This is a genomic window from Scopulibacillus darangshiensis (assembly GCF_004341035.1).
GTDB classification, from domain to species: domain Bacteria; phylum Bacillota; class Bacilli; order Bacillales; family Sporolactobacillaceae; genus Scopulibacillus; species Scopulibacillus darangshiensis.
In genome coordinates this window covers 1-57,671 of record NZ_SLXK01000021.1, presented here as the reverse complement: position 1 = coordinate 57,671, position 57,671 = coordinate 1, and the positions used below count along the sequence as shown (strand labels likewise).

The following is a 57,671-nucleotide window of genomic DNA, read 5'->3' as shown; positions in this document are numbered from 1 at the left end:
TAGCCTGTTCCCAGAACGTATCCATTAATTTCAGGTCATCAAAGTCACGATGAATATACTCCAATAACAAGTCTAACTCTTTTAACGGAATATCCCCTTCTGCAACGCGGTTCTGTAATATCTTAAGGTGATCCTCTTTTATCAAGAAAGACAGGATCTTCATGTCATCTGCCATAGCTTTCGTTACTTTTCCTAAGTCGTGCATAATCTTTAATGACCGTTTAACTTTCAACCACTCTGGAGAAGTTGTTCCTTTGAACTTCTCCCCGTTTGTAATCTCTTCAATAATCGACTTTCCCGTGATCGTCGTCCACCAAAAAATGCGCAAACCCTGAAGGGTACGTTTTTGGTCATCATCTAAATCTGGATAGATTTTATCTAATCGATGTTGTACTTCCCATGTATAAGCAGGTGTAATCTTTTCGATATCAAGTGCTTCAATATAGTCCGTTGCTTTCCTTGCTTTCTGGATTAATGCTTCTAATGTTTCAATCCCTTTTAATTTCGCTTTCATGTCAAAAGCAGCAAAGCTCTTTCGGCAACTTAATGGATAGTTTTCCTGTCCAAACTGATCGTACCACTCTCCATACGTATACACTGCCTCCGATATATCCCGTAATGACTCTCTCGTTAATCGGTCGATCACACTATTTAAGGAGATAATCTTGTTTGAATCAGTTATCGGTTTTGATGTACCATAAAGCTCGTATAATTTATACCCATTTGGCTGCTTTTCATAAAGCGCTTTAGCAATCATATTTAGAAACTGTTCTTGATTATCTAACCGAGAAGTAAAAGTTATCAGCTTTTCAACTGATTCCGCAAACTTTACCTCGTTATGCTCTAAAACGGTAGAAATCTTTTTATAAAGCGCTTTTCGATCCACTTTCTCATCATGCACAAGGGCAACATGGTCACTTAGCCCTAAACTATTCATCCGTTGATATACGACATCTAAGGCCGCACGTTTCTGACAGACAACAAGAATCTTTTTGTTTCGATAAAGTGCGTCCGTTACGAGATTTACAATAACTTGCGATTTCCCTGTTCCCGGTGGTCCATGCACGACTAATCCCTTTTGATGACGAACCTCCCTTAAAATTTCTTCTTGGGAACCGTCCGTTCGTAATAGATTCAAAATATCTTCTTTTTTAATGGTCTGCTCGTCTTCTTCCACACCACTGGGTAAGACACCTGCCTCTAATGATAGACCATCTTCTGAATTAATCATCTCTCCAACTAACGATAGAGAACTGGTTTCTGAAAGGGTGATCAACTCATCATAATCACGAACAATGGAAGAGCCACCTTGTGGAAAGTCACCAATGACCGCATTTTCAAGCAATGTCATATTGGAGACCTCTGGAATGTCACTCGCCTTATATTCCTTTAATCGGCTTAGATCTGTTTCGGTAAACTGCACCTTCACCTGTTGCTTGCCCAAAAAGGATATAATTTCTTTAAAATTCATGGAACGTGCGACTGAAACAGCCTCTTCGAAAATCTCCTCAGAAAAGTTGATCTTATTTAATTTCTTCATTGCTAAAAGGAGTGTCCGATTTAACTGTGGTCCGCCTTCCTCCACATTTAACACCCATTTTTTCATCGTAATATTATCTTTTTCCAACCGAATAGGGTACAAGAAAAGGGGAGCTTGAATAAAGGTTCCATCGTAGAGAACACCTGATAGAAAAGGGTAACCCAAGTAAAAGTCATGTACACCCGTTTCATCTTCCATTGCTTTAATTTGACGATAGAGATCTGTTAGCTTTTTTGATAAATTCATTGATTTCTCATCATCAAGGGAAGGCTGTAATAAAGTAATCTTTCCTTTCCCTTTTTGCTCTACTATTTTCTTTATAATCGACTGTGCGCTTTCCTTACCTTCTATGGAATCCAAATTTGCAAGGTCAAAACTCCATTTCTGATAAATCTTCAATAAGCGAATGGAACGATTTCTTTTGTTTATGTTGTTTAGCTTATCGCGCATGTGTATTAGATGATCTTTCATTTATATCCTTCTTTCAAAGCTGCCTTAATAACTAATTTTGTTAAGGTAAATTATACTTTAAATTCGAGCAAAAGGTAACAAAATTTGGATTGTAATATTTTCTAATGATACGCATTAAGTACAATGAACCCTTTTGTCATAAACCTACCATCTTATTTTGCCACATTCTCTATGTATACAATCAGTAATCACCTCAAAAATTGTATTAAAGCATATTTTCAGGGTGGTCGCGCCCCATAAGAATGCTGCCCACTGCCAATCAAGGGTTTGTTCGCGAAAAAGGCTAGCCGTTCTTTAGAATTACAGTTCTATATCGAAGACGTCGTCCTCGTTCACGAGTCCTCGATGCTACCTGTATCCGAATCAATCCCCCAGTCCCCACCCTTCCTACAAATCTCTTATCTTTCCTATCTCATTTGCCTTATTTCACCAGAATCAACTCTACTTGCGCATGTGTCTTAATTGATATTCCCATCATCACAAAAGAAGGTGTAATCACCGGATCCGTTGTTATAGACACTTTTTTCTCATGACATGCAAAAGGTACACTTCATTTATGAGCCATCGCCTTAAAAGAAAATTTATTTTTAATCAAAGGAATGAATTTCATAAATACTAACCCTTAAGCCACAAGGCTTTCAGGACATAAAAAAGGAGGTACCTCCCCAAATCTCGAAATAGTTAAGTACCACACAAAACTAATGAGATCGGAGGAACACTCCCTATGTCTATTATACGACAAGGAAGCCTGTTTGACCTGCAAGAATTATATGATTTGGGACCTACCCAACGTTATGACGCTATTTTATCCGCCATTAATACGGACTCCATTCTTTATAAAGTGAGTAAGAAGTCATGGCTTGGTGCCCCGACTGAACTCAATTATAGAGCTATGATAAATTCACTTTTCATTCGGATCATCGAACGCATCCCTACAGTAAAGCATTTAATCAAGCGCTTAGACGAGGATTTCATTTTTAAATTGAATTGTGGATTTCTTGTATCAGATACCACACCTTCAGAAGCAGCCTACTCACGTATGGTCACTAAGCTTAATGATTCCCCCATCCTTGAAGAAGCGAAGGAAACCGTGGTGCTCCAAGCTATTTCTGAGGGATTCATCACTGACGATGCCGTTGCCGTTGATGCCACTCACTTCGAAGCCCGTGATCAAGCTCCCCCGAAGGAGGAAAGGCCTGAAAAGGCACCTAAAAAATGTGGACGAAAAACAAAAGCGGAACGTGAACAATGGTTGATTGAAAAGGCGGAGCGCGAGGCCAATCTCCCACTATTTGAAAAGAAAATTGAGGCTCAACTTGATGTGCCTCTTGCCGAACTTCTGACAAGCGTCCCACTGGACCCACAATGGGGTGTTAAGAAAAACAGTGAAGGTAAAAATGTCTTCTGGTATGGGGATAAGGCCCATTTAGCTGTCGGGACAAAATCCCAAATACATTTTACAATCCCTCTTTTCATCGGGAAATTTAAATGATGGGAAAGCCGCTATACCTTTATTAAAAGGCATTTCTGAGCGTCTATCTCTCCCTTCGTTAAAGTATGTTATAACGGATGCAGGGTATGATTTTGGACCCATCTATGAACAGATCCATCGGATGGGTCACCAAGCTGTGATTGCTTATAATAAGCGAAATGAGCCTGAACCGATAGGGTTTGATAAACATTTCGCTCCGACTTGTGTTCGGGAGCATTCCTATCGTTATGACAGTTTTGATGCCAAATACGAATCACTGAAATACACACATCCAAAGGAATGTAAGGATTGTCCTTTGGCACATGATGACCTTTGTCAAAAGGTCTACAAAGTCAAAATCACGACAAATCTTTGAAGGTACACGGCGCCTGCCCGTGGTTCAAAAGCTTGGAAAACCTTATTTAAGCAGCGCACCGCTGTTGAACGGGTTAATGCGTATCTAAAGGAATACTTCCAATTGGATAATGTTCGTTATCGTACGGGTAAACGTGCTAAAGTTCACTTTGACCTTGTGACGCTTGTTTATAATGCTTCAAAATTGGCTTGTGATCGTATCAATCTTATGTTAAGTCAACAGGTAGCTTGATTTTTTTAATATCTAAGGAATGCCTAAATGGTCGTAAACAACGGAAATATGCGAGACTCCTGCGGGAACAGCGAGCCAAGCGAGACCCCGCAAACGAGGAACGAGCTTGAGGAGGCTCGCGGATCGCCCGCGGAAAGCGAGCGTATTTCCGCAAGCAAAGCTAAGCACACAATTTTTTTAAAGAAAAACTGGAATTCTGCTTCTATGACCTTTTAATCAAAAGCAATTATGAAATTGAATCAAATAGTAATCATTTATTAAGCAAAAATCAAGACTTATTTGTGTTTAGAAAATGTAACTAGTTTGGAGAAAACGAGGTGTAAAAAATGATCACCGTCCAGCGTTTATTAGAAAATCTAAAACCGTACGATGTACAGCTTATATCCGACCAAGGGGGCGCGGACAAGCCGTTAGAATATATTAACATACAAGAATTTGCACTTAGGAGTGAGCGGATAAAAAGAATGGCGTTATATTGACTACGTTTACCTCATTCCTTGAATCGGGAAATATCATCGAACATTTGCTATGGCTGTCATCAAAAGAAATTCGTGCAATTGGCATCCACACTGTTTTCATTAAGAGCCGTCAACTTTATGACCAATATACTATGGCCACACAGTTGACGGCTCAATCTTTTTTCAATATGACAAATATACAGGCTGAACTGACACTTAAAAATAAATAGATGGTCGTGTTGATTAATAATATTCAGATTGAAAAATTACTCGGATTTCCAAAGATATATAAGTATCGAATTTTCTATAGCAATAATTGAGCATCAAAATGAAACCCGAGTAAATGACCATCCATATTAGCAGTCTGGCTAGTACACTTATCGTTAATGCTTATTTATTCCAAAACCGAATCAGTTTCAAAAGAAGTTCTTCCCATCGTTTTTTTATATAAAGAGACAACATCTTCTATATTTGTTTTTCTGGGATTTACTGCAATGTTCCCGCTTTTCATCGCATCTTCTGCCATTGGTAAAATATCTGATTCACGAATTTGGTATTCAGAAAAATCCTTTGGAATATGAATGTCCCTTGATAATTGTTTAACGGCTTCTATAGCTTTATAAGCATTTGCCATAAGCGTTTGAGTTGGATCAATATACTCTCCTATAGACTTTGCAATATTTAGAAATTTACCTGGAGCAGCCGGCAAATTAAATTCCATCACATGAGGAAGTAATACTGAATTCGCTACACCATGTGGCACGTGATACTTGGCGCTTAAAGGATGGCTCATCGCGTGAACATTTCCAAGTCGTGTATTGTTAAAGGCAATACCTGCTACAAGACTTCCATATAGCATCTTTCTTCTGGCTGAAAGATTTTCTCCATTAAAGACGGCTTGTCTTAAATTAGAGGAAATCGTACGAATCGCATCTAACGCCAGTGTTTCTGTTAAAGCATAAGACATAGTAGATGTATAAGACTCAATAGCATGGACGAGTGCATCTAGTCCGGTGGCGGCTGTAAGCTTTGGAGGCAATGTTATCGTTAAAGCCGGGGCTATGACTGCCCATTTAGGAGCAAGCATGCTGCCACCCACTGTTAACTTGTATTCTTTAATAGGATCGGTCACTACGGTAAAAATAGTGACTTCACTGCCTGTTCCAGCCGTTGTAGGGATGGCTAGAAGAGGGAGTGGTTGATTTGAAAATCGGTCAATACCTTCGTAATCCGTAATGCGACCTCCATTAGTAGCCAGTATGCCCAGTGCTTTTGCTACATCAATAGGGCTTCCGCCTCCGAGCCCAATTAAGAGATCAGGTCGAAACTTTTTAAGTAAATGCATTCCCGTTTTAACAGTGTCGGTCGTTGGGTTAGCCTCCACATTGGAGAACACAGTAATCTGGGCATTTGATTTTCGAATTTTCTCCAGTACCTTCTCAAGAATTTGAGCTTTTTCGATGCCTTCATCGCAAATAATCATAACTTTTTTGAAACCTTCACGGTTAATAATTTCAGGAACATGCGAAATAGCACCTACTCCAAATAATAGGTCAGGTCCTAAACTAAATTGGTTTAATCTTTCTAGATACATATACGTTCCTCCCACTACAACATTTTCATATAATGTCTTTTTGTAAATTAACAGTAAATCTGTATAAAGGGGGGATATTTATTCTTTCGGCACCTAGCCACTGGAGTACTCCATGTACTTTCTGTTCAGATTATGGGCTGTGATAAATTCTTCATAATAATCCTCATAAGGTTCTCCATGGTCGATGAGACGTTTCAGATGTTTGGCTATGCTTAATATTTCATTCTTCATAAATATTAGATTTCGTTCGTATTGTTTCTTATAATAAAAAATGTCTTGTTGGACTAATTGTTGAGGAGAATCCCCTTTATGGATGGCTTGCTTGATTTTCTTTTCCCTTCTTTCAATAATCAGTAGATACTTTTCTAATTGGTGTTTATATTCCTTTTTTAAATACATGCCTTTTTGGTGTGACGTTACATAATATTTCACATCGAATTCGAGTGTCTTTTTTGCTGATTCAATGAATTGATCAATATTACTATCTGCATCTCCGTAAAATGGACCGAACGTGGTTAAATCGATATCCCCAACTAAGAGGATTCCGTAATCAGGTATATAAGGGCAGCAAAATCCTTCGGAATGTCCAGGAGCATGGATCATGCTAACTTTTACACCCGACATTTCAATTTCTTCATCATAACGATACGAGCCAGTAACGTCCAACGTTCTCTTTCCAAGTACCTTACCCTGCCACTTTTTATTTTGCTGGGATTCTATCCATTTCTCGATCTCTTCTTTTCTAAATACAGCATAAATGCCCATTGCTTTGCCAATTTCATTAATATCGGATATTTTATTTACATCATTATGATTAATCAACTTTTCCGCTTCAGGGAATAGATGTGCTCCCCAAATGTGATCAAAATGGTGGTGAGTCAAATAAATTTGCATGACTCTATGTTCCTTTTTCATGTATTCAAAAGCTGTCTGGCCTGCCCCGCAATCAATAAGTGTTGAATGTTCTTGACCTGCTATAAGGAGTGACGTTGAGAAAGGAACACGACTTTTGTTATCCCCCATAATAATTTCAATAGGGCCTATTTTCTCATTCATTCTTACCTCCCTCTCTTTCTTAAAGCTTACCAATATTGTTTTAATATGATAGATAGCTTCCTATCAATTTAAAGGTAACGTTGTAAGCTTCAAAAGCGATTCACACAAGGTGAACCGCTCTCTATACCTCCTCCTCAAATCACGCATTGAACAGAGAATTAAATTCCTTGAGTAATTCCAGATTTCCTTCTATTTTCAAACTTCCTTCATTAATCGCTTCCTCGGGATTAATGGCTCCCAAAGAAATTTCCTTCCACAAATCACCCTGCAGATGTACAATCAAGTCGGATTTTTCTGAACAACCTACACGAACTTCAGCGATTCCACGACGGACAATGACTGTATACGTTTCATTGGTATCTGTGATTTTAAAACCTACTGCAATCCATTTATCAAAACTGGCATGAGGATCAAGGCGTATAGACATATTTTCAAAGAATGTTTCCAACGGCATTGCTAATGCATTTGCAAGCTTCACTTTGAGTGGAATTGGTCTAATAGGAAGTTCACCAGCTAATTCTAATGCCTGGGTAAAGTAATACGATCTGCCCGTTGAGCTATGAGACGACTCCCCTAACTTGTATAACGCTTCCACTTTTAATTCCAAAGCGCTTGTATTTTCCGGCGAAACCGCCAATAACATATCTGAAGTTTCAGCTGCCCACTGGTACTCTCCCGTTTCTATCGCCTTCTTCCCCTCTTCAAGTAACCGATTACTTCCACCCGCTATATCAATAATTTTCTGCCCACGAACTTTTGGAGAAAGTGAGCTCAAATTGGTAGCATTTCCATCAAACCAACCTAGGTATCCTTCATAAATCGCTCTAATCGACCATGACACTTGTCCGTATAATTGTAAGATCTCAGGGTAGTCATCAAAATGCGGCGGAAGTTTAATTTCTTCTACTAGTTCATCAGGAGTCTTACCCTGGTTTGCACCTCTCACAACTGCATCGTGAACATACTGGATCGCATCTCTATACATCGTTAATAATTCGTCAATTCTTTCTGATCCACGGATTGGTTCCGAATGGCAGGGTACCATATATTCGGCACCGAGGCCGCGCATCTTATCCAGCGATCGAATCCATTGATGCACAGGTCGCGGCGCCGTACCTCGGATAGCATATAGATTCGGAAATGACGGATAATAGTTATCGGCACTTATTAATACCTTTTTATCAGGCAGCCAAATAAAAATTTGATCTTCTGTCTCACCAGGTGCATGAACAAGAATAAATCTGACTCCGCCAATTTTTAATGCCATTGAATCTTCGAATGTTTTCGTAGGGGGTACTAAGATAGGTTTACCCCTGTCGATACTAAGGGTGGGGCCTAGACCGGCACAAGGGACGTATCCTTCAGGAAGACGTGTCCCAAACTGTCTTCTTCCTCGAAGACCAAGTATGTCTTGCAACTGACTAAATTGCATATCAAAGAACTCTTTTGTCTTTTGGTTCGCGTAAACCTCTGTTTCTCCATTTAAAAAAGCAGAAGTGCCCATGACATGATCGGTATGTCCATGTGTGTAAATCACGGCAACCGTCGGCTTAGGTGAAATCTTATCAAACTCCTCCCTTATTTCCTTGGTAGCTTGTAGGCTCTCAGTCGTATCAACAATAACATTCCCCTCTTCTGTAGCAATCAAGATACAATTCCCCATCGCATAACCGATGGCGGAATACACGCCATCAGTTACTTTTTCAATTCTTTTATTAAATCGTTTCGCATGATTTAATAAGTACTCCGATGGAGAGGGCTTTTCACTAAATATTTTTTTTGCGTCGACCGTTTGTTGAAGATCTGATTTCGTCATAACTTCACCCTTCTCTTCTAATTATGGTAAAAAATTTATACTTCCTCTTTTGCATTTTCATTTAACATATGGGCCTCAAGCTGCACACGAATGGGCTCGGGGATTGGGTCTGATTCTTGTGTATGAAGATTGAAATTAACGTAAGTCGCAGTTCCTTTTGCACATAAGTTATTATTTTGATACAACTCCTCATAAACTACAAAACTTCTATTTCCTATTTTCTTAATCCAAGTCAATATTTCTACTTCTTTCCCAAAATAAATTTGGCTGACAAAATCAATATTTAAATTTACAACGACCAGCTTCCAATTATCAAATGATAGATTTGGCATGAACATTTTGAAAATGTCATGCCGACCTGATTCAAACCAAACCGGAACCGTTGTATTGTTAATATGACCTAAAGCGTCGGTTTCAGATACACGTGGGTGAATTGTTGTTTTAAACATTTTTATCCTCTTTCATCGTTTCAATAATCTCATGCTTTCAAATTCTTATTTTATCAGACAAGGTTCGACGATTACTCCTTCAAATGCGGCTTGATAAATCCGGTAAATATCATCTCGTTCCAATGGTAAAGGGCTTCGAACTAATAATCTCTTTTGTCCCTCTCCTTCTTCAGTTAAGCTATCAATTGCTGATTCGGGAATATTAAATCCTTTTAATGTATTTGGAATTCCTACATCAACTATTAGCTTTTTAAATTCATCAATACACTTATAAGAAGCCTCCTCTTCTGACAAAGAATGATAGCTCTCATCCAAAGCATCCAAAACATCTTTCATTCTCTTCGTACAGCTTTTTCGAATATATCCCATGACATAAGGTAATAATATTGCATTCGATTCTCCATGAGGGATATGAAACTTCCCACCTAAAGGATAGGCCAATGCGTGAACACCAGCTACTCCCGCATTAAAAAATGCTAATCCAGCTAAATAACTACCATGACTCATATCAATACGAGCCTGTTTGTCATTTCCGTTTTCTACTGCCTTCCGCAGTGAACGCCCAATTAAACGAATGGCTTGAATCGCTAATGCATCAGACGTTGGGCTTGCATTCACAGAAACATAGGCCTCTACCGCATGTGTTAGTGCATCAATTCCTGTAGCTGCTGTTACTTTTGAAGGTACAGAGACCGTCAATTCTGGATCAACAATTGTAATATCTGCTAAAAGATAATCATGAGTTACCACATCTTTTGTATTCTCTAAGGAAAGGACAGATATATTCGTAACTTCCGATCCTGTTCCTGAAGTTGTAGGGATAAGGATCATTGGTAACCCTTTCTTTTTAACCTTTTTTGTTCCTGTTAAGTTTAAGTAATGAGCCACTGGCCCTTCATGTACTGTTAAAACGGCGGCTAACTTAGCTAAGTCCATAGCACTCCCACCGCCAACACCAATAACCATTTCAAATTGACCTTCACGTGTAAAAGACACCAGCTTTTCACCAATTTCTAGTGGTGGTTCTGGTTCAATTTCAGTGTATACGGTAATATCATACCCCTCCTCTTTAAGGGGCTTAGCTACTTTCTCTACTAATCCTATCTTCTCAAGAATAGGATCTGTTACGACAAGAATTTTCTTTGGTGAGTATTTTTCAACTTCAGTCAGTAATTGTTTCAAAGCTCCCCATCCTGTATAACTTAACGGAGCAAAAACTAGTTTTGCAAAACACATAGCTTCCTTACCTCCTTTACTTCTTCTTTTATAATTCTGTTTTAATCGTAACAAACTGTAATTCTGTCATTTCCTCGATTTTATGGCACACCATTATTCACCTTTGAAAAGGGGCTTTCTTTTTTCTACAAATGCTTGTATCCCTTCCTTTGCATCTTTCGTTTCAAAACAAGCTTTAATTGATGAAAGTTCTTGCTTTAACAATGTTGTCAGATCAACTTCCTCACTTGCTTTAAAAAGCCGTTTTGAAAGAGTTAATGCAATTGGTGGGCCTTCTGCAAGTTCTTTAGCAACTGTCATGACACGTTCATCGAACTCTTCATCAGAGAATACTTTGTTTACAAGTCCGATTTGTTCAGCTTCATTCGGCAATATATCACAGCCCGTAAAGATCATTTCTGCCGCTTTCGTTTGGCCAACCAATCGAGGCAAAAAGTAACACATGCCTGCATCAGGACTTAATCCACGACGGATATACCCTGTTGTAACTTTCGCACTTTCAGACATAAAGCGTAAATCACATGCAAGTGCTAACGCTAATCCCGCTCCTGCAGCCACACCATTTATCGCAGCAATGACTGGTTTGTCACATTCGATTAAACTTATTGCTTGACGGCCAACCCATCCTAATTCATCTAATTGCTTGTGACGAGTTTTCCGTTCCGGAAGTCTAGCAGAACGATCCTTTAGATCAAGGCCTGCACAAAAACCGCGCCCTTTACCAGTTATTACAATCACACGAACGTCATCATCGGATGACGCATCTTTCAAAGCTAGCTGCAATTGTGAACTTAACGTATCATTGATGGCATTTAAACATTCGGGGCGATTTAGTGTCAAAGTTCGAACCCCGTAGTGTGTACTCGCTAAAAGTTCCTCTATGGTGATTCTCTCCCTTCTCGTATCTAGACTTTAACAACTATTTTCGATTAAGCCATTGTCCCCCATCAATTGTTATACATTCCCCATTAATATAATCTGATTGTGGAGATAGGAGGAAATAAGCTAAATTAGCCACCTCTTCCGGTTGGCCAAATCGTCTCGCAGGTATGCTGTTTATTTTTTGCTGATATGCTTCAGAAGAAGACGGAATCAAACGATCGAATCCACCAGTATTTTCTATTGGACCAGGAGCTATAGCATTCGCGCTGATTCCGTATTTCGATCCCCATTCGACAGCAAGCGTGCGCGTCATCGCCAATACACCTGCTTTAGCACAAGCCGAATGAATGACTCCAGCTCCAGAAGTCCAAGCATATGTTGCAACGATATTTAGAATGCTACCTTTTTGATTACTAGCAATCCACTCTTTCCCTACCGCTTGCGAACAATACCACGTACCATTAAGAACAATATCTATTACAGCATGCCAGCCATTGTTAGAAAGCTCTTCAGCAGGACATAAGAAGTTGCCGGCGGCATTATTTATAAGAAAGTCAATTTTCCCAAACGTATCTTTCGTTGTACGAACCATATTGTGAACGTTATCCGGATCACGCACATCCATTTGATAACAAAGTATTTGTCCATTAACCTGCTCTATTTCTTTCTTGGCTTCTTCCAAGCGTTCCAAGGTCCGACCCGTAATAACGACAAACGCTCCTTCTTTTGCAAACTTTATTGCCATTGCTTTTCCCATTCCACTGCTCCCGCCCGTAACGATAACAACCTTTTCTTTCAAAAAAATACCCTCCCTCTCCTTACCTTTTTAATTACCCTCTAAACGATTTAGATTATTGAAACACTCCCGCTGAAGTTCCCATTGTTTTCTTCGGTTTATCAGGTCTAGCAAAGATACTGAATAAAATTGCAACAATCACTAATAAACCTATATTGCATAAAAACGTATAGTTGAACCCAAGAGTTGTATTATCGCCAGCTAATTTTAGAAGATAACCGCTTACAATCGGTGAAATCATACCTGAAAAATTCATAAATGACGTACCAAGACTTGACATTAATCCACTTCGTTCAGGAAGCAAATGAATGAGAATCTGTGGTGTAATTGCAAGCACAGCAACGATAAACCCTTTTGACAAACATAATAAAGCGACTGTCAAGACAGCTGATTTTGATAACATGGAGGAAGACAAAAACAATGCACCTATAATCATGGTTATAGCTCCGATGAATACACGGGATTTTCTATTGTTCCGACTTTTTTTATACAAACGATCTGAAACATACGAAACCAAGATTGATATAACTGCCCCAGCTATTCCAATTGCTACAGCAGCATATCCCATCTCCATTGGAGTCAGCCCAACGACTTTAACAAGATAAGTAGGCAACCAAACGGCAGACCAAGTTGAAAACCAGAAGCTTGCAAAACATGTAAATAAAACAAGAATGCAAGTAGGCGTCAGTATAATTGAAGAGATTTCCGACCACTTTAATTTGCCGGAGGGTGATGAAGGTTCACTCCATCCCATACTGCCTTTTGGCTTTTCTTTAGCTATCAACACCCAAAGGATTACCCAAACAAAACTTAATAAACCTAGAGAAGCAAAGGCTGTACGCCAACCTAAGTTCTCAATCATGGCAACGATGATTGGTGCTGATATTAAAGCACCTAACGTTGCTCCCGAATTAAATATAGAAAATGCTATACCACGTGATTGCGGAGGAAACCATTTTTTTAAATGTGCATAACCTGTAGGAGTAAATGGCCCCTCACCTATCCCCAACAGAACTCGATAAAGAATCAGGATCGGAAAACCGACAATAGCATAAGCACCAAATTGTAAAACAGCCCAAGACATTAGGAGAATACTCAACATTTTTTTTGATCCGATTCGATCAGACAATCCAGCCCCAAAGACACCCGCAATTGAGAAAAGCCAGAAAAAACTGCTGCCAACTAGTCCCCATTGTACATATGAAAGGTTAAACTCTTTCATGATCGGACCAGCGGCGTACCCAATGAGAGACTTATCAACAAAGTTTATAAAAATGGCTACAAACAAAAAGGCAAGTATACCCCAACGCATATAGGAAAATCCCCCTTATATAGGTGTTAACGGAAACTGAATCTAAGAAATAGAATGTAAGGCTTGTCCTTCACACTTTCGGCGATTATGAATAAGTATAGAACCCCTTTCCTGTTTTGCGACCCAACTCCCCTTTTTCAACCTTCTTGATCAGTACCGTGGAAGGTTTCATCGACTCTTCTCCCGTCCCATCATAATTTTGCACCCTTGCATTGAAGACTACATCAATTCCGACTAAATCCATAAGAGCAAAAGGGCCGATTGGATGATTCAATGCTTTTGTGCAAGCCAGATCAATCTCTTCAACATTAGCAATCTCGTTTTCTAACAAGTAAATGGCTTCGTCCATCAATTTTCCAAGCATCCGGTTCGCAACAAACCCATTAATCTCTTTCTTCAAAAGAATAGGGATCTTATTGATTCGCTTTATCAATTCACTTGTTATCTCAGTAGTTTCTTCTGAAGTATGGGGCCCTTGCACTACTTCGACTAATTCCATAACTAAAACCGGGTTAAAGAAATGCATGTTACAAATTTTTTCTGGGCGATTCGTTGCATCCGCAATTTCCGAACTGACAATACGGGAACTGTTTGTGGCCAAAATCGTATGATCAGGTGCCAAGCGATCTGCTTCCGTAAACAACGCACGCTTGGCATCTAATTTTTCGACAATCGCTTCTATGACAAAATCCGACTCTTTTACCGCGTCTTCCAGGGAAGAAGTAAAGCGCATACATTCAAACGCTTGACTTACTTGATCATCGGATAATTTCCCTTTCTTGATTCGACGCTGCATATGACCTTCAAGAGACTGTTTTGCTTTCGCCAAACTGTCTTCATTAATATCCTGCAATGTAACTTGATACCCTCCTAGAGCACACACCATTGCAATTTGTGATCCCATTGTTCCTGAACCAATTACCGCTATGTTTTTAATCTTATTATTCTTCATTTCTATGAGACCTCCATTTAAAAGCATCATTCTCCAACTGCTATCAACATAACAAGTGTTTCTATATTTCCCATTCCCGTTAGCCATTCATATCTCGCTTCGAGATACTACAAATTATGGATGATTTACTTTTCTACCATGATCGTTTTCAAAATTGCAGTTTCTCTCGTTCTTCGTCTACCAATTTTCGCCGGAGAATTTTTCCGACTGTCGATTTCGGTAAGTAATCTCTAAATTCAATGATGCGGGGAATTTTATATTTCGCTAATCGTTCTGTACACCAATTAATAATTTCTTCTTCTGTAACATTTGTTCCCTTTCTTGGTACAATTACTGCTTTTACAGTCTCCCCCCGATAAGAATCTGGAGCACCGTACACGCATGCCTCTGCTACTGCTGGAAGCTGATAAAGGACCTCCTCTATTTCCACCGGATATATGTTGTAGCCTCCGGCAATGATGAGGTCTTTCTTCCGACCTACAATATAGAAATATCCATTTTCATCCATCCTTGCAATATCTCCGGTATAAAACCATCCGTCCTGCAGCACGGACGACGTCTCATCTGGATTTTTCCAATAACCCTTCATCACTTGCGGACCTTTAATAACTAACTCCCCTTCTTCACCTACAGGCAATTCCTTTGTACCTGTTTCCATATCAACAATCTTTGAATCAGTGTTAGGCATTGGTATTCCGATACTCCCGGGCTTTCTCAAGCCTGTTACCGGATTACGATGAGTACCAGGGGAAGTTTCTGATAAGCCATAAGCTTCAAGAATTGGAACTCCCGTTTTTCGTTCAAATTCATGCATCAATTCTACTGGCATAGGCGCTGACCCGCTATTGCAGAATTTAAAGCATTCAATATCGGACGCTGTCAAATCCGGATGCTGTAATAAAGCAATATACATCGTTGGAACACCCGGAAACATTGTGGGCCGATATTTCCGAATCACCTCTAAAACTTGATTCACCTCAAACTTTGCCACAGCAATATATGAAGCTGCCGCAAAAACAGCCAAATTCATATTTGTCATCCCATATACATGGAATAACGGAGGGGCACCAAGCATTCGTTCACCTGATCTTTGAATAATTCCTCCCAAAGATGTAAACGCTTGATAAATATTGCATACTAAATTGGAATGAGTAAGCATCACCCCTTTAGATTTTCCCGTCGTCCCGCCAGTATATTGAAGTACTGCAATGTCTTCCTTAGGACAAATATTAAGCGGTGGAAGTTCGTTATTTTCTTCGGCAATCCAACTATACAGACTATCCTTTTGGCCTTTTCTTCTATCAGCTGCAATAACCTTAAGATTATGGGCAAAACCAATCTGTTCTAACTTTTTCTTTTGCTCTTCAAGGCCGACAAACCATGCAGCTTCGGAATCTCTAAGAATATACTCTAATTCGTATACCTGATACATCGGGTTTACTTGGACAACTATACCTCCCAAACGATGGACAGCATAATAGGTAATAACATATTCCATACTATTAGGCAGCATTAAAGCAAGTCGATCTCCCTTCCGAAACCCCCGGTAATGGAGAGCTGCAGCCAAACGTTCGGTCACACGTTTCAATTCGGCATAGGTCAGCTCTTTGTCTCGATCGATCACAGCTTTATTGGTTGGATAATCTTCAGCTGTACGTTCCAAAAGATCAAATACGGACAAAGGCGGAATTTCAATTTCATAGGGAACATTTTCCGGATAAAATCCAAGCCACGGTCTATTCAAATTATTCCCTCCTTTATTAACCGTTTTTCTCTAGTAAACGTGAAATGACTAATCTCTGGATTTCCGCCGTTCCTTCCCAAATTTGATAGATTTTCGCATCGCGGAACCATTTCTCGACTGGATATTCCTTTATATAACCGTACCCGCCTAAAATTTGAATCGCTTCCGTTGTTGTTTTCATACCTATATCACCTGCGTATAGTTTAGACATACTTCCTTCTCCTCGGCGATAGGGCAATCCGTTCTTCGCCATCCATGCGGCACGCCATATAAGTAAACGAGCTGCATCAATTTCAGTAGCCATGTCTGCTAACTTAAAGGCTATCGCTTGCTGTTTAATAATTGGTTTGCCAAACTGTTTTCTCTCCTTGGCATATTCCAGTGCATATTCATACGCGGCCCGTGCAATACCTAAAGCAGCTGCTCCTACGCCCGGTCTAGTTGATTCCAACATTTTCAACGCACCTAACCCTGTAATATACGAGGGAGAACCTTCTTCTCCACCTAGACGATTCTCCAGAGGAATCCGGCAATCTTCCAAGATGACTTGAGCCGTATGGGATGCTCTAACGCCAAGTTTTTGTTCCTTTTTCCCCATCTGTAACCCAAGAGTTCCCTTCTCCACAATAAATGCACCAATTCCATCCCAGCCTTTAGACTTATCCGTTTGTGCAAAAATTACATGGATATCGGCAATGCCTCCATTGGTAATAAATTGTTTTGTACCGTTCAACACATACTCATTTCCATCACGTACAGCTGTTGTTGACATTGATGCTACATCAGATCCAGAACCTGGCTCGGTTAGCCCCATAGCACCGAGTTTTGGATTATCTGGATCAGTAAACATCGGAATATATTTTTTCTTCTGTTCTTCTGTTCCTGCGACTAAAATTGATGTTCCTGCTAAGTTTGTGCCACCTAATATCGCTACAGCAGTTCCAGCACATCCCCAATATAGTTCTTCAGAAATCACCATGGAGGTGACCGGATCATTGATTCCTAAGCCTCCATATTCTTCAGGAAACTTAAAAGAAGTCAGCCCCAGTTTTGCGGCTTTTCGAAAGATTTCCCATGGAAATTCTTCCGACTCATCATAAATATGAGCGACCGGCCGAATTTCTTTCTTCGCAAACTCATGCGCAAGTTTTTGAAACTCCTTTTGTTCTTCTGTTAAACTAAAATCGATCATGATGTGCTCCTCCTTGTATTTATCTTCTTTATTCGAGAAAACAACCTTTCCTGTTCCCCCTCACCTTTTACACTTGCAAGAATGATGCCAACATTACAAAATAAACGCAACTCGTTCATCTATCGTTCTATAACATACGGTTTCATTGGCCATTTATTTTTAAAACTATTAAAAGTAAGCTCTTAATCAATAGATGGAACTTCATGCAAGTCAAAATCAACTTAAAATACCGCATTATATTTATTACTTTGAAACATTTCTGAATTATTGAGTTTTTTTCGACTCATAAATGCCCTATAATATTACAAAAATAACCTGAAATCTTAATGATCTCAGGTTATTTTTCACTATTGAGCTGCCATTATTAACATTCCAATGATCGTTCTACGATTTCAGCAATATCCAATGTTTTAACTTGATCTTCCACTTCTTTCGCTTTTGTTCCATCGCTCATCATGGTTAAACAATATGGGCAATTACTCCCAATCGTTGTAGGATTTAAACCAAGAGCTTGCTCCGTTCGCTCTATATTTACTCTCTTTCCTTGTGTTTCTTCCATCCACATCATTCCTCCGCCAGCCCCGCAACACATCGCATTTTCCTTGTTCCGGTCTAACTCAAGAACAGTAATACCTGGGATAGTACTTAAGATTTGCCTCGGAATATCATAAATATCATTATATCGGCCAATATAACACGAATCATGATAAGCAGTTGCTTCCTTTACTTCCTTCGTCGGTTTAATTCGCCCCTCTTGGACGAGCTTCCAAATCAGCTCTGTATGATGATAAACTTCCGCTTCCAACCCGAATTCAGGATATTCGTGTTTAAACGTGTTATACGTATGCGGACAGATGGTAACGATCTTTTTGACGTTGTACGCTTGGAAATTGGCGATATTTTCTTGACATAGCTGTTGAAACAGGAATTCATTTCCTATTCGACGAGCAGAATCACCTGAGTTGCGCTCTTCATTCCCTAAGATCGCAAATTTCACATCGGCTGCGTTTAAGATTTTGGCGAATGATTGAGCGATTTTTTGACTTCGGTTGTCAAATGACCCCATAGAGCCAACAAAGAATAAATAGTCGAAATCCTCAACTTCATTCACTGTGGGAACATCAATATCATCTCGTCCCTCACGCCATTTAATCCGTTCTTTTCGGTTTATTCCCCAAGGATTACTCTGACGCTCAATATTTTGAAAATAACGAGTCGCCTCATGCGACGTTTTCCCTTCGGTTAAAACTAAAAAGCGGCGCATATCAATAATCTTCTCTACATGCTCATTTGCTACAGGACATTGATCTTCACAGTTTCGGCACGTCGTACAGGCCCAAAGCTCTTCTTCTGTAATAACATCCCCGATCAAATTTGTATCGTATGTTTCTGATGTAGCTGCAACTTCGGCGTTGGATTGCTGGAATGCAAAAGCAGGCATCCATGAGGTACGAGAAGTGATAACGGCACCTTTTTCCGTCAGGTGATCACGCATTTTTACGATTAGGTCCATCGGTGACAATGTTTTTCCAGTTCCCGATGCTGGGCACATGTTTGTACAGCGCCCACACTCCACACAAGCATACAAATCAATCAATTGATTCTGTCTAAAATCCTCAATTTTCCCTACACCATAATGTTCTTGTGTTTCATCTTCAAAGTCGATCGAGGTTAATTGGCCAGCCGGCTTTGTATCCCTCAAAAAGACATTGGCAGGCGCGAACAACAGGTGGGCATGTTTTGATTGTGGAACATAAACTAAAAAAGCAAGTAAAGTGAGTAAATGTATCCACCAGAAAATATAGAAAAGAACACCTGCAACAGTTTGACTCACTCCAGTAAATAAATAGGCAATTGAAGAAGAGAATGGCGTGTATAAGCTACCCCCATGGCCTAACCAAAGCTGTTCAAAGGTTAATGACATAAAAATGGAAATCACCAACAACGATAAAAAGATAATGACTAGTCCAGATTTAAAACCTCTTTTTAATCTCTTTAGTTTTTCTATATAACGCCTATAGTAGGCAAAACCAACCGCCAATAATATAAGAAAGACCGTGATCTCTTGAAACAAGCTAAAGTACTTATGTGCAGACCCTATTGGAAGTTCGTACCCTTTTATTAATCCCTTTATAATTAACTCAATTGCACCTAATTGAAGAATGATAAATCCATAAAACATAATGACGTGCATAATACCGCTATTAGTATCTTTAAGCAACTTTTTTTGCCCAAATACGTTGACGAGCACTTCATTAATACGGCGAGCTGTATCTTTCCGCAAATTTGATTTTTTTCCGAGCTTAATCAACATGATACGGTTATAGACGACACTTATGAATATATACAGAGCATACGCTGTTATTGATAGAAAGAGAAAAAAATTAAGCAACTCTAACATGACTTTCCACCCTCTCAAACCTTACAAACAAGTTATTCCTCACCTACTTTAGTGCACAAAATACAAAGGGGGAGAGGGATGATTTGGATCCCTCACATCGACTTTATCTCCCTTTAAACACGGCTTTTCTTTTTTCCAAAAATGCCTGTGTACCTTCTAGTTTATCTTCTGACTCTAAAAGAATTGCCTGAGCCATTTTTTCTATCATTAGGGCAGTGTCCATATCCAAGTCAAATCCTTTATTTACCGCAAGTTTTGCCATTCTTACTGCGAGAGGTCCTTTTGCCAAAATTTTATCCGCTTTATTTTTTGCAGCTTGCAACAACTGTTCTAATGGAACCACTTGTGAAACTAATCCATAAGTTGCCGCCTGATCAGCTGTCACCATTTCTCCGGTCAAAATCAAGTCAAGGGCTCTTCCTTTTCCGATAATGCGCGCTAATCGCTGAGTGCCCCCCGCACCCGGAATAATGGACAAATTAAGTTCAGGAAGACCAATCTTTGCATGTTCAGCAGCGATACGGATATCACACGCCATTGCGAGTTCGCAACCGCCACCAAGAGCGAAACCATTAATCGCCGCAATCGTCGCCTTATTGCAGTTTTCGATCACTCTATATGCATCGGACATCCCAGGTAGGAAAGCATCAAGCTTCTTTTTTTCCTGAAGTCTGCGAATATCAGCTCCAGCGGCGAATGATTTGTCTCCGGCGCCGGTAAATACGATAACACCAACTTTTTCATCTTGTTCATAGATTTTCACCGCGTTTATGATTTCTTCCACGGTGTACGGGTCCAGGGCGTTTCTCACTTCTGGACGGTTGATTTTGACAACCCCTATTTCCCCTTCTTTTTCCAACAAAATGTTTTGAAACTCCATTAAAGTCCCTCCCCAAACATTTACCGTTCTAACATAAGGGCAATTCCCTGCCCACCGCCGATGCATGCTGTCACAAGTCCCCGCTTCACATTACGGCGTTTCATTTCATACGCCAGTTTCATTACGAGCATTCCGCCAGTAGCCGCAATCGGATGTCCGTGGGCAATGGCTCCACCGTTGACATTTACCTTCTCCCAATCAAAATGCAGTTCACGATCGCAGGCGAGAACTTGAGCGGCAAACGCCTCATTGATTTCAATCAAATCAAAATCGTCCAGATTTAATCCTGTTTTCCGCAACAGCTTTTGGGTAGAAGGAACAGGACCGATTCCCATAATGTTCGGATCTACACCGGCTACCGCCCAGCTTGTGACTCGAGCAAGCGGTTCCAATCCTCTGCGTTCAGCCTCTTTGTCCGACATCATCACAAGAGCCGATGCCCCATCATTCACACCGGATGAATTCCCCGCTGTTACTTTTCCGCCTTCCTTAAAAACCGGGCGGAGCTTACCCAATCCGTCAATTGTCGTATCCGGTCTGGGATGTTCATCTTTCTCAAATAGTACAGTTTCACCTTTTTTGTTCTTTACTGGTACGGGAACAATTTGTTCTTCATAACGTCCATTTTCAACGGCGTGTTTCATGTTCTCCTGACTCCGTAGAGCAAACTGATCCTGTTCTTCTCTGCTAATCTTATATTGTGTTACTAGATTTTCCGCTGTAATCCCCATCGGCGGATCCCCAATTTGTTCAGGAGAAAGCCTGCGTTTCCCGATAAGACGAGGAGGGACACGGTCAAAAGGCTTGCTTGGCGGTTCCATTAAATAAGGTGTTCTCGTCATGCTTTCGGTTCCGCCTGCAATCAAGATCTTTCCGTTCCCAGCTATGATGGTGTCAGCAGCCAGTGCAACACTATTAATTCCCGAACCGCATTGGCGGTCAATCGTAAGTCCCGCTACCGACATTGGCAACCCCGCCTCAAGCGCGGTCAATCGTGCTACGTTTCCGCCACCGGCCAGACAGTTCCCGAGAATTACATCATCCACTTCTTCTCCATGTATTTGGACGCGATCTAGTGCTTCTTTCATAACGAGACCGCCGTAAATAGATGGATGAAGGTCCTTTAATGCCCCGCCAAGTCTCGCAATCGGGGTTCTTACTCCGGATACAATTATCGCTTCTCTCATAGAGTTTCCTCCCTAAAAATTTGATATAATGCATGAATATAAAGTCTTCAAATTTTATTTATGCATTTACCGTAAGTGTTTTTTTAAAATCTTTTGTGAGCAACGGCACAACTTCGAATAGGTCACCGACAATACCATAATCGGCAATTTCAAAAATTGGAGCTTCTGGGTCTTTGTTGATCGCAACGATGACTTTAGAATTTGACATACCAGCAAGATGCTGGATGGCCCCCGAGATACCGCAGGCAATATACAAATCGGGGGTAACCACTTTCCCTGTTTGGCCGATTTGCAAAGAGTAATCGCAAAATTCAGCATCACACGCCCCTCTTGAAGCCGCGACTGCTCCCCCAAGTACATCTGCTAATTCTTGGAGCGGCTTAAATCCTTCAGTACTCTTCACACCACGACCGCCTGAGACAATGATTTTTGCTTCACTGAGATCCCCGCCACCAGCTGTTTTTTTGACAATTTCTTTTACAATCGTTCGCAAATCTTTGATCGTCGGTTCAAATAAAACCACTTCTGTTTTAGTAGGCTTTTCTAACGCTTCAAAGTTGTTGGGACGAAGGGTAGCAAATACAAGACCTTTACGGAATCTTCTTTTTTGAAATGCTTTACCTGCATAGATTGGACGGGAAAAGACGATGTTATCACCGTCAGGAACAACTTCCGTGCAATCGGATATCAATCCAAACTTCAATCGTGCAGCCAACCGTGGTGCCAAATCTTTTCCTATCGCCGTGTGACCCATAAGTATAACGTCGGGTTCTATTTCGTTAACTAATTGGCTTACTGTTTGTACGTATGCATCCGTAGTATATATATCAACCCGATTATCGTTCACAATATATAGTTTGTTTGCACCGTACTTACTGATTTCATCTGTGAAATCTACTGAACTCGGGCCAAACAAGACACAATTAACTTCTCCACCTTGGGCTACCTGTCGAGCCACTGTTAATGCCTCATATGATACATGCCTTAACTTTCCGTCTTTGGTTTCTGCCAAAACAAATACTCTTTTTCCCATGTCCTTCCCCTCCTTTGTTTTTTATACTACCTTGGCTGCATTTTGCAAAATTTGAACGAGCTCACTGACCTGATCCTGAAGCTCTCCCTCTAAAATCTGTCCTGCCTGTTTTTTGGCCGGCAAATATTGATCAATGATCACTGTAGCCGTTGTCACATCTTCATTTTCAAGACTCAATTCTTCTACAGAAAATGTCTTCAACGGTTTTTTCTTTGCTTTCATGATTCCAGGAAGTGAAGGATAACGTGGTTCATTTAACCCTTGTTGAGTAGTAGCAAGAAAAGGCAATTGAATCTCGACTATTTCCACATCCCCTTCCACATCTCTTTCTACGGTTGCTGTCCCATCGTTCAATGTTAGTTTCGTAATTGTCGATACGTGAGGGATACCTAGTTTTTCGGCAACACGTATCGCCACTTGCCCAGAACCAGAATCAATGGCCATATTACCGCCCAGAATCAAATCGAAATCACGATTTTTGACAACCGCAGCGATCAAATTGGAAGCAGTCCATTCATCAGCTTCCTGTTCGTCCCATTCGATCAATACAGCTTGATCCGCTCCCATCGCAAGTGCTGTCCGCAACGCACTTGCCGTCCGTGACGGACCTAAGGTAATTGCCGTTATTTCTGCTCCGATTTCTTCCTTGATTTTTACAGCTTCTTCAACGGCATACTCATCGTAAGGATTCATAATAAACTCAACATTTTCTTCACTAATCTGCCCGTTTTCAATCACTATATTTTCTTCAGTATCAAAGGTTTGCTTCAATAAAACTAGTATATTCATCTAACTTCCTCCCATCTAAATTCCTTTAAAATAAACTTTTCTCCCAAAACACTTGCACATGTTTTTCAAATTTTTATACATTTCCCCCTCCTCCTTACACTCTTTCTAATTGCAAATTCCATGCCAACAATGAAGAATCAGCTCAACAACTAACAAAAAACAAGAATACACAGAATTCTTAATGTAGATGGACCTTCCTCCTAATGGTCTATACTGGTGTGCCAAACAAAACAATTCAAAAAAGCACCCTGCGGGTGCTTTTTTGGCATTTCAGTAAGTTTTTTTTGAATCGCAAACCAAAAATGACTCATTTATGCTAACTACCTTTTATAGGAGACTGGTAGGGATGGGTGATTTTAACGACAAGTGGATGTCACTGATTGGCATGCAGTTTATATTGTTTCAACTTCCGGACAATCGTCGTTTGACTAGTTCTTAGCTTATGGGCTATCTCATACGTACTGCCATACCTCTGAACGGCAGCGATCAAAACCTTCCGTTCAGCGATTTCTTTCGCTTCTTTTAAAGTCATCTCCTTCTCATATTCACCCTTTAGATCATATTCTTTTTGATCATGTATCGGTTGGCCATATTCTTGTTCACTATATTCCTGTTGACCATATTCAGCCGGAAGATGCTTCACAGTTACGACGTCTTCAGTAGCCATTAAAATCAGTCTTTCCACTAGGTTTGACAATTCACGCACATTTCCCGGCCAATTGTAATTGTAGAAAAACTCTTTTAATCCCCGGTCAAATTCCTTCTTCATTAAGTATTTCGTGTTCAACGTATGAAGGAAGTGATAAACGAGTGGTAAAATATCTTCCTTCCGTTCTCTCAAAGGAGGGATATGAATCGGTATGACATTTAACCGATAGAATAAATCTTCACGAAACTCTCCTTCTTTCACCATTTGTTTGAGATTGCGGTTCGTGGCGGCGATCAATCTAACATCTACATCAATCATCTTTGTTCCACCAACCCGTTGAATGCTCTTTTCCTGCAAGACCCGGAGCAGCTTAACCTGTAATGTTAATGGCAAATCGCCTACTTCATCTAAGAACAAAGTACCGTTATTTGCCAGTTCAAACATACCTTGCTTCCCCGTTCGTTTGGCACCGGTAAAGGCCCCGGCTTCGTACCCAAACAGTTCCGATTCTAATAGGTCATGCGGGATTGCGCCACAATTGATCTTTACAAATTTCCCATTCTCATATCGACGACCTGAACGGTGGATGTGTTTTGCCAAAACATCCTTTCCTACTCCCGTTTCTCCGAGGACTAGAACGGTAGCGTCTACTTCTGAAATCCGTTCCCCCAAATCGAATATTTCTAACATGTCAGCGCTTTTGATAATCGCATCTGGATCCCGACGATTCTTCGATTTTAACTTCTCCAATTCTTTCTTGTAGTAATTATTTAACTCCAACGCCTTTCTCAGTTCTTGATAGACCTCATCCAGTTCTGAAAAATTACGGGCGTTTGTGACAACTCTTACAATTTCCCCCTCTTCGTTGAAAATTGGCTTTCCTGTTGACAACCTTTCTTTACCAGCGTTATTGACCGTCAAGATAGTGACTGTCTGCTTCTGTTCTAGAACCTTTAAAGTTACCGAATCTTTCAGATATCCGTCTTTAACAAGAGTTCTTACGTTTTTTTCGATAAAATTTTCCTTAGAAAAACCGGTGCATGTTTCGATTGCCGAATTTACTTTTAAAGTGTTTCCTTCTCCATCTGTAATATATATTACATCAAATGAATCTTCGATGATTGCGTCTAGTTCTTGGTTGACTTGACTTAATTCGTGGATTTTTTGTTGAACTTTTTGGATATAAGCACCATCGTTAACGACATAAAAGAGGCTTGCTTGTCCATCATCTTCACATTCATTGCAATTCAGAGCGTAAGGTTTACCCTCAAGTTGGGCTGAAATAATGTTGTGTTCATAAGATGTCCATTGGTCAAACAACTCTTGTATGTTAATCCCGTCGGCCTTTTTTGCGAAAAGTTGAGCAAACCTAAAATTATATCGCCTGATAACCCCGTCATGATTTGTTACTACTACTGGTAACGGGATGTTTTCTAACCACTGTTCTGTATGCCTCATCCATTAGCCCCCCTTGTTCATTTCAAGTTTAATAGCAATAGTATTAATTGATAGAATAATCATATAACCTCATCTGTTCTGGAGAAAAAGATTTTGTCGGAGCTTATTCAATATAAGGTTATCTTACAGTAAAAGCATGAATATTTAAACATATCCGAACATTACTTACCCAACTTCCTCACAGTGAAATCGGCAAATAAGCCTTAATATAACTAGGAAGGCCATTCATAAAAATGGCTAAATCCATTAACCCATCATCATATTTCACAACTGATTTGAATTACAATAGAAGGACAATTATGACAAGCAATTTTTAGAGGACAGCACGAATTAGAAAATGTAACTAATTTGGAGAAAACGAGGTGCAAAACATGATCACAGTCAACCGCTTATTAGAAAACCTTAACCCGTACGATGTAAGGCTAATATCCGGCCAAGGCGGCGTGGACAAGCCGTTAGAATATATTAACATTCAAGAATTTGCACTTAGGAGCGAACGGATAAAAAAGAATGGCGTTATATTGACTACGTTTACCTCATTCCTTGAATCGGGAAACATCATCGAACATTTGCAGTGGTTGTCATCAAAAGAAATTCGTGCGATTGGCATCCACACTGTTTTCATTAAGGACATCCCGGAGGAGGTCATTCATTTCTCGAACGCTAATGATTTTCCTATATTTTTGTTGCCTGAAGACATGTCGTACCAGCAAATTATGCAAATCTACAGTGAACTGCTGATGGAAGATGCCAATACAGTCCGTTTGGAGCTGGAACAAAGGAATATTAGTATGTTACGAGCGGTGGCTTTGGATAAGGATTCACAATATATCATTTCAATAATGGGAAAGCATTTGAATTTACCCATTATCCATCTGGATAAGTCACTGAATATGAAATCATATTGGTCTGCCAGTTATTTTAGCAAAACAGACATCCAGGACGTTGTAGACAAGCTGCTTTTAGAACAAAAGGATGCTATGTGCGAAGAAATAACAATAGATTATAAGCCATTAACAGGAAATGGCGGTCACTATTCCTTTAAGTCACTGCCGATCATGGATAGCAAAAGTTCTTATGGGGCATTAGTTATTGGGATGGAAAATGACTTTTCGTTGTCGGATTGGTCAGTTATTAATTATGGCAAGACAGCACTTCTTTTAGATTCGGTAAAGCGCAACTCGGTGGAAAAGTATCTAAAGAATAAGGACATGAAAATCATTGAATCGATTTTAGAGCCGCCAAAAAAAGAAGCAATCAATTTTCATGATCTCTCAGCGCATTTTAAGCAACCTTGCCACATTTATTTAATTGCCACTGACAATTCGGTTGCCTTAAATAGGGCATTCGAAGCCCTATATAACCATGTTGAAAAGTGGGAACCGGACGCCTTAATATGGATTTACGACAATCAAATTATATGCTTCTTGAAGAGCAAAAGTCTTTCTGACATACTAACTGATTCAAGTGAGACATTTAAGGATGTCTATTGCGGTGTCAGCGAAAAATCAGAAAGTGCAAATGCTGATAGTATCCAAGAGAAATATGAACAGGCCAAGCTTGGCTTAGAAATTGGGAAAGCAAGAAAGACAATGATCAACGAGTGGGACAGTTTGGGCTATGATAAATGTCTTTTCACTTTAAGCCAAAAGAACATTTTACAGCGTTCTGCTAAAAGTTTGCTGGCGCCATTGATCGAGCACGATAAAACATTTGATTCTGAATTGATCGCTACCTTAGCTGTTTATCTAAATACCTACTTTAGTCTAAAGAAAAGTGCAGAGCAGCTATTTGTCCATAAAAATACAGTGAAATATAGAATATCCAAAATTAAGGAATTATACAAAGGGGTCAATTTTGAAGATCCGGAAACCTACTTGCTTTTCTCTTCAACATTAAGATTGTATGAGATAGAAAAGAACATCTAGCAGCGGAACAATTTACGAGAGGACAAAAACCAGGCTATTTTTTGTTCTCTTGAACTAATGCATTCATACCCTCACTATATTAGAGTCAATAGTAACACATGATAAATACTGACTTTTCATAAAATGAGACAAGTTATGAAACCTTTAATGATAGCGCTGTCATCTAGGATATCCAGTATTTATCATAATACTATTTTCACGAGGTGAAAAACTATGGATACAACGAAAAGAGTAGAGAAGCTAAGAGAAATCATGGCGGATAAAGGCATAGATTTATCGGTTATAACAAATTTTGAAAACCAATTTTACTTTAGCGGTTTAAAAGCGATTACCTATTCAAGGCCGATTGTTCTTGCCGTAAATGATAATAGTCTTAGCTTAATCGTCCCTTCATTAGAAGAGACACACGCCAAAACGGTGACAAAAGCCGACAAGCTATATGTATACCATGAGACCTTCATGGAAGATGGCAACGGGGGATCCCATATCGAATACTTAAAATCGCTAATCTCCTCATATCCACAAGGAACAAAGGTTGGTGTTGAATTTTCATCGCTGCCTCTTCAATTAGGGAATATCATGAGGGATGCGGGACTTGAGCTCGTAAACCTCGATGCTGAGATTGCAAAAATGAGATACATTAAGGATCAAGATGAAATTGATTTAATCACAGAGTCAGGACGTCTGGTCAGTTTGGCGCTTAAAACTTCCCTCGAGAATGCAAGAGCAGGAATCACTGAAATAGAACTTGATCAATTTGGCAACCATGCTTTGTTTACTGAAGTGGCACAGCAACATCCCGATTCGACACTCGATTTCTTTGTGATGTCCCCTTCCGGCTTAAAGAGAAGCATCTTGCCGCATGTTTTTTCGAACACAAGGAAACTAGAACAAAATGACATTGTCATTCATAGCCGTCAAGTCGGCCTTAACGGTTATCGCGCCGAGTGTGAAAGGACATTTTTTGTTGGCGAACCGACGGAAAAACAAAAGGATTACTTTAAAATCGCATCCGAAGCGCAATTAGCAGCCTTGGATGTCATCAAAGCCGGCGTTACTGCGAAGGAAGTGAATGAAGTGGCGCGGCAAATTTTCAAAAAGGCTGACGTCGAACAATACAGTATCCATAGAACGGGTCATGGCATTGGCATCGGCCTTCATGAAGAACCTTCCTTAAGGTACGATAATGACCTTATCCTGCAGGAAGGGATGGTTTATTGCGTTGAGCCTGGATTATATGTGCCCGGAATTGGCGGGTTCCGCCACTCTGACACTGTGGTGCTTACAAAGAAAGGTTCTCAATTAATTACACATCACCCTAAGGAATTAGAAGCTTTAACTCTATAACACAAAATGGATAAGGCGGGGGTAATAATGAATGCATACTTAGTTGGGGTTGGGGCCTACCTATTGATCATGGCGCTTATCGGTGTATATTTCAGCAGAAAATCTGTAAAAGGCAATGAAGACTTTATAGCTGCGGGCCGGTCTTTGCCGCTCTGGATCGTAAGCGGGACGCTTTTGGCAACGTTTGTAGGTTCTGGAACTGTCGTCGGAGGGGCAAGCTTTATTTACCAGTATGGCCCCTTTGCTGCCATTTTTAACTTGTCAGGCGGCATTGTAGGCACAATTGTACTATACTTCTTGGCTGGAAAGATCAGAACAGGCAAAGCTTTTACAGTGCCTGAATTGATCGAAAGAAGGTTCGGAACCGCTGCTAGATTAGTATCCTCTATCATTATCTTGTTGGCGTTTATCGGTATTACAGCATATCAATTTACCGGGGGAGCTTATGTTTTGCAGATAACAACCGGGCTGCCAATAGAAACCGGGTCGATCATTATAGGCGTATTGGTCATTTTTTTAACAGTAAGCGGCGGATTGTTCTCAGTCGCATATACAGATGCTATCAGCGCATTATTGATCGTAGCCGGTTTCTTGCTCGGTCTCCCCTTTATTTTACATTCAGTTGATGGTTTCTCAGGATTGGCTGCATCCTTGCCAGAAACGACAAAATCATGGAATGGCGGACTTAGCGTCCCTCAACTTCTAGGTTTCTTTTTGCCTTTATTCCTTCTAGTTTTGGGTGACCAAAATATGTATCAGCGTTTTGGCGCGGCTAAAGATCCTAACGTTGCAAGAAAATCAACAATCGGCTTTTTTCTCGGCAGCTGTTTGGTTATAAGCTTAACCATCATTATTGCCACGTCAGCCATTGTCTTATTTCCTAGCATTGCCCCTGATACAGCAGTATTAAATATGGCGATAAAAGGTTTGCCTTTACCGATAGGGATGATCGTTTTATGTGCTACTGTGGCCTTTATTATAACAACAGCTACGTCTTACCTGCTGTCTGCTTCCGGCAATATTATCTATGATTTATTTAAAAGATACAGCAAGAAAGATATAAGTGATAAAAAGTTGTTAAAGTACAATCGCTTTACGGTGATCGGTGTGGGTGTGCTCGCTTATGTCCTGGGCATGTATTTCCCGACTGTATTGGAGCTGCAAATGTACTCTTACACCATGTATGGCGCCGCGCTGACACCGGCCATTTTGGCGACAGTGATGTGGAAAAGGGCTACTAAAGCTGGCATTTTGAGCTCAATGATAACAGGGGCTGTGGGTACTATTCTTTGGGAAGTTGTTTTAGACAAGCCGTTTGATTGGAACAGTGTCCTGTTCGCATTGCCTCTTTCGGTGCTGGCATTAATCATTGTTAGCCTGCTTACAAGCAACAAAAGCAGGATCGAAAACAATGAAAAACCTTTTATCGTTAATGACTGACATGCTTATTAAGAATAGAATTAGGGAAAAAGGTAAGTAAAAGGGGACGTGCTTTTCTTGTTCTCCTTTTACTTCTTAATATTTTCCCGCGGAATATACAAATTATTCTCGCTTCTTTGGCCAAGAGCCTTGTTGTTTGCGAATTAATACAATTTGCCCTATATGGTATACGTTGTGCAAAATCTGACGAGCCAGACCCCCAACAAGTTCCTCTTCCAGCTGACTGTCATTAACTTGTGCTAGTGATTTACGCAAATTCTCACAAATTAGGCGTGTTTCTGCCAAGACTGCCTCCCATTTTTCAGAATCTGCTGGTTCCCCGACATCTCCAAATGTAGCTTTGTTATTAGATGCCTTTTTTCTAGGCGTTGTGCAACTGATTTGTCTAACAAGTAGGGAGTTGTAATAATTTAGATGGTTCACAGTTTGCCAGATTGTATTCCCTCCTCCAGGGGGTTGCCAGCTTGCATCTGTGGAATTTAAACCCTTAAGAGCAGATTCTAAAGGTAAAAACCAGGTCTCAGTATCCCAACTAAAGTCATATTCCATGCGAAAAATATCCATCAGTTCTAGGTTCATTTGCTTTCTCCCTTCACCTCAAGTTAATCTTTCCCGTTAACTGTATTCCGTTGACAAACCGGATCATAGCTTCCATCAAAATTAAACTGGTAGTCGTTGTCGATTCGGATGTAACCGAGAATGCAGTGTTGCCTATTCCTGCGAAAAACGCTGGAGTAATTCTTATTATCCCTGTTTCCCTCTATAGATGAATAGTGGCTTCTTGTTTTTTTACTGAGCTTTCCATAGTCAGCAGCATGTCATTAACAAGTACACGAACGCTTTCAATCCCCGCTGTCTCCTTCTCAAAGATCATTCTTTTGCCCCCTCTTCTGACATTGATTAAGATTTTAGGATTTTTATCGGACTGTCATTGCCAGTTTACTAATCTATGTATAAGATTACCATATCATTACCCATTTTTGGTAGTTTAAAACTCTGTGCTGCTATCCTGCTCTTAATCCAATAACCCAAAAAGCAAGGCCCACGGGCCCTGCTTTTTTTGGCTTGTTATTTGACGACGATTTTCCCGACCATTCCTTCTTTATAATGGTACCGGCATATCAGCTTGTATGTACCGGGCTTTTTCGGTTGCACAGTAATGGTTTTCTCTTTTCCAGGCTCAACCTCGGCGTCAATGCCGAGCTTTTTCACAGTGAAGGTGTGCTCTTCTTTTCCTTTGTTACTCAAAACGATCGTTGTCGGTGTTCCCTGGGGAATGGTGATGACTTTCGGATTAAAGTAATCATCGTTCAGCTCGACTTCGATCGCTTTCGTCTTCTCCATAGTCTCTTTATAAGCGCCGGATTTGGCAAATGCACTGAGTGGGCCTGAAGTTGCCAGAAGTGCAATCGTCAGAAGCAACATAGCCGATACCGTTATCCACTTTTTCATAGACATTCGAACATCCCTCCTTTCCTAGCGCTATTTTTATCCAATCCATAAAAAATTATCATGAAAAATTCAGTTCCAATGTGCCCGGTCTAAATAACACTTCCTCAGGAAAAACTTGCAATGCCCTCCACTGAATTAAAGGCTTCTTGCGAAAAAGCGCTCATATGCATTATGAGCGCAGTATTATTTAAAACAAACGGCCCCACCATTACTGAAATAATAGGGCTTTTTGATAAGTTATTTTTTCGTTGCTGAACATTTTAGCTTTTCAATAACCACCCCAATTTTCCATCGTTTGCGTGATTAATTGCTTAATGTCACGGACCCTATTGATTCCGCCGTGACGATTATTAAGCAAACTGCACAAGGCAATGAGGTCAACCAGCTTTGCGACCTTTTTCCACTCATCGTGCAGTACGATACCGCCCGACTGCAAGCCTTCAATAAAGGCATGTTCAAATTCGGCAAAATGAGGGATATTCTCATACCGCAGCATGTTGCCAATATCAACATAGACCGGGCCGGCGAATGCAAATTCCCAGTCAAGAATCCCGGTTACTTGAGAGTTATCTTCCGAGACTAGTATATTTAACCCATTGTAATCACTATGTACAAGAGCAGGCGCAGGATCGATATCTTCCAAAAGGTGCTTATTCGTCCGGATAAAATCCCATAATTTGCTCGTCAGCTCGCTTCCCAGCCAGTGACTTGTATGACCATCAATTAAAAATTGCTCCATGAGCGTATGAAAAGTATCAGGCTTTATTTTCAGTGGTTCGTTTATGTCTAATGCTCCATTGAAAAATCCGGATCTTGGGAACATGTGTTTCCTTATTTCAGACAGCCAATAGCCGGCAGAAAAAGCCGATTGTCTTATCGGCTTAACATCGCCGCTATACATCACACCTTTAAGCTGAATCCCTTCCTTCCATTCCATAACGGCAAACGATTTTTCCCCATTACATTCACTATAATAGATTTCCGGAACAGGCATGTGCTTGTGCAATCTGCCGTGCAAGGCATCTTCAACCTGGCAAATGTTTTGGTTGCATACCCTAAGAACCAACGGATGATCTAATGAGTCTATTTGCAATTTATAATTTGAATTGCTGAAGCCTCCACCTAAAACTTCAGTAGACTTAAGGCTTTTTCCTGGCATAAAAGCTTGCAGCATCTCTTCAATCTCTTGCACAGATAGTAGACGAGCCGGTTTCATCCTTTCCCAGTTTTCTTTCATAATTATCCTCCATCAGTTATTTATAAATGATGAGAACGCTTCATCATATTTCGTCGGTGTGAACTTAATGATGTCATACTCAGCAATGTCGTTTTTATAAAAGGGATCTTCTGCAATCATTTCTTTCACAGCATCCGCGTCATTCAAATTAACGAGCATAATGCCGCCCGTTCTAGGTTCGCGCCGACCGGAGAATACAATCTCCTTTCTCTTATAATGCTTATCAAGGAATTCTGTGTGCTCCTGAATAAATTCGTCGACTGCGCTTAGTGGTTTGATATATTTTAAAAGAACGATAAACACGGTGCCAACTCCCACTCTGATTTTCGATTTTACCAACAGGATAAATGACCTCAGATTATTTCATTTTTAGGGCGGTGGTTAAGGAGTTCTGAACATACTTCATGGCTTCGATATACTCTTTTTGCTTAGAGCGTTTTTCCGCCTCTTCTTGATCCAGGTCCTCCACCCTTGTTTGAATCCACCAGATGTTTCCCAACGGGTCGCGGACACGGCCGACTCGGTCACCCCAGAAAAGGTTTGTCATCTCTGTTATAGGGGCAGCACCAGCCTTCAGTGCTTGCTCGTACACAGCATCACCATCTTCAACGTACAATCGGAGAAAGCCCGGTGTCTCTGGCCATTCTTTGCCCGCGTCAAACATCATCACAACCGAGCCGCCAATTCGAATTTCTGCATGTCCGATCGTGCCGTCTTCGTTATGAACCAAAAAGTCGCCGTGCCCGTTAAAAGCTTCTTTTATAAAATCAATGAGCTCTTCTGTGTCCCTAGTGATAATCCAGGGGGTGACTGTGTTATAGCCGTCTGGAATCGGTTTTACTTTGTTTAATTTCTCCGCCATCTTCATTTCCCCTTCACCGTTCAGTAAAATAAAATGTCAGAAGCACAAAGGCCATCAAATTGGTTTTCTATTTCCTCTGCAATTCCCTGAGCATTTGAAAAATCTGGCCCCTATGATGGGATTCATGCTCAATCAAATGGTAAACGACCCACTCGGGCGTGACGTCATACTTTTCAAGCACCCTCGACGTACGCCAATCGGTTAAGTCCATTGACAGAAAGTGGGAAAGAAATACCTCCCGAACCATATCAAGACGGTAAACATGCTCTTCTATGCTCTCCCCTTCAAAGTGTGTTAAAGAGCCATCTTCAGAGCGGACATTTAACGGAAACAGTAAGCGAATGAGCGGGTCCCATTCCGAACAAAGGACTTCTTCATATAACCAATCCGCCTCGATTAACGCAATGTGATACAATAGTGAACCAATTGTTTGCCTTTCATCAATTTTGGTGTCGAGTATCCGCCAGTCCGCGTCCTTTAATCCTGTTATAAGCGTACTGCGGATATCTTCCAAAGCCCATAGCCAGCGGCCAATTTCTTCTTCATATTCAGGTAACGGAGTCATTTGCAATGATCTTCTCTCCAATGCGTCACTCTCCTCGTAAATTGCATTCTATTAAAAAGAGATGCTACCTTTTTTACTCGCTTTGTTGCTTCTGACACTTTTTTAGACTCTATTTTTTGAAAGGACATCAATTGAAAACTCAACCTCTCTTGTTTCCTTAAGGTCAGCAAAAGCATTGCCCAACACCTCATTGTGATGATCAATGATTTGTTTGGCGCTTAGGGTATTGGAATCCCAAGTCCGGTGGGCATCTTTGACTAGTGTGACATGAAAGCCGAGACTAAATGCCCGGCGAGTCGTCGTATCGACGCAATAATCGGTCGCATTTCCGGCAATAACAAGATTTTGGATTTGTTCTGCTTGAAGTTTTTCATGAAGATCGGTTTCATGAAAAGAATCCGGAGTTTCTTTTTGGATGACAACTTCCTCCTCATTTGGCGCAATAGACGGATGAATTTCCCAAGCAGGTGTTCCAGTGACGAATTCTTCATCATTATGTTGCACAAAAAAGACGGGGACGCCGGCGGTACGCGCCTTATGAATTAATTCCTGAAGATTTTTGAGAAGCTGTTCGCCATCGTATATCGGGCCTGACTCGTCAAACATGGCATTTTGAACATCAATAACAAGTAAAGCAGTCTTTTCCATTTTTACATCTCCCCATAATTAAAGTTCTAAAAAGGTATTCGCCATAATGACATAAATACCTCTACCAATTCATTAACGATATAACTCCAAACAAAAAGTAATGATTGACACCTAGATTACTGTCGGATATATTATGATCAACACTTGAATCGTTCTCGTTATGGGGAGATAAATTGGGATGAACAAAGGCTCTTCAAAGAGGTGCAGTCTGATGATCATTTTAAAATCTGCTAATCTATTGTTGCGATTTCTCTTAGAGTTGTGTTTGCTTGCTTCACTTGGTTATTGGGGATTTCAGATTGATGCGGGAATGACCGCAAAAGTTGTACTGGGCATTAGCGCGCGTCTGTAACGGTCACCTGGCAAGTTCGTCTGATTTTAGAATTTATCCTCTTAATTTCAGCCGCCGCCTGCCTTTCCGCTTCCGGACATTCCAATTTGGCTATTGCTTTTGCGGCCGTTTGGCTCATCAACCGGTTTTTGATTTATGTCTGGAGACAATGAGAAGAGTGGCAAGATTTGCGCTATAGACCTTTATACCAAAGGAGTGCCTTTCTTTCTAATTCCTTTACAAATCGGTCCTTGCCATTCATATAAGACACAATGTCCCTCGGAAACTGATTGGCAAGGGTCTCTTTTAGATCTCCATACAGCTTAGCCTCTTCAGCATGCGTTAGAAGATAGTCTTTTACAGCTAAATGGCGATTAATATCCTCATTATTATCCACCTGAAATACATGGACTTGATGTGTTCTGTTATCCCCGCCCTTTCTAAAATACCGTCTTCCTTTAATGCCAAACTCACCCAGGGATTCGTAGCCAATCCCGTTCATTTGCTCATTAAACGAATCGATTTTTTCAATCTGCTTTACTACCGGCATCATATCAATGATTGGTTTAGCTTTTAGACCGCTAACGGAAGTGATGCCTATATGGTGAATAGCCTTACATTCATCACCAAAGATATCTTTAATCCTTTGCGATTCTTCATTGAACATTTGCTGCCATTTTTCATTATGTTCTTTTACCACGACCTTCATAAAACGCTTCATCCCCATTCTCGTAAGTAGATCGTTATTTTCCGTAAGTACCCTGATTGGTTCTGTAACAGCTTTGTTTCACTTAAATGGATGTTCCACCTTTGATTTTGTAGCCTTGCAACCAGGCCCCGCCATGAATGAGGATAATACCTGGGTGTTTTTCCGCTTCAGCCGGATAGCAGACATCAGCTTTTAACTTCTCATCACCTATTTCCTTGAAAATCATATTTTTTTCTTCTCTAATTGTTACCATTTTCAATGACAGCCTCCTATGTTTACAAACGTTGCATGTTTCATCAATCTCTTTGGGAAAATCATAAGGATAATCGGTTAGGTTAATTGTAGCCTCTTTTGTTGACAAGTTCTATTCACTAGCCACATCGTCCAATATTTGCACAAATCCGTTGGTCCCATCTACCCGTATGTTAGCACCGTCCTTAATGATTTCCGTCGCTTTTTCGATGCCTACAACGGCTGGAATGCCATACTCACGGGCAACAACCGATCCATGTGTCATCATTCCTCCGACATCGGTAATGAGCCCGACCGCCGAGGTAAAGAGAGGCGTCCAACCTGGATCAGTAAAAGGAGCAACGAGTATTTCACCAGGACTGAGCTTTGCATCTTCCGGCCTGAGAACAACCCTTGCGACCCCTTCTACCATTCCGGCAGATACAGGGGTGCCTAAAATAGCTCCTTTTGGTGCTTTTGCATCACGCCGTTTACCCGTAAGCATTTCGCCGTCACTTGTCATCACGCGTGGCGATTTTAGCTTCTGATTCAACTCATGCTGCTTTTCTCTGTCTTCTTCTGTTTCTTGAACATTCCCTGAAAAACGGTTTTCAATTAAGTCGCTAAGTTCCTCCAGCGAAAAATAAAACACATCCTCTTCGCGCCGCAATACGCCTTTTCCTACGAGGCTTTTCGCTTCATCTAGAATCGCGCGTTTGTACACATACAGAATTCGAATCACTGCGAATTTGTGGTGCTCCCTCATCCCCATTAGATGGCGATACAAATTGACTAACCGGGATACCCTTCTTTTTTCAAAGGAACGAAACTGCGAGACAATCTCCTGCCCCGCGGATTCTGCCTCCTGTTCGCCTTGTTTGAATTTTTTTCGATGTTCCCCAGGAGATGCTGTCCGGATATTGCCGATAATGGAAGGGATGAGCTGTGTGGGATCCTCATGCCATCTCGGTTTTGTGATATCAATTTCACCTGCGCATCGCATCCCGTATTTTTGCAAAAACTGTTCTAATTGCAGCTTAAATTCGGTTCCGCCGGGAATCTTCATCAGTCCTTCATAAAAAGTGCTGCTGTTTGCTTGTTGTAAATAATCGATGACTTCCGGATACTTTCTTGCTTCGTCTGCAAGGTCGCCTATCGCCAAACCCATTTCGGTTGTGATATTGCCAGGCAATGATTTGTATAATTGGCTTAATAAAAGAGCGGCCTGTTCATCTCCCACTTTATTTTCCAGCATTTTTTCAAGCATTCCTGAAGCGATAACGCCTGTAATTAAATAAACGGCGATTTTGGAGAGCACGTCTGGCACCATGGCTCCCATGCCTTGTTTTATCATGCGAATCCGATCCGAACCGGTCACACTGAATACTTTTTTCTCGGTTTCCTTAACAGTATTTTCAATAAAAGCTAACACATGTTGATTCGCTTTTTCCGGATCTTTAAAAAACAAGTTGTTCACAACCTTTGAAGCTGCGGGAATGATGATCGGCGCGATTTTTCTGCCAACTCGAAAGACTTTCTTCTTTGGTACGGAAATTTGCCTAAATTGTTCTCGGCTCGTTGCTTCCGCCAAAGCCGACGCCAATAATTCATCCATGCCGCTGAGTATTTTCACCATTCGGTTTCGAAGCGGTTTTAATGAAAGAGCACCTGTAAAATCGGCAAATGCCCTTCCTCCAGCACCATGCAGCAATTGACCTTCTAAAGAGTCTGGATTTTCCTTTAAAAAATTTGTAATGTTACTCAAGATGGATATGGCCAAAGGTTTGATTGGGTCGGTCATGACCTGTATATAGTTAAAATTAATAAATACATGATATTTATGATCTGCAACAGGTGGTATGGGATATAGGGATGTGATTGGCCGGCTTTGAAGAATGTAAAACTGTCCGTCCACCAAAGCCCACTCTATGTCTTGTTCCAAGCCATAATAAGCTTCGATTTTCTGGCCCAATCTTGCCAGTTCAAGAATTTTATCTTCTGGTAATGCCGGCAGCTCTTGTTCCTCATAAGGAAGATTCTTAGTTACAGTTCCCCCTTCGGGAACAGAATAGATTGCTTTCTCTTTCTTTGAAATCTGTTTTTTTACTATTTCACCGGACCGCACCTGGTATAAGTCCGCAGTAACCAAACCGGATACGAGGGCTTCCCCCAGTCCAAAGCTGGCGTCGATGGATATGGTTGAACGATGTCCCGTGATCGGATCTGCCGTAAACATGATACCGGAAACCTCGGGAAACACCATTTCCTGAACAACAACCGATAGAAAAACAGAACGGTGATCAAAATTATTTTTTGCACGATAGGAGATGGCCCGATCAGTGAACAGGGAGGCCCAACAATTTTGGATAGCTTTGAGAAGTTGGTCCGGCCCACAGACGTTCAAATAGGTATCCTGCTGTCCCGCAAAGGAGGCTGTCGGCAAATCCTCAGCCGTCGCACTTGAGCGAACGGCATAGGCTTTATCCTTACCTGTTGTTTCCCAAGCCTTCAATACGGCTGACCTGATATCATCAGGCATGGAAATAGATGTGAGGTGTTCCCGAATCCGTTGCCCCAATACACGAATTTGCTCTAAATCATCATATCGAACTTGGTTCAGCTGGCGAAACAGATCACTCATCTCTTTGCTCGTTTGAATAAACGTACGGTAAGCAAATGTTGATAAGCAAAAACCTTGGGGCACTGGAAAACCTGCTTTTGTCATTTCACCAAGGTTTGCCCCTTTTCCACCTGCATAAGGTAAATATGACTTGTCTATTTCATTGAATTTCAGCACATATTTTTCCATTATATTCACTCACCCTCTTTCATAGCTTTATTAAAAAATAATCAATAATAGTTTATTTGGTTTCCTTAAAAGAAGTATCTATAATGCCTTTATCTTAATATGTACAATATAAAAGACCAAGCATGACATATTATTTTTTTGCAATGCCGTCACCGAAAATATCCAAACACAAGTCGAGGGCTTCCTCTATTGCATACTGATCTCTATTTTCTGTTGAAACTATTGCCTTTAAAACTCAAACCCTACATGACTTTTCTATGGTAGTCCATAAAAAATAGGCACCGATACGCTAATATCGATGCCATAAAATGTATACCCTCATCCCAATTGTTATTCCGGTTTCTTTTCTCCATGTTTCTTATCTGAATAGATAAAGCCATGACAATTCTCCTCTTCGTCTTTACTGCTTCATAACAAAACATTCGTTTCGTTAAAATAAACAGCTTTGCCCGTTTTGGCAGATTCATAGATTGCTTCTAAAATTTGCGTGACAACAAGAGCTTCTTCAGGCTTTACAGTAGGTTCCGTGTCATTTAGTATACTTTCAATCCAAAGTCTGGCTTCCAGATCTGAATCACTTTCTTGTTTTCCATCATAGAAAGCCACGCCGCCAGAATCTAGTTTAACGTTGGTTGTAAATAATTGGCCATGATTTTCCCCATTGATGCGCAGCCCATCCTTCATATCAGCCCCTCCAACAGTGCCGCTTAAGGAGCATTTTGCCTCATCGACGTCTAATGAATTCAATGCCCAGCTTGATTCCAAAACGATGGTCGCACCGTTTTCCATCGTGATAAATCCAAATGCCGAATCTTCCACCGTAAATTTTTCTGGATCCCAAGGGCCCCAAGCATTGGCGGCATCTTTTTTACTCCCTAATTTGTGATAGGCTGTTCCTAACACAACCTTGGGTTTGTAATTATTCATCATCCATAGCGTTAAATCTAACGCATGGGTGCCAATATCAATTAACGGGCCGCCGCCCTGTTTCTCTTCATCAAGGAATACACCCCAGGTTGGCACTGCGCGGCGGCGGATCGCATGAGCCTTGGCATAATAAATCTCTCCTAGGTCTCCCTTGTCAGCCACCTTATGTAAATATTGGCTGTCCGGTCTGAAGCGATTATTATAGCCAATGGTCAGCTTCTTGCCAGAATGCTTGGCGGCTTCAACCATTCGCAGGGCCTCTTCCGATGTTTTCGCCATAGGTTTTTCACACATGACATGTTTCCCAGCATCCAAGGCGGCTACTGAAATATCAGCGTGTGAACTATTTGGTGTACAGACATGAACCACATCAATGGATGGATCTTGTAACAGTTCGTTATAGTCCTCATATACCTTGGCATTCTCTATCCCGTAGTCTTGTGCCGCAAGTTTTGCCTTTTCCAAAACAATGTCGCAAAAAGCGCTCATTTCAACCTGGTCTATCTTGGAAAGGCTTGGCATATGCTTTCCATTCGCAATCCCGCCGCAGCCAATAATCGCTATTCTTAATTTTTCACTCATCTGTTATTCCCTCCGTATAAGTCATTTTTTAATCTGCCTTTTTAATGAAATCTGCTAAGTCTTCATTTTCACTTCATATCGCTTAATCTCACCGTAGTGTTTTTTTGAACTGATAGCGCCGCAGCCTCGTTAATTAATGTTAAATTGAGCATATCCTCTTTTGTAATTGAGGATGCAACATTATTGCTAATCGCTTCGACCCATTGGTTGATCGCCATAGGCAATGGAGAAGGCAAGCTTTCCGGGACAACCCAGCCCTTATCATTAAAATGACTGCTCTTAATCCGGATCGTCTCGTCTTCGATTAATAGCGCCCCTTCCGTGCCATATAATTCAAGTTGGAAGGGGCTGCCGCTTGAAACAAAACTTGCCTCAATGGCCCCCATCGCGCCAGACTCATAGTCAACTAGCACAATCGCATTATCATCGACCTCGTGGGTTAATGTTGATTGCATCCGGGCAGTGACCGCAGTTGCCGGACCAGCCAAGCGGTTTGTCAAATAAATCGGATGTGCACCAAGATCAATCAATGCTCCCCCGCCGCATTGTTCCTTATTGAAGAAGTGCTCAGGCAACCAGCCATTGGAATGTCCCTTAGGCGGCACAGCCCCATTATGCGCGAGGCGGCATCGAATCATCGTTAATTTTCCAAGCCAGCCTTTGTCGATGGCTTCCTGGGCGTATAAATAATAATCTTCCGTTAACCGAGGCAGAGACAACATGAGTTTAACGCCATTTGATTCAATGGTTGAGAATATCTCCTTACAATCTTCTACCGTAAATGCTAATACCTTTTCTGTGAAAATATGTTTCTTATTTTCGGCTGCTGCAAGGATCACATCTTTGTGCCGGTTTGTCGGTGTATTGACAATAACCGCGTCAATGTCCGGATTTGATAGCACAGCATTTAAATCCTCCTCAAAAGGGACGCCTAACGCATTCGCCCATTGCTTCCCCCGCACCGGATCCTCATCCCACACCATTTGAATTGATAGGTTCGGGTTTTCTTCAGCCTGCCTTGCATAATCCTCCGCGTGTACATGCCATTTACTTAATAAAGCAACATTAATCAAAAGTACCCCTCCATATATTATTTCATTGGAATGACTAAACCTATTAACCAATTTGTAATCGATTACATTTCCTCTTCTAAAAATATATTTGTTATTTTAAGAGGAATCGATCACGTTCGATTTTGCACCGCAAGATTCACGAACAATCATTTGCTCTTCAAGAACAAACTGCTTCATATTTAACTTCTCTTTTTTCATAAGGCTAAGAAGTAATGCCATAGCTGTGCTGCCAATTTCAAATGTAGGTTGAGCGACCGTTGTGAGCTCCGGCTCAAATATTGAAGCCATTTGAATATCATCAAACCCAACAACTGCAATATCCTCGGGTACAGAAAGCTGACAATGCTTAATTGCTTTGATCGCACCTATAGCCATTTCATCATTTGCAGCAAACACTGCCGTTGGCGGGTTTTGCAGAGCCAATAATTTTTTCATCAGCCGATAGCCCGATTCGTAGGTGAAGTCACCTTCTTGTATTAAAATTTGATCAATCTCCAAGTTGTTTTGGGCCAATGCTTGTTCAAAACCCTTTAACCGATCCCGGCCAAGAATAACATTCTTTGGCCCCGCTATATGAGCAATCCTATGATGTCCCAATTTAATCAAATGGCTTGTTATTTTTCGAGCGCTGCTAATGTTATCAATTGAAACAGTTGGAATGTTCGAACCCTCCAAATATTCGCAAGCCAGAACGATTGGATAACTGTCAGATAACTCCTCAACCAAATGGGGCGTTGTTCGTGCGGTAAGTAAAATCACACCATCAACTTGTTTATAACGTAAATGATTTAGATATTCTGACTCATTTTCACTTTTATTTTGTGAATCTCCCATCAAAACTTGATAACCATTTTTATTGGCGACTGATTCAATGCCTCGCAGAACTTTTGAGAAAAAAGTGTTTGCGATATCAGGAACGACCACAAGAATTGTTTTGGTTTCCATTTTGCGAAGTTGTCTTCCCAAAAAATTAGGCTGATAGTTCAGATCCTCCATCGCGGCTAATACTTTCCGTCTTGTCTTCTCAGTAACGTTCCCTGCATTGGAAAGGACACGGGATACTGTTGCTGTTGAGACTTTCGCCAACTTTGCCACATCTCTTAATTTAGTCATAAGCAATTTACCTTTCAAAAATGTAATCGATTTCTTTTTTAAAATAGCACAATCTTTAGATATTTACAATACTAATTTGTCACTATTCCTAAAATTTAGCCTAATTTTATAAAACCAGCATAAATAAGTCCAAAGTGGCAAGAATTCGGTAAACACTGAATAATGAGGTCAGGTCTGTCTTTATGTATTTCATGATCACTATGGTCTGCAATAATTAATCCATGCTCAAAATGTCCCAATAAAACAAGAAAGGGCGCTTCCTTATACCACAAAAGCGTCCTTTTCTTAAATAATGCAACTTATGCTGCACTGTTATTAACTAGTGAACTAACGATGCTCTCAAATTATTAATCCCATGTTCCATATAACCCTTTAAACAGGTTAACGTATATACCCAACCTTCTTTTTGTCCTAACATTTTAGCTATAAGATCAGGGTCATCTTCTTTCAAACCAGATTCATTTACTTCAACAAGTGTACTATCGTCCTCTTCTTTCAGCAGCATTGCAACAATCGTTTCTTGGCCATTTTCCCCCCATGAAAACACTATTTTCTTGTTGTCCTCGACTTCCAATACATTTATAACTCCTTCCGCATTGTATTCTTCATATCTCAACGTAACCCTCTTGCCTTGTTCCCATCTTTCAGAACTTGATGTGAACCAAAAGTTCCCGATTTTCACAGGGTCTACGATAGCTTCAAAAATTTCATTCGCCGGTTTGTTAATCTTTAATTTCGTTGTGACTTGAGTATTCATTCTGAATCATCCCTTTATAAATTTATATGTTCCTGAAAAACCATTTTTAAAATGCGTCAGGTCAAATCGGTTTTGTTGTTTGCTTCCGCTTTACGCTTAATCCACCCTAATCGTTTGTCCCAATCCGCTGCCAGATTCGCCATCCACTCTGCTGCTTCAGATAATTGATCTGGACATACCTTATATCGCACTTCCCGTCCGACACGGTTGGATGCAACAAGTCCTGCCCCATTGAGAACGGTTAGGTGTTTGACAACAGCTTGACGAGATACTGTCACCGTCGTCGCTAATGTCGTCGCTGTAGCTTGTCCCCTTGCGGCAATGAGGTTAAGCAACTGACGGCGAGTGGGGTCTGCTAAGGCAATCAAAACCTTTTCGAGATTGTTTTCATCTGTAGACAACATGTCACTTCTCAGCACGCTTCCGCAATGCTTCCAGTTGTTGGCCCCATCCCTTGACATTTCCTTGAAAGAACTTTCCTTGTTCATCCTCTGATACGGAGAGGCTGGCAAAGCCACTTTCAACGACACGAAGCCAAGTTCCCCCATCCTTTGCCGTCAACGTAAACTCAACTAGTGTAGAGTTCCCTTTTCTTGGTTCTTCTCCAGGAAATGAACTTGCCCATCTGCATGCAAGATAGTTCGGCGGGTCCATTTTTTCAATTAAAACCGGGAACGTACCATACTTTGTGTCTGCCACTATGCGTGATCCATCGACTTGTACTTTGTCGGGACCCGGCTTATCGCCAACCCACCATGCCGGCTCGCTAATCAACTCCCATACCGTTTGAAGAGAAGCTTCAATGAATATTTCCCTTTCGATTCGATCATTAGCCATTTCTGTTCCTCCTTGATTTTATATGTGCAACCAAAGTGTAGCACATGGCTTGTAACATGTGCAACTTAGGTGTTGCACATGTTTTTTCCAAATGACACGATATCAAAAATAGCATTAAAGAAGGGAAATTCAACCTAAAAAAAGCCGAATTCCTGTATGCTAAGGAACCGACTTTTTAGATTGGATTGTTCAACTAAAGCTACCCGCTTCTAATCATTTAATCCCTTTCCACCCAGAATTTTCTCCATATATTTTTCAACCCTTGACTCTCGAGTTTTGGATTGTTTGGCTTTAGAAAAATAAAGAATGTATGCTCTTTGTCGCCCCGGCGTCAATGCTTCAAAAGCAGTTTTCAAGGCAGGGATTTCATCGAATTTATTTTGAAGTTCTTCAGGAATTGTGAATTCTGTATTCTTTTTAAAATTCACTTCCAAACCGGCTTTTTCAACTTCGATGGCTTCATAAATATAGGCTTTCAAGATGGTTTCCATTTCAACTATTTCTTGAACATTTGTGAACCGAATCTGACGCGCCGCCTGTACATTCTCCGTTTGTTGGATTAGAATCCCATGGGCATCCTTTAACAAGGCACCTTTGTGAAACAGAAGCGCACAATATTCTTTAAATCCATGTATTAACACTATATTTTTATTCTCAAACGTATAACAAGGATGCATCCACTTAAATTCTTCAGTCAGCTCACAGTCGAGAACGATACTTCTCAACTTCTCATATTCTTCCTTCCACTTTTTGGATTTACTTAAAAATTCATCAACCTTAGGATTCAATCTACTGTTTGTCATCAAGGAACACCTCTTTTCAATTTTTCGATCAGCTGACAGTCAAGAAAGATCATTCTCAGTTTCTCCAATTCATCAACCTTGAATCATTTACGTCTTGTTGGGTCAGATTGGACTCATGCAAAAACGATAAATAAAGAGAGGATCACTCCCCTCTTTATTTGGCTTTTATACATATCATTGCAATATATGACATCATGCCATCTTTTTGGCATATAGCTGATTGCGTATTTTGCAGCATCAACTTTTGAAATGACGTCATGTTCTTTAAGTGTAATGAAACTGGAAGTAAAGTATAATGGTCCTAAAAGATTTAAGCAGTATTTAAAAAGAGGAGATTACCCCCCTCTTTTTAAATACTGCCAATCAGACAATCGAAAGGAATTAGGCATTATAATGTTATGCTATTACCCAACCCTTATACCACAGATTTCCGTCTTAAATATTCTCTTTCCATACCTAATTCCCTATTAATTAATAATCCCATTTTCTCCGAGTCTGCCTTCGTAACAACTTGATCATCCTCTGACCATTCGACACTATAAACAAAATAATAATCATTTATTAATCTTAAGGTAACAACCGAATGTGGGAAAGTATCAAATCTCGCTTTTATCCCACGCCGCCATGTATACCCCCAGTCTAATAATTGCAATGACTCCCACCAACCGTTAATTTTTAGGACAAAGTAAAATGGCCCTTTTCTATTTTAGAATAAAAGTTGATTTTAATTATCCTTTTTGATAATTTGGATCATATTACCACTCCATTGTTCGCGCTGGCTACCCCTGCAAGGAATATCTGCGCTTTGCTTTGATCATTTGATTTATGGCATTTTTCCCGGCAAGAGTTGTTTCAATAGAAAAACTCTTTTCTTTATTAATACATTCATAAATCATTTTTACTGATTCTTTACCAGCTGCAAAATGTTTTTTTTCCGGTTCCCTAGGTTCTAACCTACGAGCAATAGCATCTGGATCAACATTTATCTCAATCCCCAATTTATCCACTAAAAGGTTACGTAATGTACTTTTTCCACTCCCATTGTTACCAGCAAAAACATACATCATTGGTGGGAGATCATCGTAATTCATTCTTTTCCTCAGTAATCTTATTATCGATTTTTACAATTTTCCCATCAGGATATTCTTTAACGAGTCCTTTTTTTGTTTCATAAACAATATATGTGTTATTAGCCTTGGCATCAATTTTTGCCCGTTCACCAGTCATCTTCACCCATTTATCAGCCCAAGCAAATTTTCTCTTTTGAGATTCTTTATGATTTTCTAACACATAAAACACCGCCTTTCCCCTACATCTTAAATTATATCAACTTAAAACTGTGTTTACTCGTTTTACATGGAATCAATAATAAACGGCGGGTCACCTTCCTTCCGGTTAGAGTTGCTTAACTCTCCAAAGTACACCAGATGTTGATACTGCCATATTCGTTCATTGGCGAAAACAAATTCGTCAGAGTTTGTGGCATATGCGACTGACTTAACCGCGTAGGATGGAGGCATGAATCTTTATAAAACTTTAAGGATCTCATTTCGAGCTCGTTTTCGATGAGATTGCATAGATACCTGAGCGGCTTCACCGTCATTTGCACGCATGCAGGCTATTATTGCCTGATGTTCAACGATAGAACGAAAAGGCAGCGGCCGCTTATTTATTGTAAATAGACGAGCTCGAAATAATTGATCAGCGTGTACTTCGATAACATTCGATAATCTTTTATTATCGGCGTAATTTATAATTTTGAAATGAAACAAGTCATCGAGTCTAGCCCATTCAGTTAGATTATTTTCCTTTATCGCCTGTTCTTGGCAATCAATTAAGCTGTCCAGTTCATTTAATTCTTGTTCACCAATTTTATCAGTTGCCAATTTTGCAGCTAAGCCCTCTAACTCCTCTACCACTTCGTATGTTTCACGCAGATCCTCTTTCTCAATGGGTTCGACAATAAAGCCTTTTCGAGGTATAAGCCTTACAACCCCTTCTGTTTGCAGGCGAACTAATGCTTCCCTTACTGGCGTACGACTCATTTCCAGAACATCTGCTATTTCCCGTTCAAGAATCGTTTTTCCCGGCATTAGCTTTAAATCTCTAATCGCTAATCGCAATATATGGTAAGCACGCTGCGGAAGTTTGGTATCCTTTACGTTATTCATGATGTGCTCTAATTCTTCTTGAACTTTTTGAATATCAATTGATGTTTCTGTGCTCTTAGCGTTTTGTTCTTTCACTTTTAACCACTCCGACGTTTATATCTTGATATTAATTATAAATTTATTACAAGTAATTAGGAAGGAGCAGTTATAAAAAAAGGGGGATCCCCCTTTTTAAACACCCGCGTACATTTTTGATATATGAGATATGATTGAATCGGTAACTTCTTTCGTGGAATTTTCACCCCCGATGTCAGCGGTTAATATTCCATCTTTTGTAGTAGCTCGAACAGCTTCATTTATCATCCTTGCTTCCTTAGGCAATCCCAAATGGTTTGTTTGTCGGTCCTTTAATGTTCCTTTGTGTTGCTTTGTTGGTTCACCCAGAGGGAATGACAAGAGAGGCTATATTAATGGTATGATTGTTTTGGGATTTATGGTTGCTACTGGATTTTTATCCATGTGGATTTCAAACACTGCTACGACAATGATGATGGTTCCGATTTGCTTAGCTGTTACTAAACATGTGGCTGAATCATTTGAAAACAGTGCAACGATCGATACCTCTCCGGGAAAATTTCCTTTTGGAACTGCCTTAATGCTCGGAACCGCTTATTCAGCAACTATAGGTGGATTCGGTACTCTAATCGGTGCCCCAGCCAATACAATTTTAGCTGCAACAGTTAATAATTTGTACGGCATAGAGATATCATTTGCAAGATGGATGCTTTTTGGCGTGCCCATGGTTGTCTTACTTATCCCGATGGTCTGGTTTTACCTTGTTAAGATCGCCTATCCGATGGAGGTAAAAAATATACCTGGAGGTAGCGGAGTTATTAAAAAAGAACTTCAGGAACTCGGGAAGATGAGTTATGAAGAAAAAATTGTGCTAACCGTATTTACTCTGACAGCAATTGCGTGGATCACGCGAAGCTTGGTGCTTGAAAAATTCATTCCGGGAATTGATGATACCATTATTGCTTTACTTGGCGCTTTTGCTTTATTTTTGATACCGGCTAAAAATAAAAAAGGCAAAATTTTAGACTGGGATACTGTGTTAAAACTCCCATGGGGAATTTTATGGCTTTTTGGCGGAGGACTAGCTCTTGCCGCGGGAATCACGGGTTCGGGCTTGGATAAATGGATAGGGAGTCAGCTTGTTAACTTCAGCGATGTCCCATTTTTTATCACAATAGCACTAATCGTTGCTGTTATCACCTTACTAACGGAGTTTACATCAAATACTGCGACATCAACGATGGTTTATCCAATTGTTGCCGCGGGTGCCGCTGCCTTGGGGACTGATCCAATTATGCTCATGGTAGCTGCGTGTATGGGTGCAACATTCGCATTTATGTTCCCCGTTGCTGCCCCGCCAAACGCTATTGTATTTGCTACAGGGTATGTAAAAATGGGCAAAATGGCACAGACTGGGGTATGGTTAAACTTATGCGGAATTATCTTTTCCGTCATTATTGTTTACTTTTTTGTTCCCCTTATCTTTGGCGGATTGATGTAGCAGACAATTCAATTAACATTTATTGAAGAGAATCCATTTTGATAGGAGAGTGATTAAAATGGATTCTCTTCTTGTATCTGCAAATTGCTTTATCACGGCTTAAGGCCTATTCCTCCGTCTCCCAAGCAGGATTCCAGGCGACTTCCCACAAATGGCCGTCTGGGTCTTGGAAATGGCCGGAGTAACCGCTCCAAAAGGTATCATGCGCTGGATCGGGGATCGTTGCACCCGCCTTTTTTGCTTGATTCATCACTTGATCCACTTCTTCTTTACTGCCGACATTATGGCCAATAGTAAATTCAGCGGGATTTGGGGCAGTTTGCCCAACCTTTGTTTCATGTACAAGATCTTTGCGATTCCATATGGCAAGCTTGACACCTTCCAAGTCGAAAAAGGCAACAGCGCCATGCTCGAATTCTTTGCCAATGATGCCCTCTGTCGGCAATCCCAGTCCATCGCGGTAGAAAGCTAGCGACCTTTCCAAATCATCCACACCAAGTGTCAAAACTGTCATTCGCGGTTTCATAACATGATCATCCCTTTCAATAAATATCTCAGGCAAACAGACTGATCAGATTGCCATCGGGATCTATGACAATAGCATAGCGCTGACCCCAGAAAGCGTCCCAAGGTTCACGATGACTAGTATACCCGTGGCCAATAATCTTTTCATAGAGCTTATTTAGGGCCTCATCGCTTTCACATAAAAAGGCTAACTCAATTCGATGTCCTGACGGTTCTTCCCAGCCTCCATAGATTTCTTTTGCCATCTCTTGTTTATCAAAGGCAAGCCGGACGCCATCTTGATTCACTTCAACATGCGGCTCTTCATTCATCTTTTCGGGAATGTCGAACCCAAGAACACGATAAAATTCTAATGACGCTTTCATATCCATAACAACTATACCGACCATATCTAACTTAACCTTCATGTGTTTCACCCCTTTTTTTCGCTTTAGCACCTATTATCGCCTATTTACCCTAGTTTTGATTGTAAAAAACGGACAAATTCTATCATTTTGTCAGGAATAAAGGGATCATCCTATAATTAGCAGGGGGTGCACACCCAACAGAGTTGGACTCAAATGACCTTTTGAATAACCGAATAACAGAATCACAGTCCCATACACTCATAAAATATAGCATTTTGTCACAGATAGCGGAACGACAGTCCGATAAAAGTCTTAATCATATAACTTGATAGAAAAAACCTGATCCCCAAAGATCGGGCCCGGCTTTTCCGTTCCTCAATACAATTTTTCTGCTATATTCTCGCTGATCTTCATTTTCGTTTCCTCGGCTTTATGGTAATTCTTAATAGTCAAACCGGTGCAAATCAGATCAATCAAAAATAACTGGGCGATTTTAGATACAAGCGAGCCGCTGTCGAGAGGGCTCTCTTTTGCTGACGACAAAAGGATGTGGTCAGCATATTTGGTCAAAGGTGACTTGATGTAATTCGTCAAGGCGATAACCGTCGCTCCGTTATCTTTCGCTATTTTTGTGGAATCGACGATATCCTTCGTGCTCCCAGTGATACTAATCGCGACAACGACAGAATCCTTGGTCATGGATGTCGCTCGCATCGCCTGGAAATGGGGATCAGTGGTAACTTCCGTCTGTTTGCCGATTCGCATCAGCCTGTTTTGCATGTCGAGGGCAGCAATCCCGGAAGAACCGACGCCGAAGAGGACAACATCACGGGACGCGTCCAACACCTGAACGATTTGCTCTAAAGTTTCTTCGTTCACCGACTCATAGGAATGATCAATAGCCCGCGTCATGTTATTCCGGATTTTCTCCATATAAGTGCCATGACTTTCCTGAACGGACGCCATCGTCTGTTCTTGGGCAAACAAGAATTTAAAATCTTGGAACCCCTTAAAGCCAAGCTTTCTAAAGAAGCGGAGGACGGTTGCCTCTGCCGCACCGCTTGCTTCGGATAACTCTGTCAGCGAGTGATACAGCACATCCTCGGGATTTTCCATAATATAATGGTAGATTTTGTTTTCGGACTTCGTGAAATTCTGTTTATACTGCTCCATTAAAATGGAAGGCTTTGTTCCTTTAAGTTGGGCTTCTCCCATTTTTTTCACCCTTTTTGCAAGTTTTATGATCTATCTCCATTATACAATGATATTCTCTTTTTAAATAGTGCCAGACAGCGCCGAGCAGATTTGCCCCGTTCGCCTTCTCGGCGAGTTTGACTTCAAGTGATCGGCGATGATTCGGCATCACTTTCTCCTCCAACCGGGTTTGGATCGAAGCCCGCAGCCATTCCCCTTGTGCGGAAATGCCGCCGCCAATTACAATCAATGACGGATTAAAAATATGCACGAGCGTTTGCATGCCTGTTGTTAAATCATCGAGCCAATGATCAAAAACCTCGATGGCTTTAAGATCACCCTCACGTACCAGAGTAAAAAAGTCTGGCAGAGCGATCGGTCTCGCAAACGCCGCTTCCGCCAAATCGGCTAATGCCTTACTTGATGCATATTGCTCGTAGCAGCCCTTGCTTCCACATGTGCATGGCACACCTTGCGGATATAAGATTATATGGCCAAGTTCACCTGCTGAAAAATTGGCGCCGGTATAAAGTTCGCCATCCAAAAACAGCGCACCGCCGATTCCTGTGCCAATCGTGACACACAAAAAATCATCATAGCGGCTGGCTGCACCCATCCATGCTTCACCAAGCGCCGTACAATTCACATCGTTTTCCACACTGACAGGCAAGCCTGTCGCTTCACGGACCATGTCAGCGATAGCCATCCCGGTGAACCCTGGTATATTATCAGTAGCATGAACGACCTCGCCATGAACATTATCAATTTGTCCGGCAGAGCTGATCGCAATCCCTTCAAGCTGCCAGGATGCCCTTATTTCTGCGCAGCAGGCAATCACCCGCTTGATCACATGTTCTCCGCCAAGGGCGGCCTCCGTTGGCATAGATGCATGAGCGATAATCTTACCCTCACTATTAACAACACCATATTTGATCGCCGTTCCGCCAATATCCACTGCGCCTATTAGCATGTCACTGTCCTCCTTGATCAAAGGTCAACACCGCCTCGCCTTTTCCAGCCATGGAAATAAAGAGGCGTTTATTGTAGGAAGGATTGAGATCAGGGTAATCTTCCCTGTAATGTGCGCCGCGGCTTTCTTTCCTTTCCAGCATGGCGGAAAGCAGGATTTGCGCCAGAGTGATAAAGTTCTTCGCTTTAAACGCCGTTTTCCTTGATGATGCCGTCTTAGCCGCTTGAGGGAATGAAAACCCTGATGCCAATGTCTCTACCTCTTTGATTGCCCGAAGCAAGCCCTCTTCAGTCCTAATGATATTGGCATCATACCACATGATCTCCCTAATCCTCTCAATCACTCCGCCTGCTGACATGCCGGCGTGATTGTCCGATCCCGTTTTATACCTTGCGAAAATGCTTTGCAATTGGGCTTCGGCTTCCGAACCGCCGATTTGCTGCAAGCTTTTATCTTGCATATAGCTCGCACAATCCTCTGCCGCCCGTTTGCCGAACACCATGCATGCCCCGGTTGAATTTCCGCCGAGCCGGTTTGCCCCTTCAACGTTGCATGACAGCTCGCCAATCGCATACAGGCCATCAACGTCAGTTTTGCCGTTTTCATCAATCACCACACCGCCATTCGCCGCATGGGCAAATGGGGCAATCCGAATGTCATCCTTAACCATATTGATGCCTTTTTCTTTTAACCAATCCAAGTAAACGGTATAAAATTCTTCCTTGTTTTCATAGAGTTTTTTGTTATAAAGCAGTTTAAAACCCTTTTCATACTTCGTCTCCAAAATAGCCTTCATCATGGCAATATCAAAATATCTGGAGTCAAATGAATCAGTAAACGGTCCATGCGTGCTCCGGATCTCAAGGCACTCTTTTTTGGACAGACCCAGCGGCAATAAGGGATCCAGCAAGCTTTCCCCATTATCAGCGACCATATCATCACAGTACATTAAGGTGTGCTCCCCAAATAGCGTCTTGTACTTCGGCGCGACAACACCTGGTATAAATTGGATAAATTCTATATTCACAAGCTTTGCCCCTGCCTCAAGGGCAAGCAAATGCCCGGAACCATCCACGTCGGCAGGATAGAGATTATGCTTATAGATATTGGAAAACCCGCCTGATGCCAAGATAACGGCATGGCAGCTGACCAAGACATAGTCGTTGTTGTCGTCTAATAAAATAGCCCCGGCAATTTTGCCTTGCCTTTTGATTAATGAAACCGCGATCGTCTTTTCCATTAACGTGATATTGTCATAGTCGCTGAAAATCTGATTGGCGTTCTGGCGCATAGCATCCCAATCACTTAATAAATATATATTCCTGGCATGGCCGGCAAAACAGGCTTTCCGTTCCCCGTCAAGCTTTTTGGCATTGACCCCAATCTTTTCATATTCTTTAACTTGTTCTGGAATCTCATCCACGTAAGTTTTGGCAAGCTTCGGTTCCGCCATGCCGCAGCTCATCTCTTCAATATCATCCAAAAACAACGCTTTGTCTTCTTCACTTTTGGTCACCTGTGTACCCAAAGAAGCCTTCAGGGGATAGAAACTTGCCCCTGAAGCCAGCTCTGTTTTGGTAATCATTAAGATTTGTTTCTCTTTATCAGCTAATTCCTTGGCCGCTTTCATTCCGGCAAGACCGGCTCCGACGACCAATACATCTGTCTTTATCATTCGTTTAATAGTCATCTTCATCACACCAATTTCATTGTGCTTGTTTGTGATCATAATATGTTAGATGATTGTCTTCAGCTTTGCTCTTCTCTTGAAAAATGAGGCTGAACAGATAGCCGAATACTAACGAAGAAACAAGGTTAATCAGAGAATAGGCCCAAAGTGTCGTATCAGTAAAGTAGGAAACATAGATGGCGATGATCGTTGTTACGATAAATCCGGTCAAGGCGCCTTTGGCATTCGCTTTCTTGGTCATAACGCCAAGTGTGAAGGTCCCGCCAATAATACCAAGCACGAGCCCCATCAAACCGTTAAACCATTGATAAGCTGAACCAACATCGGAATAAGCGAGCACAATCGCAAACAGGATTGAGAATATGCCAACAACAAGCGTCACAATCTTGGCAATTCGCGTCCCTGCTTCATCAGACATGTCAGGTTTCATAACTTTCTGAATGTCCAGTGTCCAGCTTGTCGCCACACTGTTTAAACCGGTCGATAATGTCGATTGCCCTGCGGCAAACAACCCGGCAATCAATAGACCTGAAATACCTGCCGGCAGCTGACCGACAATGTAGTTCGCAAAAATCAAATCGGGTTTCCCTGTTGGCATCTCGCCGCCCATTTGTTTGTAAAAGACATATAATGCCGTTCCGATGAAAAAGAACATCGTTGCCGTACCTAGGGATAATACGCCATTCAAGATCGTCATTTTGTTCATTTGCTTCAAATCAGTAGTCGTTAAATAACGCTGCACCATATCCTGGCTGGAAATATACGAGAAAGCTGTTGATAAACCAGCACCAAGGAAGATGATGAACAAGCTGCTATGCAATAAGTTCGGATCAAAAACAACGGTGTCACTAAAAAATTTATGATCCTGTACGCCTGTTTGGATAATTTCAGGAATACCGCCTTTGACAGACACAATAAGAACGATAAGAGCGAAGACACCGCCGCCGATCAAGACGACGCCTTGGATAAAGTCTGTCCAAAGCACGGATTTGATCCCGCCAAAGGATGAATAAATAGTGGCGATAATACCCATGAATAGGATAATCAAAACTACATTGATTCCAGTCACGGCAGAAAGAGCGATAGCCGGGAGATACATGATGATCGACATCCGGCCAATCTGATAGACAATGAACAGGATGCTCGCAATAATCCTTAGGCTTTTGCCAAACCGCCTTTCCAAATACTCGTAAGCGGTATCAAGATTGAGATTGCGATAAACCGGCAAGAAGAAATAAATAGCAATGGGTACAGAGATAAAGAGACCGAGCTGTGCCACCCACAGTTCCCACGTTCCAGCATATGAACCTCCTGCCAGAGACAGGAAGGAGATAGGGCTCAAGAGTGTCGCAAACAGACTGACAGAAGTGACCCACCATGGTATGGATCCGTCCCCTTTAAAGAATTCCTTTCCTTTCATTTCCTTCTTGGCTACGGCTATGCCAATATATAGGATGAACAGAAGATAGGCAAACAAGATAATATAATCTATAACTTGAAAATGTCCCGTCATTTTAATTCCCTCCCTTGATTAATTACAGATACTTTTTCGCGATGTCATGCGCACGCGCCTTTTTAGCTTCTGTTAACGGTTTCATCGGCTTTCTGCAAACGCCGGCATCGACGCCTTCGTGCTTTAGGATTTCCTTAATCGTTGGATACAGCCCGTTATCAAGGATAGCTGCGATCAAATCATTTGTTTCTTTTTGGACAGCCCTTGCTTCCTCGACAGCTCCGGCTTGTGCCAATTCGAAAATTTTCCTGGCTCGTACACCATTAACATTGAATGTGCTGCCAATTGCGCCATCAACATTTAAGACACTTGCCGACAATAGCATTTCATCAAATCCTGAATAAAGCAGTTTGTCAGGATAAGCATGCCGCAGACGCTCCAAGAGGAAAAAGTCCGGTGCGGTAAATTTCACGCCGATAATTTTTTCATTTTCAAAAAGCTCTCCAAATTGTTCGAGGTTCATGCTGACTCCAGTCAAGGCTGGAATCGAATAAACGATCATTTGATTATCAACGTTGGCCATGATGGTATTGTAATAATCTTTAATTTCATCAAAATCAAACTTGTAATAGAATGGCGTCACAGCGGACAGAGCATCATATTTTAAATCAGTTGTAAATTTAGCCAGATCGACGGCTTCATCAATGTTCAATGAACCGACTTGGGCGATTAAAGTGACATCGTCCCCCGCCTCATCTTTTACAATCTCAAAAATCCGCTTCTTATCTTCTGTGGAAATCAGGAAGTTCTCCCCGGTGCTTCCGTTTACGTATAATCCATCGACTTTCTGGACGTCGATATTGTTGCGGACCATCTCACGAAGACCTTTTTCATTAATTTTTCCCTCTTCATCAAATGAACACATTAATGCTGTAAAAATACCCTTCACTTTCATCACCCTTTTTTAATTAATTTGGTTTATCTTTTGAATTTCATTTACAAATTTTTCTGTGATGCTTTTTGGCCTTGTGATGGCGCTGCCGACGACCACGGCATGGGCACCGAGTTCCAATGCCTTTTTTGCTTTTTCCGGAGTATCAAAGTTTCCCTCGGCGATAATAGGGATGGTGATATGCTCGGCCATTTTTTCCAGCAACGCGAGCGGAACCGCCCCTTCCGAGTATGGCGTATAGCCTGCCAAAGTCGGCGCTACAATATCCACGCCGATTTTTTCGGCTTCGATGGCTTCTTCTAATGTTGCTGTATCTGCCATGAACAATTGCTTTGGATATTTCTCGCGGATCTCAGCGAAAAATTCAGCAAATGTCTTACCATCAGGACGTTCTTGTTTGGTCCCGTCCAATGCGATGACATCTACTCCCTCTTCATACAACGCATCAATTTCATTCATTGTCGCCGTAATGAAAACATTGCTGCCGGCGTAGTCCTTTTTTATGATGCCGATGATTGGGAGCTGCACCTCCTGTTTGATCACCTTAATATCCTCGACCGTATTCGCCCGAATCCCCGATGCACCGCCGAGTTTGGCTGCAAGCGCCATCTTCCCCATAATGAAGGAGCTATGCAACGGTTCGTCAGCCAAAGCCTGACAAGAAACAATGAGTTTCTTGTGAACCCTTTCAAGAAAATTCATAGTTGTCACCTTGCTTCCCAAAAATCATGTAAACCGCTTTCAAACTTTCTAACACGACTATAACACTAAAGATAATAAACTGTCAATTTTATTTTAACTTTTGACAGTTTAATATCATGTTCAATTTGGATTTATGAGTTATTAGAATGTTCCGATATAAAGGATACGAATACTCTTAATTCACCAATTCATTATAGGACTATAGGACTCAGATTCCGTTATTTGCAAAAAATTAACTCAAATGACCTATTGAATGACCGGATAACGGAACCACTGCTGCTAGAATAAAAAGTGGACACCCCTTTAACGGAAAGGAGGAAAGAGTATAATGTCAATAACAACTGATTAACTGATAAAGAAAACTTGCCGATTGGCAAGCCTTTGGCGAAGTCAGAGGCGTAGTTGCACTTATGTGCGTCAGAAAGTTATACTCCCGGATTATTCATAGGACTAACCGAAGAAGCAATTTGGATGAAAATTGGCAAACGCCTTCATTTATTTCGGAATTTGAAGGTGTTTTTCTAGCT

Annotated in this window: 53 protein-coding genes and 2 pseudogenes (1 of these 55 running past the window's edge); 8 read left to right on the top strand and 47 right to left on the bottom strand. The window is 41.1% G+C overall.

Annotated features, from left to right (window positions below; genetic code table 11):
- Positions 1-2,011, bottom strand: partial view of an AAA domain-containing protein gene (locus EV207_RS14025; protein ID WP_132746785.1) — the 5' portion only. Its footprint begins 1,754 nt before the window's first position; only the first 2,011 of its 3,765 coding nucleotides appear in the window; it begins with the start codon at positions 2,009-2,011; its stop codon lies beyond the left edge, outside the window.
- A 724-nt stretch (positions 2,012-2,735) separates the two neighbouring features.
- Here EV207_RS14025 and EV207_RS14020 point away from each other — a divergent pair.
- The 3 genes and pseudogenes from EV207_RS14020 to EV207_RS14015 all read left to right on the top strand — a co-directional run bounded on the left by EV207_RS14020 (position 2,736) and on the right by EV207_RS14015 (position 4,777).
- Positions 2,736-4,089: pseudogene (locus tag EV207_RS14020) on the top strand (transposase).
- Positions 4,090-4,415: 326 nt separating this feature from the next.
- The gene (locus EV207_RS23115) at positions 4,416-4,568 is read left to right on the top strand and encodes a hypothetical protein (RefSeq protein ID WP_165886948.1); all 153 of its coding nucleotides are present in this window, start codon (positions 4,416-4,418) and stop codon (positions 4,566-4,568) included.
- Entirely contained in the window at positions 4,565-4,777 is a 213-nt protein-coding gene (locus EV207_RS14015) for a hypothetical protein (protein ID WP_132746784.1), read from the top strand. Before EV207_RS23115 ends, EV207_RS14015 begins: the two co-directional genes overlap by 4 nt.
- Positions 4,778-4,941: 164 nt before the next feature.
- Here the strand turns inward: EV207_RS14015 and EV207_RS14010 are convergent, their stop codons facing one another.
- The 17 genes from EV207_RS14010 to EV207_RS13930 form a co-directional block, all read right to left on the bottom strand.
- A complete protein-coding gene (locus EV207_RS14010) occupies positions 4,942-6,141 on the bottom strand; it encodes an iron-containing alcohol dehydrogenase (protein ID WP_132746783.1) in 1,200 nt (399 codons plus the stop codon).
- Between the two features lie 93 nt (positions 6,142-6,234).
- Positions 6,235-7,197 (bottom strand): MBL fold metallo-hydrolase, encoded by a 963-nt coding sequence (locus EV207_RS14005; protein ID WP_132746782.1) that lies wholly within the window; start codon positions 7,195-7,197, stop codon positions 6,235-6,237.
- A gap of 139 nt (positions 7,198-7,336) precedes the next feature.
- Complete coding sequence (locus EV207_RS14000) at positions 7,337-9,013, bottom strand: alkyl sulfatase dimerization domain-containing protein (RefSeq protein WP_132746781.1); 1,677 nt, start codon at positions 9,011-9,013, stop codon at positions 7,337-7,339.
- 35 nt (positions 9,014-9,048) lie between these two features.
- Complete coding sequence (locus EV207_RS13995; protein ID WP_132746780.1) at positions 9,049-9,462, bottom strand: acyl-CoA thioesterase; 414 nt, start codon at positions 9,460-9,462, stop codon at positions 9,049-9,051.
- Between the two features lie 45 nt (positions 9,463-9,507).
- Positions 9,508-10,698, bottom strand: a complete 1,191-nt coding sequence (locus EV207_RS13990) for an iron-containing alcohol dehydrogenase (RefSeq protein ID WP_132746779.1) — start codon at positions 10,696-10,698, stop codon at positions 9,508-9,510.
- Between the two features lie 93 nt (positions 10,699-10,791).
- Positions 10,792-11,580: an enoyl-CoA hydratase/isomerase family protein gene (locus EV207_RS13985; protein ID WP_279389196.1), complete on the bottom strand. Its 789-nt coding sequence runs from the start codon at positions 11,578-11,580 to the stop codon at positions 10,792-10,794.
- A 37-nt stretch (positions 11,581-11,617) separates the two neighbouring features.
- Positions 11,618-12,379, bottom strand: coding sequence for a 2,4-dienoyl-CoA reductase (gene fadH / locus EV207_RS13980; RefSeq protein WP_132746777.1), 762 nt, complete (start codon positions 12,377-12,379; stop codon positions 11,618-11,620).
- A gap of 52 nt (positions 12,380-12,431) precedes the next feature.
- A complete protein-coding gene (locus EV207_RS13975; RefSeq protein ID WP_132746776.1) occupies positions 12,432-13,688 on the bottom strand; it encodes an MFS transporter in 1,257 nt (418 codons plus the stop codon).
- A gap of 85 nt (positions 13,689-13,773) precedes the next feature.
- Complete coding sequence (locus tag EV207_RS13970) at positions 13,774-14,640, bottom strand: 3-hydroxyacyl-CoA dehydrogenase family protein (RefSeq protein ID WP_132746775.1); 867 nt, start codon at positions 14,638-14,640, stop codon at positions 13,774-13,776.
- 148 nt (positions 14,641-14,788) lie between these two features.
- The gene (locus EV207_RS13965; protein ID WP_132746774.1) at positions 14,789-16,384 is read right to left on the bottom strand and encodes a long-chain-fatty-acid--CoA ligase; all 1,596 of its coding nucleotides are present in this window, start codon (positions 16,382-16,384) and stop codon (positions 14,789-14,791) included.
- A 16-nt stretch (positions 16,385-16,400) separates the two neighbouring features.
- Positions 16,401-17,573, bottom strand: coding sequence for an acyl-CoA dehydrogenase family protein (locus tag EV207_RS13960; protein WP_132746798.1), 1,173 nt, complete (start codon positions 17,571-17,573; stop codon positions 16,401-16,403).
- Positions 17,574-17,940: 367 nt separating this feature from the next.
- Positions 17,941-19,977, bottom strand: coding sequence for a (Fe-S)-binding protein (locus EV207_RS13955; RefSeq protein ID WP_132746773.1), 2,037 nt, complete (start codon positions 19,975-19,977; stop codon positions 17,941-17,943).
- Positions 19,978-20,080: 103 nt separating this feature from the next.
- The gene (locus tag EV207_RS13950; RefSeq protein ID WP_132746772.1) at positions 20,081-20,857 is read right to left on the bottom strand and encodes an enoyl-CoA hydratase/isomerase family protein; all 777 of its coding nucleotides are present in this window, start codon (positions 20,855-20,857) and stop codon (positions 20,081-20,083) included.
- 20 nt (positions 20,858-20,877) lie between these two features.
- Complete coding sequence (locus EV207_RS13945) at positions 20,878-22,044, bottom strand: thiolase family protein (RefSeq protein WP_132746771.1); 1,167 nt, start codon at positions 22,042-22,044, stop codon at positions 20,878-20,880.
- A gap of 58 nt (positions 22,045-22,102) precedes the next feature.
- A complete protein-coding gene (locus EV207_RS13940; RefSeq protein ID WP_132746770.1) occupies positions 22,103-23,077 on the bottom strand; it encodes an electron transfer flavoprotein subunit alpha/FixB family protein in 975 nt (324 codons plus the stop codon).
- A 21-nt stretch (positions 23,078-23,098) separates the two neighbouring features.
- Complete coding sequence (locus tag EV207_RS13935) at positions 23,099-23,866, bottom strand: electron transfer flavoprotein subunit beta/FixA family protein (RefSeq protein ID WP_132746769.1); 768 nt, start codon at positions 23,864-23,866, stop codon at positions 23,099-23,101.
- A 373-nt stretch (positions 23,867-24,239) separates the two neighbouring features.
- On the bottom strand, positions 24,240-25,973 hold the full coding sequence (locus EV207_RS13930; protein WP_132746768.1) for a sigma-54 interaction domain-containing protein: 1,734 nt from the start codon (positions 25,971-25,973) through the stop codon (positions 24,240-24,242).
- A gap of 371 nt (positions 25,974-26,344) precedes the next feature.
- Between EV207_RS13930 and EV207_RS13925 the strand changes: the two genes are divergently transcribed.
- From EV207_RS13925 to EV207_RS13915, 3 genes are all read left to right on the top strand, one after another.
- Positions 26,345-27,901 (top strand): helix-turn-helix domain-containing protein, encoded by a 1,557-nt coding sequence (locus tag EV207_RS13925; RefSeq protein WP_243647083.1) that lies wholly within the window; start codon positions 26,345-26,347, stop codon positions 27,899-27,901.
- 213 nt (positions 27,902-28,114) lie between these two features.
- Positions 28,115-29,248 carry a M24 family metallopeptidase gene (locus tag EV207_RS13920; protein ID WP_132746766.1) on the top strand — a complete coding sequence of 378 codons (1,134 nt, stop codon included), beginning with the start codon at positions 28,115-28,117 and terminating at the stop codon, positions 29,246-29,248.
- Between the two features lie 27 nt (positions 29,249-29,275).
- Entirely contained in the window at positions 29,276-30,688 is a 1,413-nt protein-coding gene (locus EV207_RS13915) for a sodium:solute symporter family protein (protein WP_132746765.1), read from the top strand.
- 102 nt (positions 30,689-30,790) lie between these two features.
- Here EV207_RS13915 and EV207_RS13910 read toward each other — a convergent pair whose 3' ends face one another.
- From EV207_RS13910 to EV207_RS13880, 7 genes are all read right to left on the bottom strand, one after another.
- Complete coding sequence (locus tag EV207_RS13910; protein ID WP_132746764.1) at positions 30,791-31,267, bottom strand: DinB family protein; 477 nt, start codon at positions 31,265-31,267, stop codon at positions 30,791-30,793.
- A gap of 489 nt (positions 31,268-31,756) precedes the next feature.
- A complete protein-coding gene (locus EV207_RS13905) occupies positions 31,757-32,146 on the bottom strand; it encodes a cupredoxin domain-containing protein (RefSeq protein WP_132746763.1) in 390 nt (129 codons plus the stop codon).
- Between the two features lie 262 nt (positions 32,147-32,408).
- Positions 32,409-33,377, bottom strand: a complete 969-nt coding sequence (locus tag EV207_RS13900) for a phosphotransferase family protein (RefSeq protein WP_132746762.1) — start codon at positions 33,375-33,377, stop codon at positions 32,409-32,411.
- Between the two features lie 12 nt (positions 33,378-33,389).
- On the bottom strand, positions 33,390-33,680 hold the full coding sequence (locus EV207_RS13895) for a YciI family protein (protein WP_132746761.1): 291 nt from the start codon (positions 33,678-33,680) through the stop codon (positions 33,390-33,392).
- Positions 33,681-33,735: 55 nt separating this feature from the next.
- Positions 33,736-34,239 (bottom strand): VOC family protein, encoded by a 504-nt coding sequence (locus EV207_RS13890; protein ID WP_132746760.1) that lies wholly within the window; start codon positions 34,237-34,239, stop codon positions 33,736-33,738.
- Between the two features lie 67 nt (positions 34,240-34,306).
- Entirely contained in the window at positions 34,307-34,825 is a 519-nt protein-coding gene (locus EV207_RS13885) for a DinB family protein (protein ID WP_132746759.1), read from the bottom strand.
- 81 nt (positions 34,826-34,906) lie between these two features.
- Positions 34,907-35,452, bottom strand: a complete 546-nt coding sequence (locus tag EV207_RS13880) for a cysteine hydrolase family protein (RefSeq protein ID WP_132746758.1) — start codon at positions 35,450-35,452, stop codon at positions 34,907-34,909.
- Between the two features lie 178 nt (positions 35,453-35,630).
- Between EV207_RS13880 and EV207_RS23915 the strand changes: the two are divergent.
- Positions 35,631-35,956 (top strand): annotated as a pseudogene (locus tag EV207_RS23915) (DUF2568 domain-containing protein).
- A gap of 20 nt (positions 35,957-35,976) precedes the next feature.
- Here the strand turns inward: EV207_RS23915 and EV207_RS13865 are convergent.
- The 14 genes from EV207_RS13865 to EV207_RS13805 form a co-directional block, all read right to left on the bottom strand.
- Positions 35,977-36,492: a GrpB family protein gene (locus EV207_RS13865; RefSeq protein WP_132746756.1), complete on the bottom strand. Its 516-nt coding sequence runs from the start codon at positions 36,490-36,492 to the stop codon at positions 35,977-35,979.
- A gap of 82 nt (positions 36,493-36,574) precedes the next feature.
- Positions 36,575-36,751, bottom strand: a complete 177-nt coding sequence (locus tag EV207_RS23110; protein ID WP_165886947.1) for a hypothetical protein — start codon at positions 36,749-36,751, stop codon at positions 36,575-36,577.
- 105 nt (positions 36,752-36,856) lie between these two features.
- Positions 36,857-39,532, bottom strand: a complete 2,676-nt coding sequence (locus tag EV207_RS13860) for a phosphoenolpyruvate synthase (protein ID WP_132746755.1) — start codon at positions 39,530-39,532, stop codon at positions 36,857-36,859.
- Positions 39,533-39,940: 408 nt separating this feature from the next.
- Positions 39,941-41,041: a Gfo/Idh/MocA family protein gene (locus EV207_RS13855; protein WP_132746754.1), complete on the bottom strand. Its 1,101-nt coding sequence runs from the start codon at positions 41,039-41,041 to the stop codon at positions 39,941-39,943.
- Positions 41,042-41,109: 68 nt separating this feature from the next.
- A complete protein-coding gene (locus tag EV207_RS13850) occupies positions 41,110-42,114 on the bottom strand; it encodes a Gfo/Idh/MocA family protein (RefSeq protein ID WP_132746753.1) in 1,005 nt (334 codons plus the stop codon).
- 96 nt (positions 42,115-42,210) lie between these two features.
- The gene (locus EV207_RS13845; protein ID WP_132746752.1) at positions 42,211-43,227 is read right to left on the bottom strand and encodes a LacI family DNA-binding transcriptional regulator; all 1,017 of its coding nucleotides are present in this window, start codon (positions 43,225-43,227) and stop codon (positions 42,211-42,213) included.
- A 319-nt stretch (positions 43,228-43,546) separates the two neighbouring features.
- The gene (locus EV207_RS13840; RefSeq protein WP_132746751.1) at positions 43,547-43,984 is read right to left on the bottom strand and encodes an SRPBCC family protein; all 438 of its coding nucleotides are present in this window, start codon (positions 43,982-43,984) and stop codon (positions 43,547-43,549) included.
- 56 nt (positions 43,985-44,040) lie between these two features.
- The gene (locus EV207_RS13835; RefSeq protein ID WP_132746750.1) at positions 44,041-44,388 is read right to left on the bottom strand and encodes an ArsR/SmtB family transcription factor; all 348 of its coding nucleotides are present in this window, start codon (positions 44,386-44,388) and stop codon (positions 44,041-44,043) included.
- 1 nt (position 44,389) lies between these two features.
- A complete protein-coding gene (locus EV207_RS13830) occupies positions 44,390-44,821 on the bottom strand; it encodes an SRPBCC domain-containing protein (protein WP_132746749.1) in 432 nt (143 codons plus the stop codon).
- A 209-nt stretch (positions 44,822-45,030) separates the two neighbouring features.
- Entirely contained in the window at positions 45,031-45,624 is a 594-nt protein-coding gene (locus tag EV207_RS13825) for a YdeI/OmpD-associated family protein (RefSeq protein WP_132746748.1), read from the bottom strand.
- A gap of 415 nt (positions 45,625-46,039) precedes the next feature.
- Positions 46,040-46,276 carry a hypothetical protein gene (locus EV207_RS13820; protein ID WP_132746747.1) on the bottom strand — a complete coding sequence of 79 codons (237 nt, stop codon included), beginning with the start codon at positions 46,274-46,276 and terminating at the stop codon, positions 46,040-46,042.
- Between the two features lie 127 nt (positions 46,277-46,403).
- Positions 46,404-46,715 carry a hypothetical protein gene (locus EV207_RS13815; protein ID WP_132746746.1) on the bottom strand — a complete coding sequence of 104 codons (312 nt, stop codon included), beginning with the start codon at positions 46,713-46,715 and terminating at the stop codon, positions 46,404-46,406.
- Positions 46,702-46,914: a hypothetical protein gene (locus EV207_RS13810; protein WP_132746745.1), complete on the bottom strand. Its 213-nt coding sequence runs from the start codon at positions 46,912-46,914 to the stop codon at positions 46,702-46,704. The genes EV207_RS13815 and EV207_RS13810 overlap by 14 nt, the downstream gene beginning before the upstream one ends.
- 236 nt (positions 46,915-47,150) lie before the next feature.
- Positions 47,151-47,870: a GntR family transcriptional regulator gene (locus tag EV207_RS13805; protein ID WP_243647077.1), complete on the bottom strand. Its 720-nt coding sequence runs from the start codon at positions 47,868-47,870 to the stop codon at positions 47,151-47,153.
- A 130-nt stretch (positions 47,871-48,000) separates the two neighbouring features.
- Here EV207_RS13805 and EV207_RS13795 point away from each other — a divergent pair, with 130 nt between their 5' ends.
- Positions 48,001-49,311 (top strand): SLC13 family permease, encoded by a 1,311-nt coding sequence (locus EV207_RS13795; RefSeq protein ID WP_341539805.1) that lies wholly within the window; start codon positions 48,001-48,003, stop codon positions 49,309-49,311.
- A gap of 106 nt (positions 49,312-49,417) precedes the next feature.
- Here EV207_RS13795 and EV207_RS13790 read toward each other — a convergent pair whose 3' ends face one another.
- The 8 genes from EV207_RS13790 to EV207_RS13755 all read right to left on the bottom strand — a co-directional run bounded on the left by EV207_RS13790 (position 49,418) and on the right by EV207_RS13755 (position 57,144).
- Positions 49,418-49,837, bottom strand: a complete 420-nt coding sequence (locus tag EV207_RS13790) for a VOC family protein (RefSeq protein ID WP_132746742.1) — start codon at positions 49,835-49,837, stop codon at positions 49,418-49,420.
- 28 nt (positions 49,838-49,865) lie between these two features.
- A complete protein-coding gene (locus EV207_RS13785; RefSeq protein ID WP_132746741.1) occupies positions 49,866-50,243 on the bottom strand; it encodes a VOC family protein in 378 nt (125 codons plus the stop codon).
- 315 nt (positions 50,244-50,558) lie between these two features.
- Positions 50,559-51,398, bottom strand: coding sequence for a MurR/RpiR family transcriptional regulator (locus tag EV207_RS13780; protein ID WP_132746740.1), 840 nt, complete (start codon positions 51,396-51,398; stop codon positions 50,559-50,561).
- Positions 51,379-52,347, bottom strand: a complete 969-nt coding sequence (locus tag EV207_RS13775) for an ROK family protein (RefSeq protein WP_132746739.1) — start codon at positions 52,345-52,347, stop codon at positions 51,379-51,381. The genes EV207_RS13780 and EV207_RS13775 overlap by 20 nt, the downstream gene beginning before the upstream one ends.
- A gap of 1 nt (position 52,348) precedes the next feature.
- Complete coding sequence (locus EV207_RS13770) at positions 52,349-54,037, bottom strand: FAD-binding protein (RefSeq protein WP_132746738.1); 1,689 nt, start codon at positions 54,035-54,037, stop codon at positions 52,349-52,351.
- Between the two features lie 16 nt (positions 54,038-54,053).
- A complete protein-coding gene (locus tag EV207_RS13765) occupies positions 54,054-55,550 on the bottom strand; it encodes a sodium:solute symporter family protein (protein WP_132746737.1) in 1,497 nt (498 codons plus the stop codon).
- 22 nt (positions 55,551-55,572) lie between these two features.
- Positions 55,573-56,445: an N-acetylneuraminate lyase gene (locus EV207_RS13760; RefSeq protein ID WP_243647075.1), complete on the bottom strand. Its 873-nt coding sequence runs from the start codon at positions 56,443-56,445 to the stop codon at positions 55,573-55,575.
- Between the two features lie 9 nt (positions 56,446-56,454).
- Entirely contained in the window at positions 56,455-57,144 is a 690-nt protein-coding gene (locus EV207_RS13755) for an N-acetylmannosamine-6-phosphate 2-epimerase (protein ID WP_132746735.1), read from the bottom strand.
- Positions 57,145-57,671: the final 527 nt, after the last annotated feature.

What these genes read in the sequence shown, in the direction of transcription:
- EV207_RS13925 (WP_243647083.1), top strand. Translation starts at nt 26,345, where the DNA reads ATGATCACAGTCAACCGCTTATTAGAAAACCTTAACCCGTACGATGTA.
- EV207_RS13840 (WP_132746751.1), bottom strand. Translation starts at nt 43,984, where the DNA reads ATGAATACTCAAGTCACAACGAAATTAAAGATTAACAAACCGGCGAAT.
- EV207_RS13940 (WP_132746770.1), bottom strand. Translation starts at nt 23,077, where the DNA reads ATGGGAAAAAGAGTATTTGTTTTGGCAGAAACCAAAGACGGAAAGTTA.
- EV207_RS14010 (WP_132746783.1), bottom strand. Translation starts at nt 6,141, where the DNA reads ATGTATCTAGAAAGATTAAACCAATTTAGTTTAGGACCTGACCTATTA.
- EV207_RS13815 (WP_132746746.1), bottom strand. Translation starts at nt 46,715, where the DNA reads ATGAATTACGATGATCTCCCACCAATGATGTATGTTTTTGCTGGTAAC.
- EV207_RS13830 (WP_132746749.1), bottom strand. Translation starts at nt 44,821, where the DNA reads ATGGCTAATGATCGAATCGAAAGGGAAATATTCATTGAAGCTTCTCTT.
- EV207_RS13790 (WP_132746742.1), bottom strand. Translation starts at nt 49,837, where the DNA reads ATGAAACCGCGAATGACAGTTTTGACACTTGGTGTGGATGATTTGGAA.
- EV207_RS13775 (WP_132746739.1), bottom strand. Translation starts at nt 52,347, where the DNA reads ATGCTAATAGGCGCAGTGGATATTGGCGGAACGGCGATCAAATATGGT.
- EV207_RS13785 (WP_132746741.1), bottom strand. Translation starts at nt 50,243, where the DNA reads ATGAAGGTTAAGTTAGATATGGTCGGTATAGTTGTTATGGATATGAAA.
- EV207_RS13975 (WP_132746776.1), bottom strand. Translation starts at nt 13,688, where the DNA reads ATGCGTTGGGGTATACTTGCCTTTTTGTTTGTAGCCATTTTTATAAAC.
- EV207_RS14005 (WP_132746782.1), bottom strand. Translation starts at nt 7,197, where the DNA reads ATGAATGAGAAAATAGGCCCTATTGAAATTATTATGGGGGATAACAAA.
- EV207_RS13860 (WP_132746755.1), bottom strand. Translation starts at nt 39,532, where the DNA reads ATGGAAAAATATGTGCTGAAATTCAATGAAATAGACAAGTCATATTTA.
- EV207_RS13930 (WP_132746768.1), bottom strand. Translation starts at nt 25,973, where the DNA reads ATGAGGCATACAGAACAGTGGTTAGAAAACATCCCGTTACCAGTAGTA.
- EV207_RS13915 (WP_132746765.1), top strand. Translation starts at nt 29,276, where the DNA reads ATGAATGCATACTTAGTTGGGGTTGGGGCCTACCTATTGATCATGGCG.
- EV207_RS13825 (WP_132746748.1), bottom strand. Translation starts at nt 45,624, where the DNA reads ATGACAAACAGTAGATTGAATCCTAAGGTTGATGAATTTTTAAGTAAA.
- EV207_RS13755 (WP_132746735.1), bottom strand. Translation starts at nt 57,144, where the DNA reads ATGAATTTTCTTGAAAGGGTTCACAAGAAACTCATTGTTTCTTGTCAG.
- EV207_RS13950 (WP_132746772.1), bottom strand. Translation starts at nt 20,857, where the DNA reads ATGGAGTTTCAAAACATTTTGTTGGAAAAAGAAGGGGAAATAGGGGTT.
- EV207_RS13920 (WP_132746766.1), top strand. Translation starts at nt 28,115, where the DNA reads ATGGATACAACGAAAAGAGTAGAGAAGCTAAGAGAAATCATGGCGGAT.
- EV207_RS13780 (WP_132746740.1), bottom strand. Translation starts at nt 51,398, where the DNA reads ATGGGAGAAGCCCAACTTAAAGGAACAAAGCCTTCCATTTTAATGGAG.
- EV207_RS13880 (WP_132746758.1), bottom strand. Translation starts at nt 35,452, where the DNA reads ATGGAAAAGACTGCTTTACTTGTTATTGATGTTCAAAATGCCATGTTT.
- EV207_RS13835 (WP_132746750.1), bottom strand. Translation starts at nt 44,388, where the DNA reads ATGTTGTCTACAGATGAAAACAATCTCGAAAAGGTTTTGATTGCCTTA.
- EV207_RS13995 (WP_132746780.1), bottom strand. Translation starts at nt 9,462, where the DNA reads ATGTTTAAAACAACAATTCACCCACGTGTATCTGAAACCGACGCTTTA.
- EV207_RS13865 (WP_132746756.1), bottom strand. Translation starts at nt 36,492, where the DNA reads ATGAAGGTCGTGGTAAAAGAACATAATGAAAAATGGCAGCAAATGTTC.
- EV207_RS13970 (WP_132746775.1), bottom strand. Translation starts at nt 14,640, where the DNA reads ATGAAGAATAATAAGATTAAAAACATAGCGGTAATTGGTTCAGGAACA.
- EV207_RS13900 (WP_132746762.1), bottom strand. Translation starts at nt 33,377, where the DNA reads ATGAAAGAAAACTGGGAAAGGATGAAACCGGCTCGTCTACTATCTGTG.
- EV207_RS13955 (WP_132746773.1), bottom strand. Translation starts at nt 19,977, where the DNA reads ATGTTAGAGTTGCTTAATTTTTTTCTCTTTCTATCAATAACAGCGTAT.
- EV207_RS13990 (WP_132746779.1), bottom strand. Translation starts at nt 10,698, where the DNA reads ATGTGTTTTGCAAAACTAGTTTTTGCTCCGTTAAGTTATACAGGATGG.
- EV207_RS13935 (WP_132746769.1), bottom strand. Translation starts at nt 23,866, where the DNA reads ATGAATATACTAGTTTTATTGAAGCAAACCTTTGATACTGAAGAAAAT.
- EV207_RS13765 (WP_132746737.1), bottom strand. Translation starts at nt 55,550, where the DNA reads ATGACGGGACATTTTCAAGTTATAGATTATATTATCTTGTTTGCCTAT.
- EV207_RS13890 (WP_132746760.1), bottom strand. Translation starts at nt 34,239, where the DNA reads ATGGCGGAGAAATTAAACAAAGTAAAACCGATTCCAGACGGCTATAAC.
- EV207_RS13770 (WP_132746738.1), bottom strand. Translation starts at nt 54,037, where the DNA reads ATGACTATTAAACGAATGATAAAGACAGATGTATTGGTCGTCGGAGCC.
- EV207_RS13855 (WP_132746754.1), bottom strand. Translation starts at nt 41,041, where the DNA reads ATGAGTGAAAAATTAAGAATAGCGATTATTGGCTGCGGCGGGATTGCG.
- EV207_RS13760 (WP_243647075.1), bottom strand. Translation starts at nt 56,445, where the DNA reads ATGAAAGTGAAGGGTATTTTTACAGCATTAATGTGTTCATTTGATGAA.
- EV207_RS14000 (WP_132746781.1), bottom strand. Translation starts at nt 9,013, where the DNA reads ATGACGAAATCAGATCTTCAACAAACGGTCGACGCAAAAAAAATATTT.
- EV207_RS13905 (WP_132746763.1), bottom strand. Translation starts at nt 32,146, where the DNA reads ATGTCTATGAAAAAGTGGATAACGGTATCGGCTATGTTGCTTCTGACG.
- EV207_RS13945 (WP_132746771.1), bottom strand. Translation starts at nt 22,044, where the DNA reads ATGAGAGAAGCGATAATTGTATCCGGAGTAAGAACCCCGATTGCGAGA.
- EV207_RS13910 (WP_132746764.1), bottom strand. Translation starts at nt 31,267, where the DNA reads ATGAACCTAGAACTGATGGATATTTTTCGCATGGAATATGACTTTAGT.
- EV207_RS13795 (WP_341539805.1), top strand. Translation starts at nt 48,001, where the DNA reads ATGATTGAATCGGTAACTTCTTTCGTGGAATTTTCACCCCCGATGTCA.
- EV207_RS23115 (WP_165886948.1), top strand. Translation starts at nt 4,416, where the DNA reads ATGATCACCGTCCAGCGTTTATTAGAAAATCTAAAACCGTACGATGTA.
- EV207_RS13845 (WP_132746752.1), bottom strand. Translation starts at nt 43,227, where the DNA reads ATGACTAAATTAAGAGATGTGGCAAAGTTGGCGAAAGTCTCAACAGCA.